The sequence below is a fragment of the Achromobacter sp. 2789STDY5608621 genome (genome assembly GCF_001299375.1).
Classification (GTDB): Bacteria; Pseudomonadota; Gammaproteobacteria; order Burkholderiales; family Burkholderiaceae_B; genus Achromobacter; species Achromobacter insuavis.
Genome location: NZ_CYTU01000001.1, coordinates 305,233 through 362,903, shown reverse-complemented (window position 1 = coordinate 362,903; position 57,671 = coordinate 305,233). Strand labels below are relative to the sequence as shown.

At 69.0% G+C, this 57,671-nt stretch carries 44 protein-coding genes and 1 pseudogene (1 of these 45 running past the window's edge); 31 read left to right on the top strand and 14 right to left on the bottom strand.

The window, feature by feature from the left end; all coding sequences use genetic code 11:
- Positions 1-1,861, bottom strand: the 5' portion of a protein-coding gene (locus tag AOZ53_RS01730) for an ATP-dependent helicase (protein WP_054486665.1). Its footprint begins 230 nt before the window's first position; only the first 1,861 of its 2,091 coding nucleotides appear in the window; the start codon lies at positions 1,859-1,861; its stop codon lies beyond the left edge, outside the window.
- A 110-nt stretch (positions 1,862-1,971) separates the two neighbouring features.
- Here AOZ53_RS01730 and AOZ53_RS01725 point away from each other — a divergent pair, with 110 nt between their 5' ends.
- Positions 1,972-2,883, top strand: a complete 912-nt coding sequence (locus AOZ53_RS01725) for a DUF72 domain-containing protein (RefSeq protein WP_054486664.1) — start codon at positions 1,972-1,974, stop codon at positions 2,881-2,883.
- Positions 2,884-2,952: 69 nt separating this feature from the next.
- Here AOZ53_RS01725 and AOZ53_RS01720 read toward each other — a convergent pair whose 3' ends face one another.
- The gene (locus AOZ53_RS01720) at positions 2,953-4,482 is read right to left on the bottom strand and encodes a MocR-like pyridoxine biosynthesis transcription factor PdxR (RefSeq protein WP_369816772.1); all 1,530 of its coding nucleotides are present in this window, start codon (positions 4,480-4,482) and stop codon (positions 2,953-2,955) included.
- Between the two features lie 95 nt (positions 4,483-4,577).
- Between AOZ53_RS01720 and gabT the strand changes: the two genes are divergently transcribed.
- From gabT to AOZ53_RS01705, 3 genes are all read left to right on the top strand, one after another.
- Positions 4,578-5,840 carry a 4-aminobutyrate--2-oxoglutarate transaminase gene (gene gabT, locus AOZ53_RS01715; protein WP_054431941.1) on the top strand — a complete coding sequence of 421 codons (1,263 nt, stop codon included), beginning with the start codon at positions 4,578-4,580 and terminating at the stop codon, positions 5,838-5,840.
- A gap of 228 nt (positions 5,841-6,068) precedes the next feature.
- On the top strand, positions 6,069-7,538 hold the full coding sequence (locus tag AOZ53_RS01710) for an NAD-dependent succinate-semialdehyde dehydrogenase (RefSeq protein WP_054431942.1): 1,470 nt from the start codon (positions 6,069-6,071) through the stop codon (positions 7,536-7,538).
- A gap of 198 nt (positions 7,539-7,736) precedes the next feature.
- Positions 7,737-8,591: an inositol monophosphatase family protein gene (locus AOZ53_RS01705; protein ID WP_054431943.1), complete on the top strand. Its 855-nt coding sequence runs from the start codon at positions 7,737-7,739 to the stop codon at positions 8,589-8,591.
- A gap of 192 nt (positions 8,592-8,783) precedes the next feature.
- Here the strand turns inward: AOZ53_RS01705 and AOZ53_RS01700 are convergent, their stop codons facing one another.
- The 7 genes from AOZ53_RS01700 to AOZ53_RS01670 all read right to left on the bottom strand — a co-directional run bounded on the left by AOZ53_RS01700 (position 8,784) and on the right by AOZ53_RS01670 (position 18,421).
- Positions 8,784-9,611 (bottom strand): NAD-dependent protein deacetylase, encoded by an 828-nt coding sequence (locus tag AOZ53_RS01700; RefSeq protein ID WP_054431944.1) that lies wholly within the window; start codon positions 9,609-9,611, stop codon positions 8,784-8,786.
- Positions 9,612-9,702: 91 nt separating this feature from the next.
- Entirely contained in the window at positions 9,703-10,650 is a 948-nt protein-coding gene (gene epsC, locus AOZ53_RS01695; protein ID WP_054431945.1) for a serine O-acetyltransferase EpsC, read from the bottom strand.
- A gap of 183 nt (positions 10,651-10,833) precedes the next feature.
- Positions 10,834-11,886, bottom strand: coding sequence for a UDP-glucose 4-epimerase GalE (gene galE, locus AOZ53_RS01690; protein ID WP_054431946.1), 1,053 nt, complete (start codon positions 11,884-11,886; stop codon positions 10,834-10,836).
- Positions 11,887-11,899: 13 nt separating this feature from the next.
- Positions 11,900-13,573 carry a glucose-6-phosphate isomerase gene (pgi, locus tag AOZ53_RS01685; protein ID WP_054431947.1) on the bottom strand — a complete coding sequence of 558 codons (1,674 nt, stop codon included), beginning with the start codon at positions 13,571-13,573 and terminating at the stop codon, positions 11,900-11,902.
- A gap of 13 nt (positions 13,574-13,586) precedes the next feature.
- Complete coding sequence (locus AOZ53_RS01680) at positions 13,587-14,990, bottom strand: phosphomannomutase/phosphoglucomutase (protein WP_006390288.1); 1,404 nt, start codon at positions 14,988-14,990, stop codon at positions 13,587-13,589.
- A gap of 18 nt (positions 14,991-15,008) precedes the next feature.
- Positions 15,009-17,270 (bottom strand): GNVR domain-containing protein, encoded by a 2,262-nt coding sequence (locus AOZ53_RS01675; protein ID WP_054431948.1) that lies wholly within the window; start codon positions 17,268-17,270, stop codon positions 15,009-15,011.
- 14 nt (positions 17,271-17,284) lie between these two features.
- Complete coding sequence (locus AOZ53_RS01670) at positions 17,285-18,421, bottom strand: polysaccharide biosynthesis/export family protein (protein WP_054431949.1); 1,137 nt, start codon at positions 18,419-18,421, stop codon at positions 17,285-17,287.
- A gap of 247 nt (positions 18,422-18,668) precedes the next feature.
- On the opposite strand from AOZ53_RS01670, the gene AOZ53_RS01665 reads away from it, so the two are divergent.
- The 13 genes from AOZ53_RS01665 (at position 18,669) to AOZ53_RS01605 (ending at position 31,960) form a co-directional block, all read left to right on the top strand.
- Positions 18,669-20,078 carry an undecaprenyl-phosphate glucose phosphotransferase gene (locus AOZ53_RS01665; protein WP_054431950.1) on the top strand — a complete coding sequence of 470 codons (1,410 nt, stop codon included), beginning with the start codon at positions 18,669-18,671 and terminating at the stop codon, positions 20,076-20,078.
- A 73-nt stretch (positions 20,079-20,151) separates the two neighbouring features.
- Positions 20,152-20,613, top strand: a complete 462-nt coding sequence (locus AOZ53_RS01660; protein WP_156333210.1) for a GDP-mannose mannosyl hydrolase — start codon at positions 20,152-20,154, stop codon at positions 20,611-20,613.
- Entirely contained in the window at positions 20,610-22,040 is a 1,431-nt protein-coding gene (locus tag AOZ53_RS01655) for a mannose-1-phosphate guanylyltransferase/mannose-6-phosphate isomerase (RefSeq protein WP_054431951.1), read from the top strand. Before AOZ53_RS01660 ends, AOZ53_RS01655 begins: the two co-directional genes overlap by 4 nt.
- Before the next feature lie 37 nt (positions 22,041-22,077).
- On the top strand, positions 22,078-22,440 hold the full coding sequence (locus AOZ53_RS01650) for a VanZ family protein (protein ID WP_054431979.1): 363 nt from the start codon (positions 22,078-22,080) through the stop codon (positions 22,438-22,440).
- A gap of 10 nt (positions 22,441-22,450) precedes the next feature.
- Complete coding sequence (gene gmd, locus AOZ53_RS01645) at positions 22,451-23,560, top strand: GDP-mannose 4,6-dehydratase (RefSeq protein ID WP_054431952.1); 1,110 nt, start codon at positions 22,451-22,453, stop codon at positions 23,558-23,560.
- Positions 23,561-23,566: 6 nt separating this feature from the next.
- Entirely contained in the window at positions 23,567-24,520 is a 954-nt protein-coding gene (locus AOZ53_RS01640; RefSeq protein WP_054431953.1) for a GDP-L-fucose synthase family protein, read from the top strand.
- A gap of 30 nt (positions 24,521-24,550) precedes the next feature.
- Positions 24,551-25,867 (top strand): lipopolysaccharide biosynthesis protein, encoded by a 1,317-nt coding sequence (locus AOZ53_RS01635; protein WP_054486663.1) that lies wholly within the window; start codon positions 24,551-24,553, stop codon positions 25,865-25,867.
- Positions 25,868-25,887: 20 nt separating this feature from the next.
- Positions 25,888-26,790: a glycosyltransferase family 2 protein gene (locus tag AOZ53_RS01630; RefSeq protein WP_006390298.1), complete on the top strand. Its 903-nt coding sequence runs from the start codon at positions 25,888-25,890 to the stop codon at positions 26,788-26,790.
- Positions 26,791-26,813: 23 nt separating this feature from the next.
- Positions 26,814-28,106: an O-antigen ligase family protein gene (locus tag AOZ53_RS01625; protein ID WP_054431955.1), complete on the top strand. Its 1,293-nt coding sequence runs from the start codon at positions 26,814-26,816 to the stop codon at positions 28,104-28,106.
- Complete coding sequence (locus AOZ53_RS01620) at positions 28,099-29,229, top strand: glycosyltransferase (RefSeq protein WP_054486662.1); 1,131 nt, start codon at positions 28,099-28,101, stop codon at positions 29,227-29,229. The genes AOZ53_RS01625 and AOZ53_RS01620 overlap by 8 nt, the downstream gene beginning before the upstream one ends.
- A gap of 12 nt (positions 29,230-29,241) precedes the next feature.
- A complete protein-coding gene (locus AOZ53_RS01615; RefSeq protein ID WP_082380279.1) occupies positions 29,242-30,129 on the top strand; it encodes a glycosyltransferase family 2 protein in 888 nt (295 codons plus the stop codon).
- Positions 30,126-30,686: a putative colanic acid biosynthesis acetyltransferase gene (locus tag AOZ53_RS01610; RefSeq protein WP_054486661.1), complete on the top strand. Its 561-nt coding sequence runs from the start codon at positions 30,126-30,128 to the stop codon at positions 30,684-30,686. The genes AOZ53_RS01615 and AOZ53_RS01610 overlap by 4 nt, the downstream gene beginning before the upstream one ends.
- Entirely contained in the window at positions 30,683-31,960 is a 1,278-nt protein-coding gene (locus AOZ53_RS01605) for a glycosyltransferase WbuB (RefSeq protein ID WP_054486660.1), read from the top strand. The genes AOZ53_RS01610 and AOZ53_RS01605 overlap by 4 nt, the downstream gene beginning before the upstream one ends.
- 76 nt (positions 31,961-32,036) lie before the next feature.
- Here the strand turns inward: AOZ53_RS01605 and AOZ53_RS01600 are convergent, their stop codons facing one another.
- The 3 genes from AOZ53_RS01600 to AOZ53_RS01590 form a co-directional block, all read right to left on the bottom strand.
- Positions 32,037-32,687: a response regulator transcription factor gene (locus AOZ53_RS01600; RefSeq protein ID WP_054431960.1), complete on the bottom strand. Its 651-nt coding sequence runs from the start codon at positions 32,685-32,687 to the stop codon at positions 32,037-32,039.
- 370 nt (positions 32,688-33,057) lie between these two features.
- The gene (locus AOZ53_RS01595) at positions 33,058-33,804 is read right to left on the bottom strand and encodes a response regulator transcription factor (protein WP_054474201.1); all 747 of its coding nucleotides are present in this window, start codon (positions 33,802-33,804) and stop codon (positions 33,058-33,060) included.
- Between the two features lie 563 nt (positions 33,805-34,367).
- Positions 34,368-35,972 (bottom strand): glucosamine inositolphosphorylceramide transferase family protein, encoded by a 1,605-nt coding sequence (locus AOZ53_RS01590; RefSeq protein ID WP_054474202.1) that lies wholly within the window; start codon positions 35,970-35,972, stop codon positions 34,368-34,370.
- A 377-nt stretch (positions 35,973-36,349) separates the two neighbouring features.
- Here AOZ53_RS01590 and AOZ53_RS01585 point away from each other — a divergent pair, with 377 nt between their 5' ends.
- The 10 genes from AOZ53_RS01585 to AOZ53_RS01540 all read left to right on the top strand — a co-directional run bounded on the left by AOZ53_RS01585 (position 36,350) and on the right by AOZ53_RS01540 (position 50,697).
- Entirely contained in the window at positions 36,350-37,021 is a 672-nt protein-coding gene (locus AOZ53_RS01585; protein WP_006387729.1) for a TetR/AcrR family transcriptional regulator, read from the top strand.
- Positions 37,022-37,083: 62 nt separating this feature from the next.
- On the top strand, positions 37,084-39,432 hold the full coding sequence (locus tag AOZ53_RS01580) for an acyl-CoA dehydrogenase (RefSeq protein WP_054486659.1): 2,349 nt from the start codon (positions 37,084-37,086) through the stop codon (positions 39,430-39,432).
- Between the two features lie 30 nt (positions 39,433-39,462).
- Positions 39,463-40,755: an acetyl-CoA C-acetyltransferase gene (locus AOZ53_RS01575; protein WP_054431467.1), complete on the top strand. Its 1,293-nt coding sequence runs from the start codon at positions 39,463-39,465 to the stop codon at positions 40,753-40,755.
- A complete protein-coding gene (locus tag AOZ53_RS01570; RefSeq protein ID WP_054486658.1) occupies positions 40,752-42,683 on the top strand; it encodes a 3-hydroxyacyl-CoA dehydrogenase NAD-binding domain-containing protein in 1,932 nt (643 codons plus the stop codon). The genes AOZ53_RS01575 and AOZ53_RS01570 overlap by 4 nt, the downstream gene beginning before the upstream one ends.
- Before the next feature lie 103 nt (positions 42,684-42,786).
- A complete protein-coding gene (locus tag AOZ53_RS01565) occupies positions 42,787-44,097 on the top strand; it encodes an OmpP1/FadL family transporter (RefSeq protein WP_054474205.1) in 1,311 nt (436 codons plus the stop codon).
- A gap of 60 nt (positions 44,098-44,157) precedes the next feature.
- Positions 44,158-46,548: a 3-hydroxyacyl-CoA dehydrogenase/enoyl-CoA hydratase family protein gene (locus AOZ53_RS01560; protein ID WP_054486657.1), complete on the top strand. Its 2,391-nt coding sequence runs from the start codon at positions 44,158-44,160 to the stop codon at positions 46,546-46,548.
- Between the two features lie 131 nt (positions 46,549-46,679).
- Positions 46,680-47,879, top strand: a complete 1,200-nt coding sequence (locus AOZ53_RS01555; protein ID WP_054431471.1) for an acetyl-CoA C-acyltransferase — start codon at positions 46,680-46,682, stop codon at positions 47,877-47,879.
- A 21-nt stretch (positions 47,880-47,900) separates the two neighbouring features.
- Positions 47,901-48,449, top strand: a complete 549-nt coding sequence (locus AOZ53_RS01550) for a DUF4442 domain-containing protein (RefSeq protein ID WP_054431472.1) — start codon at positions 47,901-47,903, stop codon at positions 48,447-48,449.
- A complete protein-coding gene (locus AOZ53_RS01545; RefSeq protein WP_054431473.1) occupies positions 48,410-49,003 on the top strand; it encodes a chalcone isomerase family protein in 594 nt (197 codons plus the stop codon). Before AOZ53_RS01550 ends, AOZ53_RS01545 begins: the two co-directional genes overlap by 40 nt.
- Positions 49,004-49,005: 2 nt before the next feature.
- The gene (locus tag AOZ53_RS01540) at positions 49,006-50,697 is read left to right on the top strand and encodes an AMP-binding protein (protein ID WP_054486656.1); all 1,692 of its coding nucleotides are present in this window, start codon (positions 49,006-49,008) and stop codon (positions 50,695-50,697) included.
- A 54-nt stretch (positions 50,698-50,751) separates the two neighbouring features.
- On the opposite strand, the gene AOZ53_RS01535 is transcribed toward AOZ53_RS01540, so the two are convergent.
- On the bottom strand, positions 50,752-52,320 hold the full coding sequence (locus tag AOZ53_RS01535; protein WP_054486655.1) for a sulfatase-like hydrolase/transferase: 1,569 nt from the start codon (positions 52,318-52,320) through the stop codon (positions 50,752-50,754).
- An 11-nt stretch (positions 52,321-52,331) separates the two neighbouring features.
- Positions 52,332-53,294 (bottom strand): Bug family tripartite tricarboxylate transporter substrate binding protein, encoded by a 963-nt coding sequence (locus tag AOZ53_RS01530; protein ID WP_369815767.1) that lies wholly within the window; start codon positions 53,292-53,294, stop codon positions 52,332-52,334.
- A 139-nt stretch (positions 53,295-53,433) separates the two neighbouring features.
- Here AOZ53_RS01530 and AOZ53_RS01525 point away from each other — a divergent pair, with 139 nt between their 5' ends.
- The 4 genes and pseudogenes from AOZ53_RS01525 to dtnK form a co-directional block, all read left to right on the top strand.
- Entirely contained in the window at positions 53,434-53,949 is a 516-nt protein-coding gene (locus AOZ53_RS01525; protein WP_054431477.1) for a MarR family winged helix-turn-helix transcriptional regulator, read from the top strand.
- Positions 53,950-54,020: 71 nt separating this feature from the next.
- Positions 54,021-55,886, top strand: coding sequence for an ABC transporter ATP-binding protein (locus AOZ53_RS01520; protein WP_054431478.1), 1,866 nt, complete (start codon positions 54,021-54,023; stop codon positions 55,884-55,886).
- Between the two features lie 150 nt (positions 55,887-56,036).
- Positions 56,037-57,065, top strand: coding sequence for a 2-keto-3-deoxygluconate permease (locus AOZ53_RS01515; protein ID WP_082380280.1), 1,029 nt, complete (start codon positions 56,037-56,039; stop codon positions 57,063-57,065).
- Positions 57,062-57,671, top strand: a pseudogene (gene dtnK / locus AOZ53_RS01510) (D-threonate kinase); the annotation flags it as partial. The gene AOZ53_RS01515 and the pseudogene dtnK, both read left to right, overlap by 4 nt.

The window sequence follows — 57,671 nt, the reverse complement described above, 5'->3', positions numbered from 1 at the left end:
GCGTCATGGCCACGTACAGGAGGCGCCGCTCTTCCTCGATCTCTTCGGCGGTGCCGGTGCTCATGTCGGACGGAATACAGCCGTCGACCACGTTCAGCACATAGACCGCCTTCCATTCCTGGCCCTTGGCCGAGTGGATGGTGGACAGGATCATGTAGTCCTCGTCGCGCGAGGGCGCGCCGGATTCGTCGCTGGTGGCGTCGGGAGGATCCAGCGTCAGTTCGGTCAGGAAGCGCTCGCGCGACGGGTAGCCCGCGGCGATGCGCACCAGCTGGTCCAGGTCGGTCTTGCGCACCCGCGCATCGTCGTACAGCCGTTCGAGCTGGCCGGCGTACCAGCGCAGCGCCAGGTCGACGTCGGCGGGCCAGCGCAGCTTGGGCTCGGCCAGCGCCGCGTAGGTGTCGGCGAACGCGCCCCACTCCGCCTGCGCCGCCGCGCCCGGCTTGAATTCGCGCAGCGCGCGCAGCGGCTCGGCCGATTGCGCCATGGCGTCCATCAGCTTGCCGGCGGTGGCCGGGCCGATGCCGGGCAGCAGTTGCGCCACGCGGAACCCCGCCATGCGCCCGCGCGGGTTCTCGGCCCAGCGCAGCAGCGACAGCAGGTCCTTGACGTGCGCCGCTTCCAGAAAGCGCAGGCCGCCGAACTTGACGAAGGGGATGTTGCGCCGGGTCAGCTCCAGTTCCAGCGCGGCGCTGTGGCTGGAGGTGCGGAACAGCGCCGCCTGCGACTTGAGCGTGGCGCCGCCCTCGCGCTGCGCCAGCACCTGGTCGGCGACCCAGCGGGCCTGGCCGCCTTCGTCGCTGACGGTGACCAGCTCGGGCAGCTGCGACGACGGCCGGTCGCTCCAGAGATCCTTGGCGTAGCGCTCGGCCGCCAGGCCGATGACGGCGTTGGAGGCGTTCAGGATGGGCTGGGTCGAGCGGTAGTTGCGGTCCAGCGTGATGACGCGCGCCGGCTGCGGGAACTGCGCCGGGAAATCGAGGATGTTGCGCACCGTGGCCGCGCGGAACGAATAGATCGACTGGGCGTCGTCGCCCACCACGGTCAGGCCGCGGCCGTCGGGCTTCATGGCCAGCAGGATGGCGGCCTGCAGCCGGTTGGTGTCCTGGTATTCGTCGACCAGCACGTGATCGAAGCGCGCGCCGACGTCGGCGGCGATGGCCGCGTCGCCCATCATCTCGGCCCAGTACAGCAGCAGGTCGTCGTAGTCGAGCACCTGCTGGTCCTGCTTGGCGGCGACGTAGGCGCGGAACAGGTTCTTGAGTTCGTCTTCCCATTGCGCGCACCACGGGAAGGTGGCGTGCAGCACATCGGCCACCGGCGTCTGGCTGTTGACCACGCGCGAGTAGATCGCCAGGCAGGTGCCCTTGAGCGGAAAGCGCGACTTGGTGGACGACAGGCCGAGTTCGTGCCGCACCATGCCCATCAGGTCCTCGGCGTCGCCGCGGTCGTGGATGGTGAAGGCCTCGGACAAACCGATGCGCTGGGCGCAATCGCGCAGCAGCCGCGCGCCGATGGCGTGGAAGGTGCCGGCCCAGGGCAGCGACGGCGCCTGCTGGGTGCCGCGCAGGTTCATGACCCGCTGCAGCACGCTGCCGACGCGGCGTTCCATTTCCTGGGCGGCGCGGCGCGAGAAGGTCAGCAGCAGCATGCGCTGCGGATCGGCGCCGTTCAGGATCAGGTGGGCGACACGGTGCGCCAGGGTGTTGGTCTTGCCCGAACCGGCGCCGGCGATCACCAGCAGCGGCCCGTCGCCGCCCGCCCCGCCGACGCCGAACTCGGCGGCCTCGCGCTGGGCGGGGTTGAGGTCGGCCAGGGGATCGGGACGGCTGGACGGGTTGGCGGGATTCTGGTCGGACATGGGGCGTGGAATGGAGGGCGGCGGGCGCGGTCGGCGCGGCCCGATACCTGGGGATATATCCAGGTATCATAACCGCATCGCCTCCCACTCCCGCTACGCCCGATTTCCCCATGCGCCTGCTTGCCGGCACCGCTTCCTGGACCGATCCCACGCTGCTGGCGTGCGGCCGCTTCTACCCGCGCGAGGCGCACGACGCCCAGTCACGGCTGCGCTTCTACGCCACCCGCTTCGGGCTGGCCGAGGTCGATTCCAGCTACTACGCCCTGCCCAGCGCCGACAACGCCTACCTGTGGGCGCAGCGCACGCCCGACGATTTCGTCTTCAATATCAAGGCCTACCGCCTCTTCACCGGCCACCAGACGCCGCTGGCCTCGCTGCCCGCCGACATCCGCCGCGAGCTGGCCGACTGGCCCGAACCGGTCATCTACCACCACGCCATGCCGGAGGATCTGCGCGACGAGCTCTGGCGCCGCTACACGCTGGCGCTGGAACCGCTGCGCATGGCCGGCAAGCTGGGCGCGGTGCACTTCCAGTACCCGCCCTGGGTCCGGCGCGACGCGCGCGGCCGCGCCCTGGTGGCCGAAGGCGCGCGGCGCCTGCCGGAACACCTGCTGTCGGTCGAATTCCGCCACCACAGCTGGTTCGACTCGTCCGAGGCCACGGCCGCCACGCTGGCGTTCGAGCGCGAGCTGGGCGTGGTGCATACCGTGGTGGACGCGCCGCAGGGGTTCGAGAACAGCGTGCCGGCCGTGTGGGCCTGCACCCATCCCGAGCTGACACTGCTGCGCCTGCACGGGCGCAACGCCGCCACCTGGAACGCCAACGGCGCCGCGTCGTCGGGGCGCTTCCAATATGAATATTCCGAGGCCGAGCTGGCCGAACTGGCGCGCCGCTTCCAGGACCTGGCGCGGCAGAGCGCGCAGGCGCACGCGGTGTTCAACACCAACTTCGAGGATCAGGGCATGCGCAACGCCACGGCTTTCGCGGCGGCGCTGGGCGGCGGACAGAACGGCCTGGACTGAGGGCGGGGTCCGGCGCGATCACACCGCGCGGGCCGCGGGATGCGGCGCCGCCGCCCTTCAGCGTCCGCGTCAGGCCGGCTGCGCCGCCAGCGCCGGCGCGGCCGGCGTCATGCGCGCCACTTCGGCCAGGCTTTCCAGCAGCACCTCGAACTTGCGCGCGATGTCGTGCTCCGGCACGCAGGCGTAGCCCAGCAGCAGGCCGGGCCGACGGCCTTCGGCGCCGACGTAGTAGCGCGACAGCGCGCGCGTCAGCACGCCCTTGCGGCGCGCCACCTCGACCACCCGCAGGTCGTCCATGTGAGGCGGCAATGTCAGCACCAGGTGCAGGCCGGCCAGGCTGGCGTCGCGGTGCAGCCAGTCGGGCCCCAGGCGCCGTTCGATCAGGTTGACCAGCATGGCGCGGCGGCGCGCGTACAGCATGCGCATGCGGCGGATGTGGGCGGCGTAGTGGCCCTCGGCGATGAAGGTGGCCAGCGCCGCGTGCGTCATCAGGTGGCCTTCGCGGTAGAGCTCGGCGTGGGCCGCCTGGAACGCCGCGGTCAGCGGCTTGGGCAGCACCAGGTAACCGACCCGCAGGCCCGGGTACAGCGTCTTGCTGAAGGTGCCCATGTAGATCACGGGCGCGTCCGGCTCCAGGCCCAGCAGCGAGGCGATGGGCCGGCCCGAGAAGCGGAATTCGCTGTCGTAGTCGTCCTCGATGATCCAGCTGCCGTGGCGGCGCGCCACCGCCAGCAGTTGCCGGCGCCGCGCCAGCGACATCACCGGCCCCAGCGGATACTGGTGCGACGGCGTCACGAAGATGAAGCGCGGCGGCGCCATGCCGGGCGCGGCGTCGGCGTCCGGCAGGCGCATGCCCTCCTCGTCGACCGGCAGGTGCACTGTGTGCAGGCCGTTGGCCTGCAGCACCGTGCGCGCGCCCCAGTAGCCCGGGTCCTCGACCCAGGCGGTCTCGCCGGCCTCGCCCAGGATGCGGGTGGCCAGGTCGATGGCCTGGTGCGAGCCTTCGGTGATGAGGATCTGGTCGGGGTCGCAGTCGATCGAGCGCGTCAGCGCCAGGTGCTGGGCCAGCGCCTCGCGCAGCGCCGGCAGGCCGCCGCCGTAGGCATAGGTCAGCAGGTCGGGCGCGGGATTGCGCCACAGCGCGGAAAAGATGCGGCCGAACTTCTTGTGCGGAAATTCGGTCAGGTCGGGCACGCCCGGCATGAAGGCGCCCCACTGGTAGGGCGAGGCCGAGACGCCGTCGACGATGGCGGCGCCGCGCGCCGACAGCGCCGGACGCGGTTGCGGCACCGGCGCGCGGCGCGACTGGCGGCCGCTGGCCAGGTAGGAATCGGGCTGCGAGGCATTGACGAAGGTGCCATTGCCCTGCAGGCTGCGGGTGTAGCCCTCGGCCAGCAGCTGGCCATAGACGTGCACCACGGTGTTGCGGGCGATGCCCAGCTCGGCCGCCAGGTCGCGCGAGGCGGGCAGGCGCGAGTCGGCGGCGATCGAGCCCTCCAGAATCGCCTCGCGGATGCCGTGGTACAGGCGCTTGTTCATCGGCCCGCCGTCGGCATCGGCCAGGCGCAGCTGCAACAAGTCTCCGACGATGGACCGCAATTGGTTCTACCTGATTTATAAAAGTGGTTCCCACCAATGGGGCCATAGTAGCATTAAAGTAAGGGTTTACCGCCCACTTGCCATTCGAGGCTGAGATGAAGAATCAGGATTTGAATACCCGCCGTTCCCTGGCCACGCCGCGCGGCGTCGGCGTCATGTGCGACTTCTATGCCGTGCGCGCCGAGAACGCCACGCTGTGGGACGCCAACGGCAAGGAATACATCGACTTCGCGGGCGGCATCGCGGTGCTGAACACCGGCCACCTGCACCCCAAGGTCAAGGCCGCCGTCAGCGCCCAGCTCGACAACTTCACCCACACGGCCTACCAGATCGTGCCGTACGAAGGCTACGTCTCGCTGGCCGAGCGCATCAACCGCCTGGCCCCGATCGACGGCCTGAAGAAGTCCGCCTTCTTCACCACCGGCGTCGAAGCCGTTGAAAACGCCATCAAGATCGCGCGCTCGGCCACCGGCCGTTCGGGCGTCATCGCCTTCTCGGGCTCGTTCCACGGCCGCACCATGCTGGGCATGGCGCTGACCGGCAAGGTCGCCCCCTACAAGCTGTCGTTCGGCCCGATGCCGGGCGACATCTACCACGTGCCGTTCCCCAACGGCACCCAGTCGATCACCGTGGCCGACTCGCTCAAGGCGCTGGACCTGCTGTTCAAGGTCGACATCGATCCCAAGCGCGTCGCCGCGATCATCATCGAACCGGTGCAGGGCGAAGGCGGCTTCAACATCACCCCGCCCGAACTGATGGTGGCCCTGCGCAAGCTCTGCGACGAACACGGCATCCTGCTGATCGCCGACGAAGTGCAGACCGGCTTCGGCCGCACCGGCAAGCTGTTCGCCATGGAGCACCACTCGGTGCAGGCCGACCTGATCACCATGGCCAAGAGCCTGGGCGGCGGCTTCCCGATCTCGGGCGTGGTCGGCCGCGCCGACGTCATGGACGGCCCGGCCGCGGGCGGCCTGGGCGGCACCTACGCCGGCAACCCGCTGGCGGTGGCCGCGGCCCACGCCGTGCTGGACGTGATTGCCGAAGAAAAGCTGTGCGAACGCGCGGTGCAGCTGGGCGACAAGCTGCGCGCCCACCTCGAGGGCCTGCGCGCCAAGGTGCCGGGCATCGCCGACGTGCGCGGCCTGGGTTCGATGGTGGCGCTGGAACTGAACGACGCCAACGGCAAGCCCGACGCCGAGGCGGTCAAGAAGGTGCAGGCCCGCGCCATCGAGCAAGGCCTGATCTTGCTGAGCTGCGGCGTGTACGGCAACGTCCTGCGCTTCCTGTACCCCTTGACCATCCCCGACGCCCAGTTCGATCGCGCGCTGGCCATCCTGTCCGAGGCCCTGGCAGCATAGGAACCGGGCGCATTTCGTTCATCCGGCCGGTAGCGGCAGCCTCAACGGGCTTGAGCCGCGCCCGGCCGGATATCCGTTTTCCATGGCGTTATCGCGCCATCCCACAATCCTGAGCCGGCGCCCCCATCGGGATGCCGCGGATCCGGCTCCGCCGGTCCGCGGGCATGCCCCCTTGAGGGGGAAGCGCGCAGCGCTTCGGGGGTGGGCCTAACTCTTAGGACTATTGCAATGACTTCTTTGACCCATCCCCTGGCGCGCCCGGAACTGCTGCGCGACGCCTGCTATATCGACGGCAAGTGGGTATCCGCCGGCAACGGCCCGTCGATCCCCGTGGACAACCCCTCCACCGGCAAGACCATCGTGTCGGTGCCCAAGCTGGGCCGCAAGGAGACCGAGCAGGCCATCGCCAGCGCCGAGGCCGCCCTGCCCGCCTGGAGCGCCAAGACCGGCAAGGAACGCGCCGCGATCCTGCTGAAGTGGGCCCAGCTGATGATGCAGAACCAGCAGGACCTGGCCGCCATCATGACCTCGGAACAGGGCAAGCCCGTGACCGAGGCCGCCGGTGAAATCGCCTACGCCGCCTCGTTCCTGGAGTGGTTCGCCGAGGAAGCCAAGCGCATCGACGGCGACGTGCTGCAAAGCCCCAAGGCCGGCCAGCGCCTGCTGGCGCTCAAGCAGCCGATCGGCGTCACCGCCGCCATCACGCCGTGGAACTTCCCCGCCGCCATGATCACCCGCAAGGTCGGCCCGGCCCTGGCCGCCGGCTGCACCATGGTGGTCAAGCCCGCCCAGCAGACGCCGCTGACCGCGCTGGCGCTGGCGGTGCTGGCCGAGGAAGCCGGCGTGCCGGCCGGCGTGTTCCACGTCATCACCGGCAGCTCGCGCGAGATCGGCGCGGCGCTGTGCGAAAGCGACGTGGTGCGCAAGCTGAGCTTCACCGGCTCGACCGAAGTCGGCCGCACGCTGATGGAGCAATGCGCCCCCACCATCAAGAAGCTGTCGCTGGAACTGGGCGGCAACGCGCCGTTCATCGTGTTCGACGACGCCGACCTGGACCGCGCGGTCGACGGCATCCTGGCCTCGAAGTACCGCAACGCCGGCCAGACCTGCGTCTGCGCCAACCGCATCTACGTGCAGGCCGGCGTGTACGAGGAAATCGCCAAGCGCCTGGTGGCCAAGGTCAACGCCATGAAGGTCGGCGACGGCTTCGGCGACGGCGTGACGCAGGGTCCGCTGATCGACGCCAGCGCGGTCGAGAAGGTGCAGGAGCACATCGCCGACGCCACCGCGCACGGCGCCAAGGTCATCGCCGGCGGCAAGCCGCACGCGCTGGGCGGCACGTTCTTCGAGCCGACCGTGGTGCGCGACGTGACCCAGTCGATGCGCTTCGCGACCGAGGAAACCTTCGGCCCGGTGGCGCCGCTGTTCCGCTTCGAGTCCGAAGAGGAAGTCATCGGCATGGCCAACGACACCATCTTCGGCCTGGCCGCCTACTTCTTCACCCGCGACTACGCCCGCATCTGGCGCGTGTCGGAGGCGCTGGAGTACGGCATCGTCGGCATCAACACCGGCCTGATCTCCAACGAAGTCGGCCCGTTCGGCGGCGTCAAGCAATCCGGCCTGGGCCGCGAGGGCTCGAAGTACGGCATCGAGGAATACCTCGAGATCAAGTACCTCTGCGTCGACCTGGGCGCCTGAGCGCGTCCTGCCTCCCCCGGGCGCCCGCCCGGGGGAAGATAAACGGGGCTCCGGTCCCGTTTATCCCCAGGAATTGTGGACAACCTGGCAGATAACTCCTGCACAGGTACAAAATCCCCTTTAAGTTCATGCGGTTATAAATCGCGATCAAATGCCGCCCAGGCGTGATAGATTTGCGCGTTCCCTGGACGAGCGACTATGAGCAGAACCTTTACCCGTGAGGACACCCGCAAGCTGGCCGGCATCCTGGCCGAAGCCGCGCAGGCGGAGGTCATGCCGCGCTTTCGCAACCTGCCCGAGGGCAGCGTGCGCGACAAGAGCTCGCCGCGCGACCTGGTGACCGACGCCGACGAGGCCGCCGAGCGCCTGATCGCCGCGCGCCTGTCCAAGCTGCACCCGGGCGCCGTGCTGATCGGCGAGGAAGCCTCGACCCGCAACCCCGCCCTGCTGAACATGCTGGTGGACGCCGATCTGGCGTTCCTGATCGACCCCATCGACGGCACCCGCAACTACGTCGCCGGCCTGCCGCTGTTCGGCATGATGATCGCGGCCTGCCATCGCGGCGACGTGATCGCCGGCGTGATCTACGACCCGGTCAGCCGCGACAGCGCGCTGGCGGTGCGCGGCGAAGGCGCGTGGATGGAGTACGAGAACGGCAAGCAGGCGAAACTGGCGGTGGCCAGCCCCGCGCCGCCCGAGGACATGGACGGCCTGATCTCCACCGGCTTCCTGCCCGAGCCGCTGCGCACCACGGTCAACGGCAACCTGTCGCGCCTGGGCAGCACCGCCAACCTGCGCTGCGCCGCCCATGAATACCGCATGCTGGCGGCCGGCCACAGCCACGTCGCCCTGTACAACCAGCTGACCGCCTGGGACCACGCGGCCGGCTGGCTGCTGCACCGCGAGGCCGGCGGCTACGCGGCGCGCTTCGACGGCTCGCCGTACAAGCCCACCCACCGCAGCGGCGGCCTGCTGTACGCCCCGGACGCGGGCAGCTGGCACGCGGCGCGCAAGGCCCTGCTGGGCGATGACATCCCCGACGCCGAAGGCTGAATACCGGGGCCAGATGACCACGCGTTGGTCGAAAATGGCCCCAACATGCTCACAAAATCGGGGTAATCCCTAGGAATTATCCACAGTATCTGTGGACAACCCTATGGAAAGGTCTGTAACGGCGCAAAAAAATCCTTACAGGGCGGGCACTTGGTTAAACCGGTCAAAAACCGGCCGCTGTCCGTCCCGCTTTTATGCCGCCGTCAGCGCCTCCAGCGCCATGGCGCTGGGCAGCTCGACCTTGAGCGTCAACAGGTTGTCGGCCCGGGTGCGGCCCAGGTTGATGGCCGCGATCGGCATGCCATTGCGCGAGGCGGCCGTGACGAAGCGGTAGCCCGAATAGACCATCAGCGACGAGCCCACCACCAGCACCGCGTCGGCCGCCATCAGGCCGGCGTTGGCGCGGTCGACCCGCTCGCGCGGCACGGTCTCGCCGAAGAACACCACGTCGGGCTTGACGATGCCGCCGCAGACCGGACAGGGCGGCACCTGGAACGTGGCGAAGTCCACGCCCTCCAGGTCGGCGTCGCCGTCGGGCGCATCGTCGGCCTCGAAGGCGATCCAGCCGGGGTTGCGCTGGTGCAGCGCGTCCTGCCAGGCGTCGCGGCCGCCGCGCCAGTCGCAATTCATGCAGCGCACCTGGTCGAGCCGGCCATGCAGGTCGACCACGTCGCGGCTGCCGGCGGCCTCGTGCAGGCCATCGACGTTCTGCGTCACCAGGATCGACACCCGGCCGCGCTGCTGCAACTGCGCCAGCGCGCGATGGGCGGCATTCGGCTGTACCTTGCCAAAACGGCGCCAGCCCACCATGCTGCGGGCCCAGTAGCGCGCCCGCGCCAGTTCGGCGCCCATGAAGGTCTGCAGCGTCATGGGCGGCGAACGTTTCCATTCGCCGTCGGTGTCGCGGTAGTCGGGAATGCCGGAATCGGTGCTGACGCCCGCCCCGGTCAGCACGAACAGCCGCGGGTGGCGGTCGACGAAGCCGCGCAGCGCGGCCAGATCCGAAACACGTGTGTCCATCCAGGCTCCCGTATCGAATCCCGGGGGTCAGTGCCGCCCAGGCGAGAAACGGGCGGCGCCAGGGCCGCCCAGCCGAAACGCGGACGCCGTATCAGCCGCCCAGGCCACAATCCGGCATGTCGCTGACCAGGCTGGCCTGGGTCACGTTGCTGCCCGGCGGCACGCTGCGCGTGAGCCAGACGTTGCCGCCGATGGTCGAGCCCTTGCCGATGGTGACGCGACCCAGGATGGTGGCGCCCGCGTAGATGACCACATCATCTTCGATCAGCGGGTGGCGCGCCAGGCCTTTCTTGAGTTCGCCGTTCTCGCCCGGCGGGAAGCGCTTGGCGCCCAGCGTGACCATCTGGTAGAGCCGCACGCGGTCGCCGATGATGGCGGTTTCGCCGATCACCACGCCGGTGCCGTGGTCGATGAAGAAGCTGCGGCCGATGGTCGCGCCCGGATGGATGTCGATGCCGGTGTCGGCATGCGCGATCTCGGCCACGATGCGCGCCAGCATCGGCACGCCCAGGCGGTACAGCACGTTGGCCAGGCGATGGTGGATCATGGCGGCCACGCCGGGATAGCACAGCAGCACCTCGTCGACGCTGTGCGCGGCCGGGTCGCCCTGGTAGGCGGCGGTCACGTCCAGGTCGAGCGCGGCGCGCACGCGCGGCAGCTCGGCGCCGAACTGGCGCACGATCTCGATGGCGCGCAGCTGCGAATCGGCCAGCAGCGCCGGATCATCGCGGCCGACGTACTGCAGCTCCAGGCCGACCTGGTGCAGCAGCGCGTCCAGCGCCGCGCCGATGGTGTGGCCGACGTAGAAATCCTCGACTTCCTCGCGCAGGTCGATGGGCCCCAGGCGCATCGGGAACAAGGCGCCACAGAGATCCTTGATGATCTGGCGCAGGCTTTCCTGCGACGGAAACTCGCGCAGGCCGGCGTCTTCGCGCAGGCGGCCGCGCGGACCGCGCCAGGCCACGCGCGCCTCGCGCAGGCCCGAGACGATGCTATCCAGGTTCCAGTGGGCGGAAGGAAGGTAGGCCGGGCCGCTCATAGGAACAGCCCCTGCTGGGCGCCGGGCGGAACGGCAGACAAAAGAGAATCGAACATGAGGGGGCCTCGATGACGGTGCATCGCCCGCGGCGGCGGGGCCGCGCGGCGATGCTGCTTTGCAATATATCCGTCAACTGTAACCGCTCGGCCCGCTTCGCGGAACCCATCCGACACGGCGCAGGGGTTATGGCGGCGGCGGATCGGTGTCGTAGCCGCTCGGGTTGCCCTGCTGCCAGCGCCAGCCATCGGCGCACATGGCCTCGACCCCGCGGGTGCTGTGCCAGCCCAGCAGCGAGGCCGCCAGCGCCGGGTCGGCCCACATTCGCTCGATATCGCCGGGGCGGCGCGGCCCGGTGCGCAGCGGGATGCGGCGCTGGCTGACGCGCTCGAACGCATGCACCAGTTCCAGCACGCTGGTGCCGCGTCCCGTGCCCAGGTTGACCGCCACGAAGCCGGGATGGCCGGCGGCGTAGGCCAGCGCCTGCACGTGGCCCTGCGCCAGGTCCATGACATGCAGGTAATCGCGCACGCCGGTGCCGTCCGCGGTGGCGTAATCGTCGCCGAACACGTTCAGGAACGGCTGCCGCCCCACCGCCACCTGCGTGATGTACGGGAACAGGTTGTTGGGCACGTCGCGCGGGCTCTCGCCGATCTGGCCGCTGGGATGCGCGCCGATCGGATTGAAGTAGCGCAGCGTCACCGCGCCGAAGGCCGGCTCGGCCGCGCACAGGTCGCGCAGCATCTGCTCGACCATCAGCTTGCTGCGGCCATACGGATTGGCCGGCGCCAGCGGATGCGCCTCGGTGAACGGCAGCGAGCGCGGTTCGCCATAGACGGTGGCCGACGAGCTGAACACCACCCGCGTCACGCCCTCGTCGCGCATGGCGCGCAGCAGCGCCACCGAGCCCGCGACGTTGTTGTCGTAATACTTGAGCGGGTCGGCCACCGATTCGCCGACGGCCTTGCAGCCGGCCAGGTGCAGCACCGCCTGCACCGGCTCGCCGCGCCGCGCCTCGCGCGCCAGCAGCGCCTGCACCAGGCCGGTCTGGCGGATGTCGCCCTGCACCAGCGGGATCGGCGTCCCGCACAGGCGCTCGACCCGCCGCACCGCCTCCGGGCTGCCGTTGCTGAAGTTGTCCAGCACCAGCGGCCGCTGGCCGGCGGCCAGCATCGCCACCAGGGTATGGGCGCCGATGTAGCCGGCGCCGCCCGTGACCAGCACGCGCATCTCGCTCATGCCCGGCTCCCCGTCAAAGATGCGCCGCCACGCCGGGCAGCCAGGCATGACGCGGCTGCGGCGCCTGGGCGTGGCCACGGTAGCGGTCGATCCAGTACGAGGTGGACGCGTCGTGGCCCCAGTCGACCACGCCGGCCGACACCGGCACCGCCAGCTCGCGCTCGATGCCGGTGGCCAGCCGCTTGCCCAGCTCCACGCCCCACTGGTCGAAGGGATTGACGCCCCACACCACGCTCTGCACGAACACCTTGTGTTCATACAGCGCCAGCAACGCGCCCAGCGCGCGCGGCTCCAGCTGGCGCAGCACGATCAGCGTGGACGGCCGCCCGCCCGGATGCACCATGTGGTGCGCCAGCGTCAGCGCCTGCTCGGGATCCTCGACATGGGCCACGTCCAGCAGCGCCTGCTCCAGGTCCTTGCCGCGCAGCAGCGCCTGGCGCTGCGCCAGGCAATTGGCCAGCAGCATGCGGTGGGCGTCGGGGCTGTCCGGATGGCCCTGCAGGCTGGCGATGAAATCGACCGGCGCGCCATGCGCGCTCTGGTGCAGCCATTGGAAGAAGGTGTGCTGGCCGTCGGTGCCCGGCATGCCCCAGATGATCGGCGCGGTCGGCACGTCCACCGCGGCGCCGTCGCCGCCGACGCGCTTGCCCAGCGATTCCATTTCCAGCTGCTGCAGATAGGTCACCAGGTGCAGCAGACGCGCGCTGTAGGCCGCGATGTTGAGCGAGCCGTGGCCCAGCACGCTGCAATTGACCAGGCCGGCCAGCGCCAGCTGCACCGGCGCGTTGGCGCCCAGCGGCGCCTGCTGGAAATGCTGGTCCATGGCCTCGGCGCCGGCGCGCATGCCGATCAGCACGTCCGTGCCGACGGTCAGCGCGATCGACAGCCCGGCCACCGACCAGACCGAATAGCGTCCGCCGACCCAGTCGCACATGCGGAACACCTGGCTCGCCGGCACCCCGAGGGCGCGCGCTGCGGGCGCGTTGGCGGTGACCGCCGCCAGGTGCGCGGACGGATCGGCCACCCCGCCCTGCCGCAGCCAGGCGATGGCGGCGCGGGCGTTGTGCAGGGTCTCGGCGGTGGTGAAGGACTTGGACGACACCACCACCAGGCAGCGGCGCGGGTCCAGCCCGGCCACCGCGTCATGGAAAGCATGGCCGTCGATGTTGGAGACGAAGCGGATCTGGCGGCGCTGGCCCGGGCCGCCGAAGGCCTGGATCGCCAGGCGCGGGCCCCAGTCGCTGCCGCCGATGCCGATGTGCAGCACGGTGGCGAAGTCGGCGTTCTGGTCGACGTGCCGCACGAAATCGGCCATGCGCGAATACTCGCAGACCGAATCCCGGTCCTGGCCGTCCGGCTGCTCGCGGGTGCGGCCGGCCCGCAGCGCGGTGTGCCAGGCCGGCTTGCCCTCGGTCCAGTTGACCGGTCCGCCGGAGAACAGCGCCTGCCGCGCCGCATCCAGGCCGCGGGCGCGCAATAGCGCCAGCGCGGCGGCGTCCAGCGCGGGCGACTGCCGCTGCATGGTCAGGTCCACGCACAGGCCCGCCGCCTCGATCACCTTCAAGGCGCCCGCATCCAGCGCGGCGCCGTGCGCCGCTTGCGCGAAAGCGCGCCATTCGTGGCTGGCGGCGAGGCTGTCGGCCTCGGCCGCGGCCTCGGCCTCTCTCGCAAAATTCGCATTACCCATCGCGTGATGCTCCTTAGAACGGTAAACGGATATGGGGGGCAACGCGCCGGAACGCATTGCGGAAGTCCTCCTCGATGCGGGCCAGGGCGGCCACGGAGTCTCCTTCGAAGCGCAACACCACCGTGGGCGTGGTGTTCGACGGCCGCGCCAGGCCGAAGCCGTCGGCGTAGTCGACGCGCACGCCATCCAGGTCGTTGATGGACAGCGCGCCCGGGAACTGGCCGCCGGCGCGCAACGCCTCGACCAGCTCGAACTGCTCGCCCTGGGTGGTTTCCAGCTTGATTTCGGGAGTGGCGCAGGACTGCGGCAGGCTCTCCAGCAGCGCCGACGGATTGGGCGCGCCGGACAGGATCTCCAGCAGCCGGGCGGCGGCGTAGATGCCGTCGTCGAAGCCGTACCAGCGCTCCTTGAAGAAGATGTGGCCGCTCATCTCGCCGGCCAGCAGCGCGCCGGTCTCGCGCATCTTGGCCTTGATCAGCGAATGGCCCGTCTTCCACATGGTGGCCTTGCCGCCGGCCTCGGTGATGGCGCGCGCGACGTGGCGGCTGCACTTGACGTCGTAGAGGATCTCGGCGCCCGGGTTGCGCGCCAGCACGTCGCGGGCGAACAGGATCAGCTGGCGGTCGGGCCAGATGATCTGGCCCGACTTGGTCACCACGCCGAGCCGATCGCCATCGCCATCGAACGCCAGCCCGACTTCGCAGTCGGAGTAGCGCAGGCAATAGATCAGGTCCTGCAGGTTCTGCGGATCGGCCGGGTCCGGGTGGTGCCCGGGAAAGGCGCCGTCCACCTCGCAGAACAGCTCCGTGACCTCGCAGCCCAGCGCCCGGAACAGCGCCGGCGCCACCGCGCCGGCCACGCCGCTGCCGCAATCGATGGCGATCTTCATCGGCCGCGCCAGGCGGATGTCGCCCACCAGCCGCGCCGCGTAGCACGGCTGGATCTGCATCTGCGTGCGGCCGCCGGCCACGCTGGCCGACTCGATCGGCAGGCGCATGGCGTCGCGCAGCGCGGTGATGCCGTCGCCATACAGCGACGCGCCGTCCAGCACGATCTTGAAGCCGTTGTGGGCCGGCGGATTGTGGCTGCCGGTGACGGCGATGCCGGCGCCGGTGTCCATCAGGCGCGCCGCGAAATAGACCATCGGCGTGGTCGCCATGCCGATGTCGATCACGTGCAGGCCGGCCGAGCGCAGCCCGGCCTGCAGCGCCGCCGCCAGTTCGACGCTGCTCAGGCGCCCGTCGCGCCCCACCACCATGGCGCGCGCGCCCAGTTCCAGCGCCCGCACGCCGGCCGCCATGCCCAGGCTGTGGGCGAAGCGCGCGTCGATTTCATCGGGCACCGTGCCGCGTATGTCATACGCCTTGAAGACCGCATCCAGGATCTGCGGGGTTTCCCAGCCAAACGTTCCATGCATGCCAGTTCTCCGCGGAGGTTACTTGGGGCCGTTCTGCTTGAAATCACCGTAATAAGCCGCCCGCGAATAGCGGTATCCGCCATACTTGGAGCGGAACCCGAAACGCTCGGGCATCAGCTTCAGACCGTTGAACAGCACCCCGTCGACCGGGGCGCCGGCCTGGATCAGGCGCTTGGCGGTTTCGCGGATCTCGCCCACCGTGTTCATGCCGGAGCGCACCACCACCATGACCGCCGCCGCATGCGTGCCGACCACCGCCGCGTCGGGCGAGGACAGCACCGGCGCGGTGTCCAGGATGACCATGTCGTACTGGCTGGCCAGTTCGCGCAGGGTCTGGCCGAAGATCGGCGAGGCCAGCAGCTCCGAGGGATCGAAGCTGACCGCGCCGGTGGAAATGAAATCCACCCCCTCCGACACGCTGTGCTTGCGCACGCGCTCCAGCGGCAGCGTGCCGGACAGCACCTCGAACAGGCCGTCTTCCTTGGGCACGCCGAAATAGCGGTTCAGCTGGCCCTTGCGGAAGTCGGCGTCGATCAGCAGCACGCGCTTGCCGACCCCGCCCTGGATGAAGGCGAAGTTGGCCGACAGGAACGACTTGCCGACGCCCGCCACCGGGCCGGTGAACATGACCATGTTGTTGGCCGACTGGCGCAGCGAGGCCTGCAGCACGTTGCGGAAGGAGCGCAGGCTCTCGATCGGCGGCGCGGTGCTCTGGCTTTGCGCCAGCAGCGCCGGCACCGTGGCGTTCTTGCGCCGGCTGCGGCGCCACAGCTTGTCCTGCAGGTCGCTATGGGGAATCGCGGCCAGCACCGGCAGGCCGGTGTAGCGCTCGACGTCATCGGGCTCCGACAGGCCGCCGAACAGCGCGTTGCGCACGAAGGCGCACAGCACGCCGAAGATCAGGCCGATGGCCGTGGCCACGGCGATGATGATGGCGGCCTTGGGACGAACCGGCTTGTCCGGCTGCACCGCCGCGTCCAGGATGCGCACGTTGCCGACCTTGCCGGCGCGGATCAGGCGCAGCTGCTGGGCGTTGTTCAAGAGGCCCGTGTACAGCTCGGTGTTGACGCGCACGTCGCGCACCAGCCGCACCACGTCCTGCTCCAGGTCAGGCAACTGCTTGATGTTGTTGCCGATGCGGTTGACGTCGCCGGTCAGCGAGGCGATCTGGCGGTCGATGGCGACGATGCTCGGATGGGTCGGCGCGAACCGGGTGATCAGCTCCTGGCGCTTGGCGCGCAGTTCCATCACCTTGGTCTGGGCGTCCACCGATTGCGCCAGGATCAGCTTGGCCTCTTCGCTCAGGTCGATGGTGCCGCGCTTGTTGCGCAGCGAGTTGTACTTGGTCTCGGCCGCGTCCAGTTCGCGCTTGAGCTGCGGCAGCTGCTGGTCCAGGAAGGCCAGCGACTTCTCGGCCTGCGCCGACTTGCGGTTGACGTTCTGCTGCACGTACTCCTGGCCGATCTGGTTCAGCACCGCCGTGGTCAGCGCCGGATCGTTGCCTTCCAGCGTCACCCCGATCACGCCCGAGGTGCGGCCGCGCTCGAAGATGCCCAGGCGCGACTGCACGTCCTCGATCGCCGCCAGGCGCGAGGTGCGCGACACGGTGTACTCCGTGCCGGGCCGGCCGTTGAGCGCATCGACGTGCACGTCCAGCGCGCCGCCGCCGGGCAGCAGGAAATGCTCGGGCTTGCCGACCGTGCCGTTGAAGGTGGCGCCGGTGAGCTTGTCGTTCAGGGTGTAGGCCCCTTCGCCCAGGTTGGTGATGCGAAAGGGCTTGCCCAGCCATTCGTTGGGCACGTCCAGCTGCGAGATCGAGATCGACTCGCCGCCCCAGGCGTAGCCGCCGCGGGGTAGCCCGGACGGATACGGCAGGCTTTCGTGGCGCTGCGCCAGCCACTCGCCCACCACCGGGAAATAGCGCGGCTTGGCGTGGATGTACAGCATGAACTTGTCGACGGCCGGCCCCACCACCATGCGCGAGCGCAGCACCTCCATTTCGCCGGAGGTCTCGGCCTTGGTGTCGAAGATGGCCGAGACGTCGCCCAGCAGGCTGCGGTTCTGGCCTTGCGGCAGCTCCTCCTCCACCTGGACGATGATGTCGGCCGAATAGACCGAGGGGGTCACCATGACGTAGGCGACGGCCCCCAGCAGCGCGATCAGGGTGATGGCGATGATCAGCCAACGGTTGGAGAAGATGGCGTCCACGTGCGAGGACAGCGGGGTTTCCTGCTGGCGAGCCGGGACGGAGGGCTCGAACGATTCGATGGGCAACGGCATGCAGCTCTCCAGGGTTACTTGATGGAATGCACGGTCTGTACCGTTTGTGCGCTCGGGAACAGATTGCTGATGAAGCGGTTCCACCGCACCAGTCCAGCCGTATCCACGAAGACGACATCCTTGGGTTGCAACTCGAACTTCTCCGCCACCGCGTAAGCCTGCGGCGAGGCGGCATTCAGGTGGAACACCAGCGGCGTGGCCTGCTCGGTGCTGCGCACCACGAACACTTGCGACGAGTCCGCGGTCAGCTGGTTGGGCCCTCCCGCCACGCCCAGCGCCTCGTTCAACGTCAACCTGCCATCGCGCATCACGATGGTGGCCGGCGTAGTCACTTCGCCGGTCACGAACACCTTGCTGTCATCCCTCGGGGTCACCCGGACGATGTCGCCCGACTTCAGCATGACCTGGTTCAAGTCCTGGCCGCGGTCGATCAGCGCGGGCAGATTCACGCGCGTCTTCTTGCCTTCGCGGATGACATAGACGCTGCTGCGGTCACCCGTGGGCAGTACGCCGCCCGCGCGGTTGATCGCTTCCAGCAAGGTCATGGGAATGTCGTTGATCGCCACCGTGCCTGGCGTCTTCACCTCGCCTTCGACGTAGACCCGCTTGCTGCGGTAGCCCAGCACGCGCACCGTGATCTGCGGGTCCTGGATGTATTTGCCCGAACTATTGACTATGAGATTGCGCGCCTGAAGTTCAGTCAACCCCGCCACTTTCAGCAGTCCCGTATAGGGAAATTGGATATATCCAGTGGAGGAGACCGTATACCCCGGAATGCCCGATGCGGTGTCCCCGAAGGCTAGTTCGGTCACCCCAGTGCCAATGGCGTAGGTTTGCGTCGGAAGCACGAGCTCGGGGTGATCCCAGACCACGATCGAGAGGATGTCCCCGGGGCCGATGCGATAGGGCTCGGCCTTGTCGACCAGCCGCGAAACGCCGTCGTTGTCCAGCAGCGCCTGACGCGCGCGGTTGTCGTCCAGCACCAGGGAGGGCGTGATCTCCTTGATCTGCGCCACCGAGTTCGGATCCAGGGGATCGACCAGGTGCTTGGCGTCAAAGGTCATGCCGGGAGAAAGGGCGCAGGCGCCCAGCGAGGACACGAGCGCAATGGCTGCGATGGCTCGGCTCAACGTTCCGAAAAATGTCGTCATGGCGAATCCACTGTGAATGACTTCGTTGCTTGGAAAGGAGCCCGATGCGTAACGGGTTGCGACATTCCACTCTCTTTTCCAGCCCCCGCACATTCGACGGATGCCCTAAGCCTTCTCCTACATCGTTTGGAGGTTTCGGGTGCGCCGGGCACTCAATAAGATTTCGACGGTAGCCACATGCTTTGCGGCGGTGCACCGTTGTTTTTCGCGCGGCCGCAGGGCGACTCCCCGAACAAAGGAGTACGCGATGGACCCGTCCCTTACGGACACGTCGGCGAGATCGAATCGATCCAGCTATCTGTACCGGCTGTTGGATGCCGCGATCGTCATCATCTGCGGCCTCGCCGTCACCGAGCTGAAGTTCTCGGATGAGGCGATGGCGGATCCTCCGCAGATCCACCTGTTCCTGATCTACCTGTGCGGCCTGGGCGTCATCGCGCTGTTCCCGGCCTTCCGTCTCTATGTCTCCTGGCGCGGCCGCCGCCTGACCGACCTGGTGGTGCGCAGCCTGGCGGCGTGGGCCCTGGTGTTCGCGCTGGGCATCCTGGTCAGTTTTCTCATGCATCAGAGCGCGGCGGTATCGCGCTTGTGGGCCGCGACCTGGTTCGGCTCCGTCGCCCTGGCGCTGGCCGGGGTGCGCCTGGCGGCCTACACCGTCCTGGGCGCGGCGCGCGACCGCGGCCTGGACCGCAAGCGCGTGCTGCTGGTCGGCTTCGGCGCGCTCGGCCACGACCTGTGGCGCCGCGTCGAACGCTACCGCGAGGCCGGCTACGAGGTCGCCGGCATCTACGCCGAAGCCCACGAGAACCTGCCGCCGCAAGTCCGGCGCCTGCACGAGCTGGATGCGTTGCACGGCTTCGTGCGCGAGAACGACGTGCGAGAAGTCTGGATCGTGCTGCCGATGGAGGCCGGCCAGGAATTGCGCGAAGTGCTCTACCACCTGCGCAACGACCTGGTCGACATCCGCTGGATCCCCGACGTGATGTCGATCCAGCTGCTGGGCCACCGCATCGGCGAATTCCTCGGCCTGCCCGCCATCCAGCTCAACAGCCTGCCGGCCGCCGGCGTGCGCGGCCTGGCCAAGGAAGCCTTCGACCGCGCCTTCGCGCTGTGCGCGCTGGTGGGGCTGTCGCCGGTGATGCTGACGGTGGCCTGCCTGGTGAAGCTGACCTCGCGCGGCCCGGTGCTGTTCACCCAGCCGCGCCTGGGCGTGGACGGCAAGGTGTTCCACGTCTACAAGTTCCGCACCATGACCGTGCACCAGGAGCACGGCGTGGTCACCCAGGCCACCCGCAACGACGCCCGCATCACCCGCATCGGCGGCTTCCTGCGCCGCACCAGCCTGGACGAACTGCCGCAGTTCCTGAACGTGCTGCGCGGCGACATGTCGGTGGTCGGCCCGCGCCCGCACGCGCTGGAGCACAACGAGCTCTACAAGGACCTGGTGCAGCGCTACATGATGCGCCACCGCGTCAAGCCGGGCATCACCGGCTGGGCCCAGGTCAACGGCCTGCGCGGCCAGACCGACACGCTGCGCAAGATGAGCGACCGCGTCGAGCACGACATCTATTACATCCAGCACTGGACGTTCCGGATGGACCTGATCATCATCGCCCGCACGGCGGTCTCCGGATGGACGGGCCGAAATGTCTACTGAACCGCTCGGCTGGCCCCTGATCGTCCCGGCGCGCGTGCGCTTCGCGCCCGGCCCGGCCGCGCCGGCCCCCGGCCTGCTGGCCGAGGACGACTTCCGCCGCGCGGTGGAGATGCTGCCGCTGGTGTCCATCGACCTGCTGCTGCGCGACGCCGAGGGCCGTTACCTGACCGGGCTGCGCAGCAATCCGCCGGCCCAGGGCGCCTGGTTCGTGCCCGGCGGCCGCATCCGCAAGAATGAGACGCTGGCTCGCGCGCTGCAGCGCATCGCCCGCGAGGAACTGGGCGTGACGCTGCCGCCTCACGCCTGGCGGCCGCGCGGCGTGTACGAACACTTCTATGACACCAATTTCGCCGGCGAGCCCGGCCGCGCCACCCATTACGTCGTCCTCGCCTACGAGGCCGACCTGACGCTGGACACCGCCAGCCTGCCGCTGGGCCAGCACCGCCGCTACCGCTGGCAGTCCCCGGCGGCCATCGCCGCCGATCCCGGCGCGCATCCGAACACCCAGGCCTACTTCAAGGAGTCAGCGCCATGACCCACCCCCACCCCCCCTATCGGGCCGTCATTCTCTGCGGCGGTTCGGGTTCGCGCCTGTGGCCCCTGTCGCGCGAGCTGCTGCCGAAGCAGTTCATCCGTTTGACCGATGACCGCAGCCTGCTGCAGAACACCCTGCTGCGGCTCGGCTCGGCCGGCGCCCAGGCGCGGCCGATGCTGGTGTGCAACGACGCCCACCGTTACATCGCGGCCGAGCAGGCGCAGGAACTGGGCATCCAGGATGCCGAGATCGTGCTCGAACCGCACGCCCGCAACACCGCGCCCGCCATCGTCGCCGCCACGCTGCGGGCGATGCGCGACGGCGAGGACCCGGTCATGCTGATCATGCCGTCCGACCACGTGCTGGAGGACGGCCCGGTGCTGGCCGCCGCCTTCGCCGAGGCCTACCAGGCCGCGCGCCAGGGCGCCCTGGTGACCTTCGGCATCACGCCGACGGCGCCGCTGAGCGGCTACGGTTACATCCAGGCGGCCGAGTCCGACGCGCTGGCGCCGGCGCGGCGCGTGCGCCGCTTTGTCGAGAAGCCCTCGCCCGAAGTGGCGCAGCGCTTCATCGAGACCGGCAGCTACTACTGGAACAGCGGCATGTTCGCCTTCCAGGCCTCGGTGTTCCTGGCCGAAATGGAGCGGCTGGCGCCGCGCATCCTGGAGCAGGTGCGCGCGGCGGTGACCGCCGGCCATGGCGAGAACAGCCTGTTCCAGCTAGACGGCCCGGCCTTCGAGGCCTGCCCCAGCGACTCGATGGACTACGCCATCATGGAACGCACCGACAGCGCCGTGGTCATCCCGCTGGCCGCGCCGTGGAGCGACGTCGGCGCCTGGGACGCGGTCTGGGGCATCGCCCGCAAGACGGCCGAGGGCAATTCCACCAGCGGCGACGTGATGGTCGAGGACTCGCGCAACTGCCTCATCCATTCGACCAGCCGGCTGGTGGCCTCGGTGGGACTGGACGACATCGTCGTGATCGAAACGGCCGACGCCGTGCTGGTGGCGCACAAGTCCCGCTCGCAGGACGTCAAGCGGCTGGTGGAGGCTTTCAAGGTCCAGCACCGCAGCGAAATGAACCATCACCGCGAAGTGCAGCGGCCGTGGGGCTCCTACGACTCGGTGGGCCAGGGACCGCGCTACCAGGTCAAGCGCATCACCGTGAAGCCGGGCGCGCGCCTGTCGTCGCAGATGCACCATCACCGCGCCGAGCACTGGGTGGTGGTGTCGGGCACCGCGCGCATCTACAACGGCGACAAGCAGTACCTGCTGACCGAGAACCAGTCGACCTACATTCCGCTGGGCGAGGTCCACAGCCTGGAGAACCCCGGCAAGATCCCGCTGGAGATCATCGAGGTGCAATCCGGCGCCTATCTGGGCGAGGACGACATCGTCCGTTTCCAGGACATGTACGGCCGTGTCTGAGCCCCGGCGCGCGGCCTCCTCTTTCTGGCGCCCGGGCGTGGCGCGGGTCTGCCTGCCCGCGGCGGCGCTGTTCTTCCTGACGCTGGTCACGGTGGGCAACCTGCCGGGCCTGGCGGCCGAAATGTCGGCCACCTTCGGCGACAAGCGCCTGCACCTTGCGGCCTACGCCTTTCTGACGGTGCTGATCTACGCCTCGGTGCGTCGCCGGCCCGCGTTGACGGCATTGGCGACGGTGACGGCGCTGGGCGCGCTGGACGAAACCATCCAGTCCTTTTTTGCCTATCGACAAGCTGATCTCTTAGACCTTCTGGCCGATATCTCCGCGGCGGGTGCGACAGTAATCTCGTTGAACATCGGTTCCGCAGCCTTCGGCTCCTTTCGTGCAGTGACTAAGTCTTAAGGATAAAACCATGCCAAAACGGGCACTGATTACCGGCGTCACCGGACAGGACGGCGCATACCTGGCCGAGTTCCTGCTGGCCAAGGGCTATGAAGTCCATGGCATCAAGCGGCGCGCGTCGCTGTTCAATACCGCGCGCATCGATCACCTGTACCAGGATCCGCATGACCAGCCGCGCAACTTCGTGCTGCACCACGGCGACATGACCGACTCCTGCAGCCTGATCCGCATCGTGCAATCGGTGCAACCCGACGAGATCTACAACCTGGCGGCGCAGAGCCACGTCGGGGTGTCGTTCGAAGAGCCGGAGTACACCGCCAACGCCGACGGCCTGGGCACCCTGCGCCTGCTGGAAGCCATCCGCATCCTCAAGCTGGAGGACAAGGCGCGCTTCTACCAGGCCTCGACCTCCGAGCTGTACGGGCTGGTGCAGGAAACGCCGCAGCGCGAAAGCACGCCGTTCTATCCCCGCAGCCCCTACGCCGCGGCCAAGCTGTACGCCTACTGGATCAGCGTGAACTACCGCGAGGCCTACGGCATGTATGCCTGCAACGGGATCCTGTTCAACCACGAATCGCCCAAGCGCGGCGAGACCTTCGTGACGCGCAAGATCACCCGCGGCCTGGCCCGCATCGTGCTGGGCCTGCAGGAATGCCTGTACCTGGGCAACCTTTCGGCGCTGCGCGACTGGGGCCATGCGCGCGACTACGTCGAAATGCAGTGGCTGATGCTGCAGCAGGACACGCCGGAGGACTACGTCATCGCCACCGGCATGCAGTACAGCGTGCGCGAGTTCATCAATACCGCCGCGCGCGAACTGGGCATCCTGCTGGCGTGGGAGGGCGAAGGCCTGAACGAGACGGCCACGGTGCTGTTCAGCCCGGTGCACGACATCAAGGCCGGCCAGGTGATCGTGCGGGTCGACCCGCGCTACTTCCGCCCGACCGAGGTCGAGACCCTGCTGGGCGATCCGACCAAGGCGCGCGAAAAGCTGGGCTGGTCGCCCCGCACCACCTTCGCCCAGCTGGTCAAGGAGATGGTCGAGAGCGACCTGAAGGACGCGCGCCGCGATGCCCTGGTGGAGCAGAACGGCTACGAAATCTACGCCTACAAGGAGTAGCCCGCCATGAGCCATCAGGATCAACGCGTGTTCGTGGCCGGCCATCGCGGCATGGTGGGCGCGGCGCTGGTGCGCGAGCTCCAGGGGCGCGGCTACCGCCAGGTCATCACGCGCAGCCACAGCGAACTGGACCTGGAGAACCAGAACCAGGTGCACCGCTTCTTCTCGACCACGCCGGTCGACGTGGTGTACCTGGCGGCCGCCAAGGTCGGCGGCATCCTGGCCAACCAGAACCATCCGGTGGACTTCCTCTACCGCAACCTGATGATCCAGTGCAACGTGATCCGCGCCGCCTACGCGGCCGGCGTGCGCAAGCTGCTGTTCCTGGGCTCGTCCTGCATCTATCCGCGCGACGCGGCGCAGCCGCTGCGCGAGGACGCGCTGCTGACCGGCCCGCTGGAAGCCACCAACGAGCCCTACGCCATCGCCAAGATCGCCGGCCTGAAGCTGTGCGAGGCCTACCAGCGCGAATACGGCGCGCACTTCGTCTGCGCCATGCCGACCAACCTGTATGGCCCGCACGACAACTACGACCTGCACAGCAGCCACGTGCTGCCGGCGCTGATCCGCAAGTTCCACGAAGGCCGCGAGGCCGGCGACGACAGCGTGACGCTGTGGGGCAGCGGCAAGCCGCTGCGCGAATTCCTGTACGTCGACGATCTGGCGCGGGCCTGCGTGATGCTGATGGAAACGCCGTCGGCCGAGGGCATGTACAACATCGGCGCCGGCCAGGACCTGTCCATCGCCGAACTGGCGCGGGTGGTGGCGCAGGTGGTCGGCTACCAGGGCAGCATCGTCTACGACGCCAGCAAGCCCGACGGCACCCCGCGCAAGCTGATGGACTCGTCCAGGGTGCGCGCGCTGGGCTGGAAACCGGAGATCTCATTGACCCATGGGGTGACGCTGGCCTATGGCCATTTCCTGCGCGAGCAGGTGCGTCCGCCGCTGCCCGTGGCCTGAGCGCCACGCCAACCGAGCACAGGCCTACCGATGTACCGACTCATCAGGCAGCACGTCGCCGGCAATGCCTCGTTCTGGGGGCTGGTGGAATATGGCATCGGCCCGGTCGCGGCGCTGGTGGCGCTGCCCATCCTGTTCCGCCAGCTGGGTACGGTGGGCTTCGGCCAGTACTCGATGATCATCGCGCTGGCCGGCTTCGGCAACGCCGCCAACCTGGGCGCCGCCGTGACCGCCACCAAGCTGGTGTCCGAACGCATGCACGAACCGGGCGGCGCCTACCGCGCGGCTGGCGTCGCCATGTCGCTGATCGGCTGCGCGCTCGGCGTGCTGACGGCGGCCGCGGCGCTGCTGTGGGGCGTGGTGTGGCTGGGCTGGCCCGCCGCCACCTTCGGCGGCGTGGCCGTGACGCTGCTGGCCATGCCGGCGCTGGCCGTCTACCTGACGCAGCAATACGACCAGCTGATGTCCGGCTGCCTGAAGGGCCGCGAGGACTTCCGCGCCACCGCGCTGTGCGAGGTCTTCAGCCGCAGCGGCACCATGGCCCTGGCCTGCGCCACCGCCTGGCTGACCGCCTCGCCCACCTGGACCGGCCTGGCCCAGGCCGTCGGCCTGCTGCTGGCCGGCTCGGTCAAGATGCACGTGTTCGCGCGCCGCTACGGCCATGCGCTGGTGCGCCCGGTGCGCGACCGCGGCGCCATGCTGGCGGCGTTCAAGTTCTCGCGCTGGTCCTGGCTCAACAGCCTGAGCGCGCTGGCGTTCGGCTCGGTCGACCGGGTGCTGGTGGGCAGCCTGATGGGGCCGGCCGCGCTGGCCATCTACACGGTCGGCGTGCAGGTCGGCCAGATGATCCACACCGCGTCGGTGGCGATCTTCCAGAAGGCCATGCCGCGCGTCAGCCGCCTGGCCGCCGCGCCGCCGCACCCCGGCGCCGCCGAAGAGGAAATCCGCCGCCTGATGTGGTGGAACCTGCTGCTGTCGGCCGGCGCCACCGTGGCGGTGCTGGCGGTCAGCCAGCCGCTGCTGGACCTGCTGCTGGGCCACGCGGTGGCCGCAGGCCACCTGGGCACCTTCCGCCTGCTGATCGCCGCCTCCGGGCTGCTGTCGCTGAATGCCGCGGCGCATTTTTCCCTGCTCGGGCTGGGCAATTCGCGCGCGGTCGCCATTCTCAACGGCCTGGGCGGCCTGGCCATGCTGTGCGTCATGGCCGTCCTGGTGCAAGCGGCGGGCGAGCACGCCGCGGCCTGGGGCCGCATGGCCTATGCGGCGATCACGCTGGCCGGCGTGGCGCTCGCCATCCGTCAATCCCGGCCCGACTACCCGGGCGCAATGCCTGCGGCCACCCGGTAGTGAACATGCTGAGGTCTTATATGCGCAAGCGTCACAACGAGTACTCGCGTCAACTGATCGACTTCGTGAGCGAGCTGCGCCCGCCCGCGCCGATCGCCGGCGGCCTGTTGCCCAAGCTGACCATCGTGACCCCCTCGTTCAACCAGGCCCGCTTCCTGGAACGCACCATCGTGTCGGTGCTCAACCAGGGCTATCCGCGGCTGGAGTACATCATCATCGATGGCGGTTCGACCGATGGCAGCGTCGACATCATCCGCAAGTACGAGCGCTACCTGACCCACTGGGAAAGCGCGCCCGACCGCGGCCAGTCGCACGCCATCAACAAGGGCTTCGAGCGCGCCACCGGCGACTACGTCGGCTGGCAGAACTCCGACGACCTGTACTACCCGGGCGCGCTGCGCAAGCTGGGCGCGGCGGCGGCGCGGGGCCGGGCGCCGATCGTCAGCGGCAACCTGTTCGTGGCCGACGCCGACAACCACATCTTCCGCAAGATCCACTACACCCCCGTCAACCGCGGCACGCTGACCGTGGTCAAGGCCTCGATCCCGAACCAGTCGGCGATCTTCCGCCGCGACCTGCTGCTCAAGCACGGCCTGCTGCAGGAAAGCATGCGCTACTGCATGGACCTGGAACTGTGGAGCCGCCTGCTGCGCGAGGGCCGCAACCAGATCGTGCCGGACGCGATGGGCGTTTACACCGCCCATGACGAGACCAAGACCGCGCTGATGCAGGACGTGCTGCTGGAGGAGCGCCAGCAGATCGTCGAGCGCATCCGCCGCACCGAACCGGGCATGGGCAAGCTGTTCGGCCTGTCGTGCCGCGCCTCGCAGGTGGCGGCGCACGCACGCCAGGGCGACCTGTCGTACCTGGTCGAGAAACTGGCCATCAAGCTGTTCGGACGCGACGACTGGGCCGCGCACTGACCCCACCCAGCCATGGAGCCGCCATGCATCCGCACCGCCGTCTTTCCACGCTGCACCTGCTGGGCCTGTTCGCCTTCACCGCGCTGGCGCTGAACGACGACCACTTCATCCTCGGGGTGGGCAGCTTCAAGCTTTCGCCGTTCGACGTGCTGTTCGTCGCCATCCTGGTGGTCAAGGCGCTGCGGCTGGCGGACCCCGCCGCCTACGCCCTGCCGCGCGGCACGCTCGGCATGCTGCTGGGCCTGCAGGTGCTGACGGTGATCTACCTGCTGCTGGTGTCGCTGCATCATCCCGGCATCGAGACCGGCGACGTCGCGCGCGACCTGCGCATCGTGTTCTATTTCCTGAGCGTGCCGTTCCTTTGCTACAAGGACATCGACAGTCCGGCGGCCTACGCGCTGCTGCAGAAGTACATCGTGGCGGCGTGCCTGGCCGTGGCCACGCTGATGCTGCTGGAGCAGTTGCAGGGCTTCAGCGTCGCCAACCCGCTGCGCAACGTGCGGCTCGGCGTCTGGGCGATTCCGTTCGGCGTGGTGTCGCTGCTGTACTTCCGCAAGACGCTCAACGTGTCGGGCCCCAAGGCCTACGCGCTGACGGTGTACATGCTGCTGGCGCTGGTGTTCTCGCTGAACCGCAGCCAGTACCTGCAGTTGATGGTGTCGGTGCTGCTGGCGGTGATGCTGGCGGCTGGTTCCGATGTGCGCCGCCGGGTGGTGATGATCTTCGCGCCGGCCGCCGTGGCCGGCATCCTGGTGTTCGCCAGCATCGGCTACCTGGACGTGCTGACCAACCGCGTCTTCAGCGTCGAGCGGCTGGACGAGGACTCCAGCTACGGCGCCCGCATCCAGGAGATGCAGGGCCAGATGGACTCGTTCGCCGAAAGCCCGGTGTTCGGCAAGGGCGCCGGCTTTCGCAGCTGGGTGATGGGCGAGAACGGCTTCGAGCTGAGCACCTTCGCGCACAACTCGTGGGCCTTCTACCTGATGAAGTTCGGCATCGTCGGCACGGTGATGATCATGCTGCCGCCGTTGCTGATCCTGCTGCTGTCGCTGTTCCGGCGCTACGCCCATCCCGGACTCGAACTGCACCGGCGCTACTTGCTCGCCACGGCGCCGATCTACATCTTCATCGACTCGCTCTCGGGGGGCCTGGCGTACGCCCCCAAGACAGCCTTCACCGGCTTCCTGCTGTGCTACTGCCTGTCGCTCATCCGCAATGCCCGGGCCATGCCCGTGCCCACGCCCGCACCCGCGGCTCCCAGCCCCCGTCCGGACACCACGCACCGGGCGTCACCGCGAGTACTGCCCCATGCCTGATGTCCTGTTCGTCGCGCCCGACCTGCACGGCGGCGTTGGAAGATGCGTCGCCTTCATCGCCGATGCCCTGCCCGAACGGGGCGTGGACGCCGCGCTGTTCCTGCTGCGTTCGCGCAACCGTGAATACCCGGTCGCCAATCCGCGCGTGACGCGGGCCTTGCCGGTGATCGAATCGCCCACCTCGCTGCGGCTGATGCTGCCGGTGGCGTTCTGGCGGCTGCTGGCGCAGATCCGCCGCGACCGCCCCGCCATCGTCTGCTCGCACGGCCTGCTGTGCAACATGCTGGTGGTGCTGGCCAAGAAACTGCTGCGCGGCAAGTTCGCCACCGTCGCCTTCGAACACAGCAGCCCCGCCATCCATTACGGCGCCTCGCGCATGCGGCGGCTCAAGTGCTGGCTGGTGAGCCAGACCTACCGACGCCACGACGCAGTCGTCGGCGTATCGCGCGGCGTCAAGGAAGACCTGGTCAGCATGTTCCCGCCGCTGCGCGGCAAGGTGCGCACCATCTACAACGGCGTGCCGCTGGACGACGTGCGCGAGCAGAGCGCGACGCCGCCGGCGTCCGAACCGGTGGCCACGCCGTACCACGTGGTCGCGGTCGGCCGCCTGGAGGCCGTCAAGGACTATGCCACCCTGATCGACGCTGCCGCGCTGCTGGACGACCCCGGCATCCGCTTCACCATCCTGGGCGAGGGCTCGGAACACGCCGCCCTGCAAAAGCGCATCGACGCGCGCGTCTCGCGCAGCCCGGTGACGCTGGCCGGCCACATCGACAACCCGTTTCCCGTGATCGCCGGCGCCGGCGCCTTCGCCCTGACCTCGGTGCGCGAGAGCTTCGGCAACGTGCTGGTCGAGGCCCTGTGCCTGGGGGTTCCCGTCATCTCCACAGATTGTCCGCACGGGCCGGCCGAGATCCTCGACGCCGGCCGCTACGGGCTGCTGGTGCCGGTGGGCGACGCGGCGGCCCTGGCCGCGGCGGTGCGCCGCCTGGCCTACGACGGCGACATGCGCGCGAGACTGGCGGCCGACGGCCCCGGGCGCGCCGACGCCTTTTCACTGGAGCGGCACTGCCGCGACGTCATCGAGCTGTTCCAGCCGCTGATGCGGCGCGGCGCCTCCTGAAAGGAAAGCATCATGTCCAAGATACCGGTATCCGTGGTCGTCATGACCAAGAACGAGGAACGCAACATCGCCAAGTGCCTGAAGGCGCTGGCCGACTTCGACGAAGTCTTCGTGGTCGATTCCAACAGCACCGACGCCACCTGCGCCATGGCCGCCGCGCTCGGCGCCAAGGTCAGCAACTTCCAGTGGAACGGCAAGTACCCCAAGAAGAAGCAGTGGTGCCTGGAGCAACTGCCCTTCACCCACCCGGTGGTGCTGTACGTCGACGCCGACGAGGAGATGACGCCCGAGCTGGCCGCCGAGATCCGCGCCGCGCTGCCGCGCTTCGCCGCCGGTGCCGGCGGCGCCTTCGTGCCGTTCGACTACGTGTTCTGCGGCAGGAAGCTGCGCCACGGCCATCGCGTCTACAAGCTGGCGCTGCTGGCGCGCGACCGCTCGCGCTTTCTCGACTACGACGACCTGGACGTGGCCCACATGTGGGAGGTCGAGGGCCACTACCAGCCCCAGGTGCAGGGCGAGACCTTCGCGCTGCGGGCGCGCATGGTGCACAACGACCACGACTCGCTCTACCACTACTTCGACAAGCACAACCGCTACTCCGACTGGGAGGCCAACCTGCGCATCAAGGGCCTGATGAACGACCCGCGCGAGGCCAACGTCGGCGCGCGCGCGCTGCTCAAGCGCGTGTTCCAGGCCATGCCGTTCAAGGCGCCGATCTCGTTCCTGCATTCCTACGTGCTGCGCCTGGGTTTCCTCGACGGCCGCGCCGGCTTCGACTACGCCATCGCCCGCGCCATGTACTACTGGCAGATCCGCATCAAGACCGAGGAAATCCGCAAGGCGCGGCTGGCCGTGCCCGAACGCCAACAAGGGGGAACGGTCGCCGGAGCCGCCAAATGAGCGCCCTGCAGCGGCTCGACCAGTTCGCCCTGGCGCCCGGCCAGCGCGGCCGCTCGGCGTTGACGGTGCAGCTGTGGTGGCTGGTGCAGGGATCGCTGTTCCGCTGGTCGCCGCAGGTGGCCTATGGCTTTCGGCGCTGGCTGCTGCGCTGCTTCGGCGCCCGCGTCGGCCGCAAGGTCCTGATCCGGCCCAGCGCCACCGTGACCTATCCCTGGAAGGTGGAAATCGGCGACTACGCCTGGATCGGCGACGACACGGTGATCTACAGCCTGGGGCCGATCCATATCGGCGCCCATGCCGTGGTGTCGCAGCGCAGCTACCTGTGCGCGGCCGACCACGACGCCGGCAAGCCCGACTTCCCGCTGCGCGAACGCGCCGTCCGCATCGAGGACGGCGCCTGGGTCGCCACCGACGTGTTCGTCGGCCCCGGCGTCACCATCGGCCGCGAGGCCGTGGTCGGCGCGCGCAGCTCGGTGTTCCGCAACCTGCCGCCGGCCATGGTGTGCCTGGGCAACCCCTGCCGTCCCGTCAAACCCCGCGTGGAGCAGCCAGCATGAAGATCCTTCTGTACAGCATCAACTACGCGCCGGAACTGACCGGCATCGGCAAGTACAACGCGGAAATGGCCGAATGGCTGGCCGCCCGCGGCCACCAGGTCAGCGTGGTCACCGCCCCGCCCTACTACCCCCAATGGCAGGTCCACGACGGCTATCAGGCCGGCCGCTACCGCCGCGAGACGCGCGCCGGCGTCGACGTCCGGCGCGCGCCCTTGTGGGTGCCGCGCAAGCCCGGCGGCGCCAAGCGCCTGGTGCACCTGGCCAGCTTCGCGCTCTCCAGCCTGCCGTCGCTGCTGCGGGCGGCGGCCGGCCGGCCGGACCTGATCCTCGTGGTCGAGCCCGCCCTCTTCTGCGCGCCGGCCGCATGGCTGGCGGCGCGGCTGTGCGGCGCGCGCGCCTGGCTGCACATCCAGGACTACGAGGTGGACGCCGCCTTCGACCTGGGCCTGCTCAAGGGCGCGCGGCTGCGCGGTCTGGTGCAGCGCGCCGAACGTTGGCTGATGCGGCGCTTCGACCGCGTCTCGACGATTTCGCGGCGCATGCAGGACCTGGCGCTGTACAAGGGCATCGACCCGCAACGCGCGGTGCTGCTGCCCAACTGGATCGACGTCAACGCCATCGCCCCCGATCGCGCCGGCAACCTGCGCGCCGAGCTCGGCATTCCGGCCGACGCGGTGGTGGCGCTGTACTCGGGCAACATGGGCGGCAAGCAGGGCCTGCAGACGCTGGCGCAGGTGGCGCGGCTGCTGCAACACGAGCCGCGCCTGTGGTTCGTGTTCTGCGGCCAGGGCCCCGAACGCGCGCCGCTGCAGGCGCAGTGCGAGGGCCTGGCGCGGGTGTGCTTTCTCGACCTGCAGCCGTGCGAACGCCTGGGCGCGCTGCTGAACACCGCCGACATCCACCTGCTGCCGCAGCGCGCCGGCGCCGCCGACCTGGTCATGCCGTCCAAGCTGACCGGCATGCTGGCCAGCGGCCGACCGGTGGTGTGCGGCGCCGCGCGCGGCACCGAGCTGGCCGGCGTGGTGGCGCACTGCGGCCTGGTCACGCCGCCCGAGGATGCCGCGGCCATGGCCGAGGCGGTGCGCAAGCTGGCCAACAACGCGCAGATCCGCGAAACCCTCGGCACCGCCGCGCGCCGCCACGCGCTGCGCTATCTGCACATCGACGCGGTGCTGGCGGCCGCCGAACGGGAATTCGCCGCGGTGGTCGATCCCGTCGCCGCGCCAGCCGCGCCCAGCCCCGCCAGCGCCGTGCGCCGCGACAGCGGCCGCTGACGAGCCCCTCTCTCGACCAGACGGCATCCATGGCGGCGCGCTCCCGGGCGCGCCGCCATTGTTCAATGGGTGGATTTCATGTGGAGTCGCCAGGCTTGCCGCTGCCGCGCACCAAGCCCATCTGCACGGCGATGTAGGCCGCCTCGGCCTGATTGCGCGCATTCAGCTTCCAGTACAGGGTGCGCGCATGGCTCTTCACGGTGGCCACCGAAATGCCCACGTGCTGGCCGATCTCGCGCATGGTCTTGCCCTGCACCAGCAATTGCAGGATCTCCTCCTGCCGCTGCGTCAGCTCGCGCAATTCCTGCACCGGGTTCTGCGAGGCGCCCAGCAGGCGCGCCGCTGGCTGCGGATAACACTCCCCGCCCGCCAGCACCAGGCTGACGGCGGCCGCCAGCGCATCGGGGCTGGAGGCCTTGGGCAGGTAGCCGGCCACGCCGGCCCGGGCGCAGGCCGCCATGACGCTCTGGTCCAGCACGGAGTACAGCGCCAGCACCAGGCGCGGCATGAACAGCGCCATCGCCTGCGACAGCAGGCCGATGTCGGGCTCGGCCACGCCGCTGCAGCCGACAACCAGCAATTCCACCGGCCGGTTGATCGAGCCGGGCATGTTCAAGAGATGGGCTGGCGAGATCGCCAGGATGTCCTCGGCATTGCGCACGCGCTCCAACACATGCTGGATAGCGACACGAAGCAGCGCGTAGTCTTCGATCAGAACGGTTGTCATCCCGGGGGGAACCTTGTGACACAGGGCCCAGACACGGTTCCCATGGCAAGGCGGCGCACGGCAGCGACGACGGATCAGGCGCGTCACCCGGCTCACGGGAATCTCGTCCGCCGCGGGGGGTGGCTCGGGCGGGCATTGTGATTCGCCGTCTCAACCCATGCTTGCGGACACAACCCATGCTATCAGCGGCTACGTTCGCTGAATCTCGTGCAGGAGGATGATTGGAGGAGGAATGCTGCGGCACGGCGACCGCCGATGCTGCAGTGAATGCCCTAGGCGGGATGGCGGGGGAGCATCCCGCCGGACCGCAGGGCGAGGGCCGCGCACCGCCGGGCAGGCGGCGCGAACCGGGGCCGGCTGCCCCGGCGCGTCAGCCCAGCTTGCGCCCGTACAGCTGCCCGGCGTCCACGTCGCGACCATTGGGTTCATGCCATTCCAGCGTGGCGCCGCGTTGCAGCGCGGCGTACACGGCTTCACCCTTGTTCTTGACGTGCAGGCGTTGGTACAGCGTGCAGGCATGCGTCTTCGCGGTGGCCACCGAGATGTTGAGCATGCGGCTGACCGTCTTGATGGGATAGCCCCTGGCCAGCAGCACCAGCACCTCGTACTGGCGCGGCGTGATCTGCAGCAACTGCGCGCCGGCGCTGATCGGCATGGTGCCCTTGCCGGCGTCGTCGGCCTCGCGCGCCGGCAACACGCAGCTGGCCTGCGCCGGCGCCTGCAACGCCTGCTCGCTCGGGAAGCACTGCCCGCCCGCCATGACCAGGCGGATGGCCGCTTCCAGGATCTCCACCGAGGCCGTCTTCATCAGACAACCGTAGACGCTGGCGCCGGGCAGGCCCTGCACCGGCATCGGCAGCGGCATGACATCGGTCAAGAGCAGGATGCGCTTCGGGCTGAGTTCACGCTGGATCTCATGCAGCGTGCTCCAGGCTTCCTCGCTGTCCACCGGCAAGCCGTAGATCAGAAGATCTGCGCCGGCATGCGCCCCGTTGGCCTTCGAGACATCGGCCAACCCCATTCCCTCGATTTCCCACACATCGTCCAACTTGCTCAGAATCTGCCACAAACCCAGCCGCAGGAGCGGATGGGCTTCAATCAGGACCATCTTGGCCATGGTGTCCTCCCGGTTGTTCAACAGGCCTAGAAGGGATCTTCGCTGTGCTGAAGACTATTTTTTTTCCAACCCCGCGGGGGTGGTCCGCGATTCCCGGAATATCTAATGACGCTGCACCGGGCCATTTGGGTTGGGAGACTTTCGTAGCCAACATAACGGATGGCATGAACCCATCTTATGGTTCGAAATTGGCAAAATCAAGACGCTGGCAAGCGATATAATCCGACAAAAACAGAAATCATTCGTTAGCCGTAAACGTTCTCATAAAACAGGATGAGACACCCCTCTCATCCTTTTATCCGCTAGGGTTTCCACCGACCCCACCGAGACGGAGAGCCGCTTGGCAGGCCGCTGCCGCGCCTGTCGGGCAACGCCGGCAGGGCCGTGTTCAGGGCGCTGACAGATGGGAAGGGGCGCGACCGGCGCCAGCGGAAATGCAGGCAAGACTTGGCCAGATTCGGCGGCAGACTTGTCTATATGTTTCCACCGACACATTATGCCCGTGGCCTTCCGCCGCAATCGAAATATAGGTAACACTTTTATTTTCCGGTAGCTTGCGTCATTTACTCCATATACGCGAAGTCGAATACCGTATGACCACCCTGATGATGCCAATGGTGCATTGAAGCATGGCGCTTTTTCAGGAAGCTGGCGTAATGGATTTCGCCATCGGTCTCGACGTAGGTCGACGGCGACAGCTCTTCGATCCGGTTGAGCGAGACGCCCTTGCCGTAGTGGCAGAAGCCCTGGTACTGCGCGCAGCGGATCACCTCTCCGCCAGGAGAGACAACGATTCCGGCGTTGCGGGCCCGCATCGGGTTGCGCACGATGGGGTTGCAGGCGTGTGGCGTCCAGTGGCTCGAGCGCGGCGAGTCGGCGAAGAACGCGAACAATTCATCGCAGTGATTCTGGCCGTCGGCGCGGTCGATATTGGTTAATAGCCACCAGTATTCGCCACGTTTGAAAATAATGGTATCGACCGCCGAAACATCGGTCATCAGCGTCAAATCCAATTCCCATTTCAATGGAAATTCGATGCATTTCCATAATTCTATACTGCGATTTCCGCACGTTTCCGGCACCATGTAGGTGGTTCCTTCATATTCAAATATATACGGAAACGATAAATGGTAAGGCAGGTTCAAGGCCGTCCCCAACAGCTGGAAAGCCCCATTTTCATAGGTGGCGACGGAGATCGTGCCCTTGCGCGAGTGAAAATCGTAATCTTCGAAAAATATATATGGATTCTCGCCCCGCATATAAACGAACGGATCCGCGAAAAAACGCCCCTTGGGTGGTTGCAATACCATGGCCTCGGATACCACCGCCTGCTGCCGGGTCGACGCGAACATACCGATGCGCCAGCGCACATTGCGTCCCATGACGCGCCGCACAATCAAATCGGTCATTAACCAGGCCTGGCGCGCGATGTAGGCGGCGCTGTCCCACTCCGCCGGATCGTCGCGCCGCTGGCCGCTCATGATCTGCATGCCGGGTGGCGCCGCGCCCGGCCGCGCGCGCGCCAGCGCCAGCAGCGCGTCGTAGACCATGAAGTTGCCCAGGCTGAACGCGCGGGTCTGGTTCTTCAGCCAGAACACCTCGGTATTGAAACTGCGCTGGTCCAGCAGCGCGTCCTCATCCGCGCTCGCGCCCATGCGCCACAGCTTCACCGTGGTGTGGTCCTCGCGCTGGTAGACCTCCCAGAAACCCGCGTAGCGGCTGGTGGACACGGCGATGTCGGAATAACTGAGCCGCCAGGTGCCGTGGCGCGCCCAGCCCGCCACCCGCGCGCGCGGCGGCGGCGGCAGCGCGCCCAGCATGATCACCAGGTCCAGCCCCAGCGCCGCCACGCCGTCATCGCGCCCACTGTCCCGCGGGCCGGCCGGCAGGGTCAGCACGGCGGTCGATGCGGGCAGGCCGTCGCGCAGATCACGGCAGGTCAGCATCTGTCGCTGGCGCGCTGGCAGCAGGCGCGATTCGAGCCGCGACAGCGTGCCGAACAACGCCTTGGCGCCCAGTCGCGGCGCGCGATCGGCGGTATCTTTCTCCAAGACCAGCAGTGCGGACAGTTCGAAATCCTGGCTGCGCGCGAGCCACTCAGCCATGTCGTGGATCCAGCCGGGCTGGTCGGTCCCGTCGATCAACAGCCCCACTCTGTAGGTCTTCATGTCTCCTGCTCCTGTGTCAGGTCGATATGGCCTGCGGCACCGGAACGGCGATCGGGCTCGCCAGGCGCATCCACGGTGCCACGCTCTCAAGTCCTCGCAGTGATACTGCGGCGTTTCGGCCCGACCTTCCAGACGGCTTTCATCCTAGGGCGCACGTCCGAGGACAAACGGCGCAGGGCCTTTTGGACGACGCGGCGCGCTCCTCCTCAGCCAACCGCAGGGGCCCTCATGCAAAGGAACGAGCGCCGCGCCAGGCTCCGCCGGACGGGCGGGATGCCCTCCATTTTTAGGGGTAAACCCTATTCGGGATTGCCGGGATCGCATCCTTGTCATCTTTTGCGCATACTTCTTTCAAACGAACGTTTGAATTCAACCCGATGCAAGAACTCAGATCCTCCAGCACCCGCGAATCGATCCTGGACACCGCCGAAGCCCTGTTTGCGCAGCAGGGGCACGACGGCACGTCGATGCGCCAGATCACCGGCGCGGCGGGCGTCAACCTGGCCTCGGTCAACTACCACTTCGGTTCCAAGGAATCGCTGGTGCAGGCCGTGCTCAAGCGCCGCCTGGAAGTCCTCAACCGCGAACGCCTGCGGCTGCTGGACGAACTGGAGGCGCAGGCCCAGGGCAAGCCGCTCAAGCCGTCGCAGATCGTCGACGCCTTCTTCGGCACGCTGCTGCGGCTGGCCGCCGATCCCGAACAGGCCGGCAGCACCTTCCTGCCGCTGCTCGAGCGCACCATGACCGACCCGGCCGGCTTCATCCGCGCGCTGTTCGCCGAGGAATACGCCGACGTGCTCGAGCGCTACCGCAATGCCTTCTTCGCCGCGCTGCCCGACGTGCCGCGCGCCGAGATCGTGTGGCGTTTCCAATTCATGCTTGGCGCCACCTCCTACGCCATCATCGGCACCGACCTGTTGCGCTCGGTGACCGGCTGGACGCTGGACGAAGCCGAGCAACCCGACAACCCCGAGCTGCTGCTGCCCCGCCTGATGAGCTTCCTGCTCGGCGGCCTGCGCGCTCCCCTGCCGCAGCATCCCGCCACCTAGGGCATGCCCCGAGGTCAGCGCGGTGCGGCGGTTCCAGAGAATTAGAGAAAGGAGACAAGGAAATGAACGCAGTCATCGTCGCGCTGATCGTCATCGCGCTGCTGGCCGTCGTCCTGCTGGGCGTGCGCCCGGTCAGGCGGGCCTTGCTGTCGGCGCCGATCTTCAATCTCTACCGCAAGGTGCTGCCGCAGATGTCGGACACCGAGCGTGACGCGCTCGAAGCCGGCACGGTGTGGTGGGAAGGCGAGCTGTTCCGCGGCCGCCCCGACTGGAAGCGCATGCTGGCTTACCCGCGCCCCCGCCTGACCGACGAGGAGCAGCACTTCCTCGACCACCAGGCCGAAGAGGCCTGCCGCATGGTCAACGACTGGAACATCACGCAGGAACGCTTCGACCTGCCCGCCGAGGTCTGGGACTACCTCAAGCGCAGCGGCTTTCTCGGCATGATCATCCCCAAGGAATACGGCGGCCTGGCGTTCTCGGCCTATGCCCACTCCGAGATCGTGACCAAGCTGTCGACGCGCTCGTCGGCGCTGGCGGTGTCGGTGATGGTGCCCAACTCGCTCGGCCCCGCCGAACTGCTGCTGCACTACGGCACCGACGAACAGAAGAACCACTACCTGCCGCGCCTGGCGCGCGGCGAGGAAGTGCCGGCCTTCGCGCTGACCAGCCCGTGGGCCGGTTCCGACGCCGCCGCCATCCCCGATAGCGGCATCGTCTGCAAGGGCGAATGGCAGGGCCGCGAAGTGATCGGCATGCGCGTCAGCTGGGACAAGCGCTACATCACGCTGGCGCCGGTCTGCACGCTGCTAGGCCTGGCCTTCCGCCTGTACGACCCGGACGGCCTGCTGGGCGGCAAGAAGGACCTGGGCATCACCTGCGCGCTGGTGCCGCACGACCACCCGGGCGTGGACACCGGCCGCCGCCACTTCCCGCTGAACGCCATGTTCATGAACGGTCCGACCCGCGGCCACGACGTCTTCATGCCGCTGGACTTCATCATCGGCGGCCCGGCCATGGCCGGCCAGGGCTGGCGCATGCTGATGGAATGCCTGGCGGCCGGCCGCTCGATCTCGCTGCCCTCGTCCAACACCGGCATGTCCAAGCTGACCGCGCGCGCCGTCGGCGGCTACGCCCGCGTGCGCAGCCAGTTCCGCACCCCGGTCGGCAAGTTCGAAGGGGTCGAGGAAGCGCTGGCCCGCATCGGCGGCCACACCTACATGATGGACGCCGCCCGCAGCATGACCGCCGGCGCCGTCGACCTGGGCGAGAAGCCCTCGGTGGTGTCGGCCATCGTCAAATACCACGTCACCGAGCGCGCGCGCCAGGTCGTCAATGACGGCATGGACGTGATCGGCGGCAAGGGCATCTGCCTGGGGCCGTCCAACTTCCTCGGCCGCGCCTACCAGCAGATCCCCATCGGCATCACCGTGGAAGGCGCCAACATCCTGACGCGCAGCCTGATCATCTTCGGCCAGGGCGCGATCCGCTGCCATCCCTATGTGCTGGCCGAGATGCGCGCGGCGCAGTCGCCCGACCGCAAGCAGGGCCTGATCGATTTCGACGGCGCCTTCTGGGGCCATGTCGGTTTCGTGACGCGCAACAAACTGCGCGCGCTGGGCACGGCGCTGACCGGTGGCCGCTTCGTCGGCATCGACGCCGACGTCGCGCCCGCGATGAAGCGCTACTACCAGCTGCTGAGCCGCTATTCGGCCGCCTTCGCGCTGCTGGCCGACACCTCGATGCTGGTGCTGGGCGGCAGCCTCAAGCGCCGCGAACGCCTGTCGGCGCGCCTGGGCGACATCCTGTCGCAGATGTACCTGGCCAGCGCCGCGCTCAAGCGCTTCGAGGACGAAGGCCGCCAGGACGCCGACGCGCCGCTGGTGCACTGGTCGGTGCAGGACGCGCTGTTCCGCCTGCAGGACGCCATCGACGGCGTGCTGGAAAACTATCCCAACCGCGTGGTGGCGTGGAGCTTGCGCCGCATCGTCTTCCCCTGGGGCCGGCCGCAGTCGCTGCCGTCCGACCAGCTGGGCCAGGACGTGGCGCGGCTGCTGATCAACCCGGGCGCGACCCGCGACCGCCTGACCGCCGGCTGCCACCTGCCCGCCACCGCCGACGAACCGGTCGGCGCGATCGAGCAGGCGCTGGCGGCCACGCTCGAAGCCGAACCGATCGAGTCGAAGATCCGCGAATTCGAGAAAAGCGGCGCGCTCGAGGGCAACCCGCAGGCCAACGTGCGCGACCTGGCCGACGCCGCCTTTGCCGCCGGCGGCATCACCGCCGAAGAATATGCGGTGGTCAAGCGCCGTAATGCCTTGCGCGATACCGTGGTGAAAGTGGATGATTTCCCCTTTGACCTCGGCGCCACCGGCGCGGTCAAGCCGGCGGCCGAACGCAAGGCCGCCTGAGGGCCCCAGTCAACACGCAGAGGAGATCGGATGGCATTCAAACCGGTATACGTGGTCGACGGCGCCCGCACGCCCTTCCTGAAGGCGCGCACGGGCCCCGGCCCATTCGCGGCCGGCGACCTGGCCGTGCAGGCCGGCCGCGGCCTGCTGTTGCGCCAACCCTACACGCCCACGGACCTGGACGAGGTCATCGTGGGCTGCGCCGCGCCGTCGCCCGACGAAGTCAACATCGGCCGCGTGATCGCCCTGCGCCTGGGCTGCGGCGACAAGGTGCCCGGCTGGACCGTGATGCGCAACTGCGCCTCGGGCATGCAGGCGCTGGACTCGGCCATCGCCAACATCCAGACCGGACGCTCGCAGCTGGTGCTGGCCGGCGGCGTCGACGCGCTGTCGCGCGCGCCGGTGCTGTTTTCCGACGACATGGTGCGCTGGCTGGCCGGCTGGTACGCCGCGCGCGGCCTCGGCGCCAAGCTCGCCACGCTCGGCCGCCTGCGCCTGCGCCACCTGGCGCCGGTCATCGGCCTGCTCAAGGGCCTGACCGACCCGGTGGTGGGCCTGTCCATGGGCCAGACCGCCGAAAACGTCGCCACCCGCTTCGGCATCAGCCGCCAGGCCATGGACGCCTATTCGGCGCAGAGCCACGCGCGCGCGCTGGCCGGCCGCGAGGCCGGCGCCTTCGCCGAGATCGCGCCGCTGATCGACACCCAGGGCAAGCTGTACGCCGAGGACGACGGCGTGCGCGCCGATTCCACCCCCGACAAGCTGGCCAAGCTCAAGCCGGTGTTCGACAAGCCCTGGGGCAACATCACCGCCGGCAACAGCTCGCAGGTCACCGACGGCGCCGCGATGCTGGTGCTGGCCTCCGAAGAGGCGGTGCGGCGCTGGAACCTGCAACCGCTGGGCCGCATCGTCGACAGCCAGTGGGCCGGCCTCGACCCGGCCATGATGGGCCTGGGCCCGGTGCACGCCGCCACCCCGATCCTGCAACGCCACGGCCTGGGCCTCAATGACCTGGACTTGTGGGAAATCAACGAGGCCTTCGCCGCCCAGGTGCTAGGCTGCCTGGCGGCCTGGCAGGACGACGCCTATTGCCAGGAGCACTTCGGCACGCCGGCCTGGGGCGCGCTCGACCCTGCCCGCCTGAACGTGGACGGCGGCGCCATCGCCATCGGCCATCCGGTCGGCGCCTCCGGCGCCCGCATCGTGCTGCACCTGCTGGACGCGCTCAAGCGCCGCGGCGCGCGGCGCGGCATGGCCGCCATCTGCATCGGCGGCGGCCTCGGCGGCGCCATGCTGGTCGAAACCCTGGAGGACCGCCAATGACCACGCTGGATTCGCTCTCCCATTGGCGCCTGGACCGCGACGCCGACGGCCTGGCGTGGCTGACGTTCGACCGCGCCGGCAGCGCCGTCAACGCGCTGTCCGCCGACACCATGGCCGAACTGGCGACGGTGCTGGATGCCCTCGACGCGCAGCCGCCCAAGGGCCTGGTGATCCGCTCGGGCAAGCCGACCGGCTTCATCGTCGGCGCCGACGTCAACGAATTCGCCGAACTGAACACGCCGGAACAGGGCCGCGCCCTGGTGGCGCGCGGCTGGAACCTGTTCAACCGCCTGGCGGCGGTGCGCTATCCGACGCTGGCGCTGATCCAGGGCCATTGCCTGGGCGGCGGCCTGGAACTCGCGCTGGCCTGCCGCTACCGGCTGGTGGAGGACGCGCCCGGCGCCTCGCTGGCGCTGCCCGAAGTCATGCTGGGCATCTTCCCCGGCTGGGGCGGCATGCTGCGCCTGCCCGCGCTGATCGGCGCGCCCGCCGCGCTCGACATGATGCTGACCGGCCGCGGCGCCGACGCGCGCCGTGCCGCCACGCTGGGGCTGGTCGATGCGCGCGTGCCGACCCGCCTGCTGCAGGCCGCGGCGCGCGGCATGGTGCTATCCGGCAAGCCGCCGCGCCGCGCGCGCGGCCTGGGCGCCTGGCTGAACCGCTGGCCGCTCAAGGCGGTGGCCGCCAACCGCGCCCGCAAGCAGATCGCCGCCAAGGATCCGCTGCGCCACTACCCGGCCGCGCCCGCCATCGTCGACCTGTGGGAAAAACACGGCGGCAACGCCCTGCAGGCCCCGGCGCTGATCGACGGCATCATTGCCTCGGACACCGCGCGCAACCTGCTGCGCGTGTTCCGCCTGCAGGAACGCCTCAAGGCCAACGGCCGCCAGGCCGGCGCCCCGCCGGTGCGCCACGTGCATGTGGTGGGCGCCGGCGTGATGGGCGGCGACATCGCCGCCTGGTGCGCGCTCAAGGGCATGACCGTGACGCTGCAGGACCAGGACATGGCCCGCATCGCGCCCGCCATCAAGCGTGCCGCGACGCTGTTCTCGCGCCGCCTGAAGGACCGCCGCGCCGCCCGCGCGGCTTTCGACCGGCTGGTGCCCGACCCCGCCGGCGGCGGCGTGCCGCTGGCCGATCTGGTGATCGAGGCCATCAGCGAGAACCCCGAGGCCAAGCGCGGCCTGTACCAGGCGCTGGAACCCCGCATGAAGGCCGACGCGCTGCTGGCCACCAACACCTCCAGCCTGTCGCTGGAAACGCTGCGCGGCGGCCTGGCCCGGCCCGAACGGCTGGTGGGCATCCACTTCTTCAATCCGGTCGCCAAGATGCCGCTGGTGGAAGTGGTGCACGCCGATGGCACCGCCGAGGCCACGCTGGTGCGCGCCTGCGCCTTCGTCGGCCAGATCGGCAAGCTCGCGCTGCCGGTGCGCAGCGCGCCCGGCTTCCTGGTCAACGCGGTGCTGGCGCCCTATATGCTGCAGGCCATGCGCAGCGTCGACGAAGGCCTGTCGCCCGCCACGGTGGACGCGGCCATGGTGGCGTTCGGCATGCCCATGGGGCCGCTGGAACTGGCCGACACCGTCGGCCTGGACATCGCCCGCGCGGCGGGCCAGGAGCTGGCCGGCGGCGCCGAGCCGCCGCGCTGCCTGGCCGAGAAGCTGGCGCGCGGCGACCTGGGCAAGAAGAGCGGCCGCGGCTTCTACGCCTGGCGCGACGGCAAGCCGGTCAAGGAAGGCCAGCCCGGCCAGGCGCCGGCCGGCCTTGCCGAACGCCTGATCCAGCCTTTGATCGACGCCACCCGCGAGCGGGTCGAGGCCGGCGTGGTCGCCGACGCCGACCTGGCCGATGCCGGCGTGATTTTCGGAACCGGGTTCGCGCCATTCACGGGCGGACCCCTGCATTACCAAAGCAGTCGCAGTGCCTAGCGCAGCAACAGACCGGCCGGGATACCCTTGAGCCGGATAGACCGGGACGACGAGACCGGCAGTGCCATAGAGACATACCTATCCAACATGAGGAGGCAGTACCATGAGCAGACGTTCATTGTCCCTGAGCACCCTGTCCGCCATTGTGGTCGGCCTGGGCGCCACCAGCGCCGCCCACGGCGCCGGCTTTCAGCTCCTTGAGCAGAATGCCAGCGGCCTGGGCAACGCTTACGCGGGCTCGGCGGCAAATCCGGAAAACGCCAGCATCATCTACTACAACCCGGCGGGCATGACCTACCTGCCGGGCATCAATGTCTCGGGCGGCGTCAATCTGATCAAGCCCTCGTTCAAGTTTTCGGACAACGGCAACAGCCGCAATCCGACCGCGCTGGGCGGCACCCGTCCCACCGGCGGCGACGGCGGCGATGCCGGCAACCTGGGCGTCGTGCCCAACCTGTACGGCTCGTGGCAGCTGAGCGAGAAGTGGTTCATCGGCCTGGGCGTCGGCGCCCCGTTCGGCCTGATGACCGAATACGACAAGGGCTGGGAAGGCCAGTACCACTCGAACAAGTTCGAGATCAAGACCATCAACGTCAACCCGTCGATCGCCTACAAGGTCAACGACAAATTCTCGATGGGCTTCGGCGTCAACTGGCAGCACATCGACGCCACCTACAAGAAGAAGACCGTGGTGCCCGTGGCCCTGCCCGGCGGCGGCACCTTCATCACCAACGGCGACGCCGACCTCAACCTGAAGGGCGACGCGTGGGGCTGGAACGTGGGCTTCATGCTGCAGCCCACCGAAGACACCCGCATCGGCCTGTCGTACCGCTCCAAGATCAAGCACACCGCCAAGGGCGATACCGACATCACCAACATCGGCCCGACCGGCCAGTCGGTCTCGTTCGACGCCAAGGCCTCGGTCGACCTGCCCGACACCCTGATCCTGAGCGCCACCCACCAGCTCAACGAGAAATGGGAACTGCTGGGCGACATCTCGTGGACCGGCTGGAGCAGCATCCCCGACCTGAAGATCCGCAACTCCGGCACCGGCGCGCGCGATGACGACCTGCCGCTGAACTTCCGCGACACGTGGCGCATCGCCGTGGGTACGTCCTACAAGTTCGCGCCCGACTGGAAGTGGAAGTTCGGCCTGGCCTACGATCAGTCACCGGTCCACAAGGCCGAAGACCGTCCGACCTCGCTGCCCGACAACGACCGCTACTGGTTCTCGACCGGCGTGCAGTGGCAGGCCACCAAGAACACCACGCTCGATCTGGGCTACACCTATCTCTACCTGCGCAAGACGGACATCGACACCACGTCCGGCAACCAGCTGACCAAGGGCCGCGTCGCGGGCACCTATGACAGCAGCGGCCACATCTTCGGCCTGCAACTGTCGTCCCGCTTCTAGCCCTGCCGGGGCGGATGACGGGCCGGTCCCGTCTTCCGCCCGCATTTTCAGGAGACTTCCTTGAGCAAGTTCGTCGTCAAACACGTCGCCGTGCTGGGTGCCGGCGTCATGGGCGCGCAGATCGCCGCCCACCTGGCCAATGCCGGCGTGCCCGTCACGCTGTTCGATCTCGCGGCGCCCGACGGCGACCGCAACGGCATCGTCAAGAAAGCGCTGGCCGGCCTGAAGAAGCTCGAGCCGGCGCCGCTGGCCAGCCCCGCCCGCCTGGCCCTGATCACCCCGGCCAACTACGACGACCATATCGAACAGCTGCGCGGCTGCGACCTGATCATCGAAGCCATCGCCGAGCGCATGGACTGGAAGACCGCGCTGTACGAGCGCATCGCGCCGCACGTCGCGCCCGGCGCCATCATCGCCTCCAATACCTCCGGCCTGTCGATCGACGCGCTGGCCAACGCCCTGCCGGCGGCCCTGCGCGACCGCTTCTGCGGCATCCACTTCTTCAATCCGCCGCGCTACATGCGCCTGGTGGAAATCATCGCCACCTCGCACACCCAGGCGCCGGTGCTGGACCAGCTCGAGACCTGGCTGACCTCCACGCTGGGCAAGGGCGTGATCCGCGCGCTCGACACCCCCAATTTCGTCGCCAACCGCATCGGCGTGTTCTCGATCCTGGCGGCCATGCACCACACCCAGCGCCTGGGACTGGGCTTCGACGAGGTCGACGCCCTCACCGGCCCGAAGATCGGCCGTCCCAAGAGCGCCACCTACCGCACCGCCGACGTGGTCGGCCTGGACACGCTGGCCCACGTGGTCGGCACCATGGACAAGAACCTGCCGGACGATCCCTGGCACCGCTATTTCACGCTGCCCGCCTGGCTGTCGGCCCTGATCTCCAAGGGCGCGCTGGGCCAGAAGAGCGGCGCCGGCGTCTACCGCAAGGCCGGCCGCGAAATCCAGGTGCTGGACCTGCAGGCGCAGGACTACCGCCCCAGCGCCGGCAAGCTGGCCGACGAGGTCGCCGCCCTGCTCAAGGAACGCGATCCGGCCAAGCGCTTCGCCGCGCTGCGCGCCAGCGAGCATCCGCAGGCCCAGTTCCTGTGGAGCCTGTTCCGCGACATCTTCCACTACAGCGCGGCGCAGCTCGGCCAGGTGGCCGACAACGCCCGTGACCTCGACCTGGCCATGCGCTGGGGCTTCGGCTGGGCCCAGGGTCCGTTCGAGACCTGGCAGGCCGCCGGCTGGCAGGCCATCGCCCGCGCCGTGGCCGAGGACATCGCCGCCGGCCGCGCCATGAGCGACGCGCCGCTGCCCGCCTGGGCGCTGGAACCGGACCGCCAGGGCGTGCACACGCCCGCCGGCTCGTATTCCGCCCGCAGCGGCAAGCTGCACCCGCGCTCGGCGCTGCCGGTCTACCAGCGCCAGCTGTTCCCCGAGCGCGTATTCGGCGAAGGCGCCGACGACCGCGGCGTCACGGTCTGGGAAAACGAAGGCGTGCGCCTGTGGAACCTGCCCGAGGTCGACGCCGGCATCGCCATCCTGTCGGTCACCTCCAAGAACCACACGCTGGGCGCCGAGGTGCTGGAAGGCATCCTGCAGGCCGTGGCCCGCGCCGAGCGCGAGTTCGACGGCCTGGTGATCTGGCATGACGCGCCGTTCGCCGTGGGCGCCAACCTGCAACAGGTCTCGGAAGCCTGCGCCGCGGGCCAATGGGACATGCTGGAAGCCACCGTCGAGAAATTCCAGCGCACCTCGCAGTCCTTCAAGTACGCGCAGATCCCCACCGTGGCGGCCGTGCAGGGCATGGCGCTGGGCGGCGGCTGCGAGTTCCTGATGCACGCCTCGCATCGCGTGCTGGCGCTCGAAAGCTACATCGGCCTGGTCGAGGCCGGCGTCGGCCTGATCCCGGCCGGCGGCGGCAGCAAGGAATTCGCCGGCCGCGCCGCGGCGCTGGCGGCCACCACCGCCACGCCGGGCGAGGTGTTCCCGTTCCTGCAGCCGGTGTTCCAGACCATCGCCATGGCGCGGGTCGCCAAGAGCGCCATCGAAGCCGTCGAACTGGGCTTCGCGCGCGAACAGGACATCGTGCTGTTCCATCCCGGCGAGCTGCTGTTCGTGGCCATCGGCCAGGCGCGCGCCGCCGCCACCGCCGGCTACGTGCCGCCGCCGCGGCTGCAGGGCGTGCCGGTGGCCGGCCGCAACGGCATCGCCAACTTCGAGATGGTGCTGGTCAACATGCGCGAGGGCGGCATGATCAGCGCCCACGACTACCGCGTGGCCCGCAGCGCCGCGGTGGCGCTGTGCGGCGGCGAGATCGAGACCGGCGCCAAGGTCGACGAGGAATGGCTGCTGGCGGTCGAGCGCAAGGAATTCGTGGCGCTGCTGCGCACGCCCGAGACCCAGGCCCGCATCCGCCACACCCTGGACACCGGCAAGCCATTGCGGAACTAGACCCCCCCTAGCGCCTTCGGCGCCTCCCCCAGGGGCGCCGGTGGCGGACCGGCGGAGCCGGATCCGCGCGGCCCCGCTTGTGGGGGACCGTGGCGGGCGTAGGGTGATCGTTATGGATACGAGGAATTGATATGAGCAAGCAGATTCAAGAGGCTTACATCGTTGCGGCGACGCGGTTGCCGGTGGGCAAGCGTAATGGGGTGTATGCCACGACCCGGCCCGACGACATGCTGGCGGCGGCGCTGCAGGGCGCGCTCAAGCAGACGCCGTGGCTGGATCCGGCGCGCATCGACGATGTCATCACCGGCTGCGCCATGCCGGAAGCCGAACAGGGCATGAACGTGGCGCGCATCGGCCTGTTGCTGGCCGGCCTGCCGCAGAGCGTGGCCGGCGTCACCGTCAACCGCTTCTGCGCCTCGGGGCTGCAGGCGGTGGCCGACGCCGCCGCCCGCATCCGCACCGGCGAGGCCGACATCATGATCGGCTCGGGCACCGAGTCGATGAGCGCGATGCCGCAGATCATGGGCAACAAGGTGTCGCTCAACCCGGCCATCTTCTCGCACCCCGAGAACATCGGCATGGCCTTCGGCATGGGCCTGACCGGCGAGAAGGTCGCCGAGCAGTGGAAGGTGTCGCGCGAGGACCAGGACGCTTTCGCGCTGGCCTCGCAGCAGAAGGCCAACGCCGCCATCGCGGCCGGCCATTTCCGCGCCGAGATCACGCCGTTCGAAGTCGTGACGCGCCTGCCCGGCGGCGCCAAGGGCGACGTGCGCGAGACCCGCCGCCTGGTCGAGGTCGACGAGGGCCCGCGCCCCGATTCCAGCGCCGAGGGCCTGGCGCGCCTGAAGCCGGTGTTCGCCGCCCGCGGCAGCGTCACCGCCGGCAACAGCTCGCAGATGTCCGACGGCGCCGCCGCCGTGGTGCTGGTGTCCGAGCGCGTGCTGCGCGAGTTCAACCTCAGCCCGCTGGCGCGCTTCGTCAGCTTCGCCGTGGCCGGCGTGCCGCCGGAAATCATGGGCATCGGCCCCATGGCCGCCATCCCGAAGGTGCTGGCGCGCGCCGGCATCGCCCAGGACGACCTGGACTGGATCGAGCTGAACGAAGCCTTCGCCGCGCAATCGCTGGCGGTGATGCGCGAGCTCAAGCTCGACCCGGCCAAGGTCAACCCGCTGGGCGGCGCCATCGCGCTGGGCCACCCTCTAGGCGCCACCGGCGCCATCCGCACCGCCACCCTGACCCATGGCCTGCGCCGCACCGGCGGCAAGTATGGGCTGGTGACGATGTGCATCGGCACCGGCATGGGCGCGGCCGGCCTGTTCGAGGCCATGTGACCGAGGCCGGATAGAAGAACCATGAAGCCTTATTGGTTCAAACGCCTGTCGCCGACCTGGCGCGCGCGCCTGATGCGGGTGGGATTCAACCTGCATCCGGCGTTCCGCGCCACCGGCGGCCGGGTGCTGCACGTGTCGCCGGATTTCCAGCACATCCGCATCAAGCTGCCGCTGCTGCGGCGCACGCGCAACATCGTAGGCTCCATGTACGGCGGCTCGCTGTTCGCGGTGACCGACGGCGCCCACCCCACCATGCTGATGGCCGCGCTGGGCGCGGACCACATCGTGTGGGACAAGGCGGCGTCCATCCGTTACCGCAAGCCCGCCTACACCACGCTGTATGTGGACTTCCGGCTGCCGCCGGGAGAAATCGCGGACATCCGGGCCGTGCTGGCCCGCGACCACGAGACCACCCGGACCTACACCGTGGAATTGAAGGACAAGGACGGCGTCGTCTACGCCGTCGTGGAACGCACGATCTACATCGCCGACAAGAAGTACTACAAGCAGAAAACGACTGGAGGAGACCCATGCGTGACATCATCCCCGGAGGGCGCGCCACCGCCCTGAGCCTGATCCTGGCCGCCTGCCTGGCCGCGGCCCCCGCGCGCGCCGACGTCGAGGTCGCCGGCGTGCGCGTTCCCGAGCAGCTGTCGGAAGGCGGCCATGCGCTGGTGCTCAACGGCGCCGGCCTGCGCACCAAGTTCGTGGTCAAGGTCTACGTGGCGGCGCTGTACGCCAGCGCCAGGAGCCAGGACGCCGCGGCCTTGATCAACAGCAATGAACCGCGCCGCATGCGGCTGCAACTCTTGCGCGATGTCGACAGCAAGAGCCTGGACGCGGCGCTGCAGGACGGATTGCGGGACAATACCCACAAGCAGGAGCTTGCCGCGCTGCAGGCGCATGCCGACCGCCTGTCATCGCTGATGGCCGAGATCGGCTCGGCGCGCGAGGGCGACGTGATCGACCTGGACTTCGACGCCCGCGGCGTCACCATCACCGACAACGGCAAACAGCGCGGCCGCATCGACGATCCCGCCTTCGCCCGCGCCCTGCTGCGGGTATGGCTGGGCGACAACCCGGCGCAGTCCTCCCTGAAAAAAGCCCTACTGGGAACCCCGTAAAGATGGAACGAATCTGGCAAAAGAGCTACCCCCCGGGCGTGCCCGCGGAGATCGAGCTGGACGACGCCACCACGCTGGTCTCGATCGCGCGCGACAGCTGCCGGCGTTTCGCGGACAAGACCGCGTACATCAGCATGGGCAAGTCCCTGAGCTATGGCGAACTCGACGCCCTGACGCGCGACTTCGCCGCCTGGCTGCGCGCCAACGGCCTGCGCAAGGGCGACCGCGTGGCGCTGATGATGCCCAATCTGCTGCAGTATCCGGTGTGCCTGTTCGGCGCGCTGCGCGCCGGCTGCGTCGTGGTCAACTGCAACCCGCTCTACACCGCCCACGAACTCGAGCACCAGTTGGCGGACTCGGGCGCGCGCGCCATCGTGGTGGCCGACAACTTCGCCGCCACCGTGCAGAAGGCCCTGCCGGCCACCGCCATCGAGAAGGTGCTGGTGACCTCCATTGGCGAACTGCTCAGTCCGCTCAAGGGCCGGCTGGTCGATTTCGTGGTCAAGCGCGTCAAGCGCATGGTGCCGGCCTGGTCCATCCCCGGCGCGATACGGCTGCGCGACGCCCTGCGCGCCGGGCGCGACGCGCCATTCGACGAAGTCGCGCTGACCCAGGACGACCTGGCCTGCCTGCAATACACCGGTGGCACCACCGGCGTGGCCAAGGGCGCCATGCTGACGCACGGCAACCTGGCCGCCAACGTGACCCAGGCCCATGCCTGGATCAAGCCGCTGGTCAAGGACGGCGAGGAGTGCATCGTCACCGCGCTGCCGCTCTACCATATCTTCGCGCTCACGGCGAACTGCCTGGCCTTCATGAAGATCGGCGCCAGCAACCTGCTCATCATCAACCCGCGCGACATCCCCCGGCTGATCAAGGAGATGGGCAAGGTACCGTTCAGCGCCTTCACCGGCGTCAACACGCTGTTCAACGCCCTGCTCAACCACCCCGACTTCGCCAAGCTGGATTTCTCGCGCCTGCGCCTGACGATGGGCGGCGGCATGGCGGTGCAGCGCGCCGTGGCCGAGCGCTGGCTGGCCGTCACCGGCCGGGCGCTGGCGCAGGCCTACGGCCTGACGGAGACCTCGCCGGCCGTGACCATCAATCCGCTCGACGTGAAGGTCTTCACCGGCTCGATCGGCCTGCCGGTGCCCTCCACCGACCTGTCGATCCGCGATGACGACGGACGCGAGGTGGCCCTGGGCGAGCGCGGCGAGATCTGCGTGCGCGGCCCGCAGGTGACGCGCGGCTACTGGAACCGGCCCGACGAGACCGCGCTGGTCATGACGTCCGACGGCTTCCTGCGCACCGGCGACATCGGCTACGTCGACGAGACCGGCTACGTCTTCCTGGTCGACCGCAAGAAGGACATGATCCTGGTGTCGGGCTTCAACGTCTATCCGAACGAGGTCGAGGACGCCGCCGCGCTGCATCCGGGCGTGCGCGAAGTGGCCGCCATCGGCGTGCCCGACGAACGCTCGGGCGAGGCGGTCAAGCTGTACGTGATCCGCAAGGATCCCAACCTGGACGCCGAGACGCTGATCGCGCACTGCCGCACCCAGCTGACCGGCTACAAGGTGCCGCGCTACATCGAGTTCCGCGACGAGCTGCCGCGCACCAACGTCGGCAAGATCCTGCGGCGCGAGCTCAAGCCGGCCGCCGCGGCGCCGCAGAAGGACACGGCCGGCGCCTGATGCCGACGCGGGCGCGGCGACGGGCGATCCGCCCGCGCCGCCGCCCTGGGTCTATCACCACTGGCCGAAGAACACCCCGGCGCGCTTGTGCGCGTTGGTGCCCTGCTCCACCGCCGCGTCGCTCATGGTGGTGCGGCGCTTGCCGCGCAGCATCCAGTCGAACAACCGCTCGCGCAGTTGCGCCCGCACCGCAGCATGGCCGGCGCTGGCGCCCAGGTCCTGGAACTCGTCGGGGTCGGCCTGCAGATCGAACAGCTGCTCGGGTTCGTCCAGCCAGTACACGTAGCGCCAGCGGTCGGTGCGCACCGACCAGGCGCGCGCGTTCTGCGGCGTCTTGCCGCGCAGGATGCGCGCCTGGCGGAAGCTGTAGTCCAGCTCCGAGAACACGCAGTCGCGCCAGGGCTCGTCCGCCCCGCGGCCATGCAGCACGGTCTGCAGCTCGCGCCCCTCCAGCCGGTGCCAGGGCCGCGGCGCGTCCAGCGCGCGCAGCACCGTCGGCACCAGGTCCACGCTTTCCACCATGTCCGCCAGCGCCTGGCCCCGGGTGGCGTCGGCCGCCGCCGACGGGTCCATGACGATGAACGGCACGCGCTGCACGGTGTCGTAGAACAGTTCCTTCTCGCCCAGCCAGTGGTCGCCCAGGAAGTCACCATGGTCCGCCGTGAACACGATCAGCGTGTTGCGCATCAGGCCCGCGCCTTCCATGTAGTCGAACAGCCGCCCCAGATGGTCATCGAGCTGGCGGATCAACCCCTGGTAGGCCGGCCGCACCACCCGCACGCACTCGTCGGTCGAGAAGCTGACGCTTTCCTCGTGCTGGCGGTAGGCCGCCACCACCGGATGCGCGCCGGCCAGTTCCTCGCGGTTGCGGCGCACCGGCAGGCACTGGTCGGCCGTGTAGCGCTGGTGATAGGGCGCCGGCGCCATGTAGGGCCAGTGCGGCTTGACGTAGCTCAGGTGCAGCACCCAGGGCTGGCTGCCGCGCTGTTGCATGAAGCGCAGCGCCTGGTCGGTCATGTAGGCGGTTTCCGAATGCGGTTCGGCCACGCGCGACGGCAGGTGCACGTTGCGCATGTTCCAGCCGCTGGCCACGCGCCCATGCGCGTCGACGCCGGCGATGACGTAATCGGTCCACGGATCGGCGCTGTCGTAGCCCTGGCTGCGCAGGAAGGCGGGATAGCCGCTCTCCTTGCCCGGCTCGTGGTGGCCGTCGTAGCGGTCGACCTCGATGAAGCCGCCGCGCGACAGCAGCGCGCCCAGCTCGGAGCCACCGTCGATCGACAGGCGGTCCATGCCGGCGCGGTCGGGAATGACGTGGGTCTTGCCCGCCAGCGCCAGGTCGCGCCCCTGCCCCGCCAGGTACTCGCCCAGCGTGATCTCGTTGACCGACAGCGGCACCCGGTTCCAGGTGGCGCCGTGGCGCGAGGGATAGCGCCCCGTGTAATAGCTCATGCGCGACGGGCCGCACACGCCGGAATTGACGAAGGCGCGGTCGAAGCGCGCGCCGCGCGCCGCCAGCGCGTCCAGGCTGGGCGTCTGCAAATAGGGATGGCCATAGCAGCTCAGGTGGTCCGCCCGCAGCTGGTCGGCCATGATGAACAACACATTCTGCACCGTGCTCATCGTTGCCCGCCTTATTGCGTGGCCGTGAAGCCGGACGCCTTCACCGCCGGTTCCCATTGGGCCCGGTAGGCGTCCAGCTCGCGCCCGGTGGCGGCGGCATCCGCCGTCACCGGCTCCAGATACGACTCGCGCACCGCCTGCTGCATGGCCGGATCGCGCATCACCGCGGCGATGTCCTCGCCCAGCCGGGCGGCCTTGGCCGGCGCCATCGCCGACGAGGCGAAGAACGCGTTCCAGCCGTCGGCCGCCAGGTCCACGCCGGCCTCGCGGAAGGTCGGCACGTCCGCCAGCAGCGGATCGCGGCTCTCGCCCGACGTCGCCAGGATGCGGATCTTGCCGGCGCGGTGCTGCGGCAGCAGCGTGTCGAGCGTGTCGACCGCCTGCGGCAGCACGCCGCCGATCAGTTCGGAGATCAGCGGCGCCGAGCCCCGGTAGCCCACCACCTCGGGCTCCTGGCCGATCTGGCGGCCCAGCATCAGCGCGAAGAAGTGCGGCAGGCTGCCGGTGGCCGGCACGCCCACGGAGAACTGGCGCGGGTTGTCGCGCAGCCACTGGCGTAACCCCGCCACGTCGCGGATGGGCGAATTGGCCGCCACCGCCAGCGCGAACTTGTAGCGGCTGACCAGCGACACCGGCTGGAAGTCGCGGCGGGCGTCGTAGCCGGGTTCGGCGTAGACCAGCGGCGCCACCACCATCACCGCCGGATTGGCCAGCATCAGCACGTTCTGCCGCGTCGCCAGCGCATGCAGGCCCTGGGCCGCGATGCGGCCGCCGGCCCCTGTCTTGTTTTCGACCACCACGGTCACGCCCAGCCGGTCCTTCAGGCGGTCGGCCACCAGCCGCGCGATGCGGTCGGAACTGCCGCCCGGCGGGTAGCCCACCACGATGGTCAGGGCGCCGTCCAGCGGCGCCTGCTGGGCACAGGCCGGCGCGGCCGAAGCCGCCGCGAACGCCGCGAACGCGACGCAGGAAATCCAATTACGCACGCTAGTCTCCTGGTGACAATGGCCCGCTGTCGGTTATGTTTATGCATGCCGGGCCTGGCCTGGATAGGCGAGACGACTGTAGCGCCGCGACGATTGCTTGATCTAATCCAGTACTTGCCATAACGATATGGACCACCCCGTCGAACATCCCCTGGCCGGAATGCTGATGTACCAGCTGTACCAGGCCTGGGCGCAGTCCAACCCCGTCTTCGTGCGCCTGTGCGAAGGCCGCTTCGGCATCACCCGGCGCGAATGGCGCCTGCTGGCCTGTGCGGTCGAGGGCGGCATCATGACCTCGGCCGAACTGGCCGCCGCCGCCAAGCTCGACCTGGCGCGCACCTCCCGCACCCTGGGCGCGCTGTGCGAAAAGGGCTGGCTGCGGCGCCTGCCCGACAGCGCCGACCGGCGCGTGGTGCGCATCGAGGCCACCGCCGACGGCCTGGACCGCTACCGCGCCCTGCTGCCGGAGGTGATGCGGCTGAACGACCTGCTGGTGCAGGACCTGGACGCCGCCGAGGTCGCCCTGCTGCGCGACCTGCTGACCCGCATCGAGCAGCGCGGCCGGCGCATGGCGCAGGACAACATCGTGGCGGAAAAGGCCAGCCGCCGCGAAGGCGGAACGCGGCGCGCGCAATACGGTTGACGGCGCGCGACCCCTTTATTTTTAAGGGGTTACCCTGATACGCTTGGGCGGCCTCCTCCTATGGACCTCCCATGCCCGGCGCCAAACCGAACCCCGCCTCGAATCCCGTCTTTCGTTACTTCGAAAACCTGATCGACCCGTTCCGGGACGCCCCCGACATCACCCCGCCAGGGCGCGTGCTGCGCTTCTACGCCTATTACCTGCGGCAGGTCTGGCCGATCTTCGCCATCCTGCTGCTGGTGGGCCTGGGCGGCGCATTGGTGGAAGTGGCGCTGTTCAGCTTCCTGGCCGACCTGGTCGACATGGCGCAACACACGCCGCCGGCGGACTTCTTCCGCGAGCACGCCTACACACTGGCGTGGATGGCGTTCGTGGTGATGGTGCTGCGGCCGCTGTCGATCGCGGCGCACGACCTGCTGTCGCACCAGACCATCTCGCCCAGCCTGACCACGCTGGTGCGCTGGCAGAACCACCGCTACGTGCTGAACCAGGGCCTGGCGTTCTTCCACAACGACTTCGCCGGCCGCGTCGCCAACCGCGTGCTGCAGACCGGCTATTCGCTGCGCGATTCCGCGGTGCAATCGGTGGACGCGCTGTGGCACGTGATCCTGTACGCCGCCAGCGCGCTCTATCTGTTCGCCGAGGCCGACTGGCGCCTGGTGATCCCGCTGGTGCTGTGGATCGTCATCTACTGCTGCATGCTGGCGTACTTCGTGCCGCGCATGCAGGCGCGCGCCGTCATCGCCTCGGAAGCGCGCTCCAAGCTGATGGGCCGCATCGTCGACGGCTACACCAACATCTCCACGCTCAAGCTGTTCGCCCACGCCCGCCGCGAGGAGGACTACGCGCGCCAGGCCATGACCGAGCAGACCGAAAAACAGCGCCTGTCGACCCGCGTCATCACCGCCATGGACGTGTCCATCAACACGCTCAACGGCGTGCTGATCGCCAGCACCGCCGGCCTGGCGCTGTGGCTGTGGAGCATCGGCGGCATCAGCCTGGGCGCCATCACGCTGGCCCTGGGCCTGGTGATCCGCATCAACAACATGTCCGCCTGGATCATGTGGGAGGTCAACGGCATCTCCGAAAACGTCGGCATGGTGCAGGACGGCCTGGCCACCATCGCGCAGCCACGCCAGGTGCTGGACCGCCCCGACGCCGTGCCCCTGCGCATCACGCAAGGCGAGGTGCGGTTCGAGGACATGTCGTTCCACTACGGCAGCGGCCGCCAGATCATCCCGCACCTGGACCTGACGGTGCATGCGGGCGAGAAGATCGGCCTGATCGGCCCGTCCGGCGCCGGCAAGTCGACCCTGGTCAACGTGCTGCTGCGCCTGTATGACGTGGAAGGCGGCCGCATCCTGATCGACGGCCAGGATATCGCCGGGGTCACCCAGGAAAGCCTGCGCTCGCAGATCGGCGTGGTCACCCAGGACACCTCGCTGCTGCACCGCTCGATCCGCGACAACCTGCTGTACGGCCGGCCCGACGCCACCGAGGCGCAGGTGCGCGACGCCATCGAGCGCGCCCGCGCCGCCGAATTCATCGACGCCCTGGTCGACGGCGACGGCCGCCGCGGCCTGGACGCCCACGTCGGCGAGCGCGGCGTCAAGCTGTCGGGCGGCCAGCGCCAGCGCATCGCCATCGCCCGCGTGCTGCTCAAGGACGCGCCCATCCTGATCCTGGACGAGGCCACGTCGGCGCTCGACTCCGAGGTCGAGGCCGCGATCCAGGAGAGCCTGGAGGCGCTGATGCAGGGCAAGACCGTCATCGCCATCGCGCACCGCCTGTCCACCATCGCCCGCATGGACCGGCTGGTGGTGCTGGACGGCGGCCGCATCGTCGAATCCGGCAGCCACGCCAGCCTGATCGCCCAGGGCGGGCTGTACGCGCGGTTGTGGAGCCACCAGACCGGCGGTTTCGTCGGGCTGGATTGAGCGGGCCGGCAGGCGTCGCGCTCGCGCCACACGGGAAGACCCTGTACGTACATGCTGTACGTACAGGTGTACACTGGCGGCTTTCAACCCCCTGACAGACGCACACATGAACGTCTGCGCCGCGAGAAAATCCCCCTGGAGACTCCGATAGTGACGACCGAAACCACCCGTTCGCCTTTCTTTGGCACGATGCAGAAAATCCCCGGCGGCCTGATGCTGGTACCGCTGATCCTGGGTTCGCTGATCGGCACCTTCGCGCCCGACGCGCTGGCCATCGGCGGCTTCACCACCGCCCTGTTCAAGAACAGCGCCCTGCCGCTGATCGCCCTGCTGATCTTCGCCACCGGCACCCAGGTCAACACCCGCACCGGCGGCCCGATCCTGGCCACCGCCGGCACCATCCTGCTGATGAAGACGCTGGTGCCCGCCACCCTCATCATCATCCTCGGCGCCTATGTCGGCCTGGACGGCGTGCTGGGCATCTCCATCCTGGCGATGCTGGCGGCCTTCGACAACAGCAATGGCGGCCTGTGGCTGGCGTACACCGGCCAGTACGGCGATGCCCGCGACCGCGGCGCCTACGTCGCCAGCGCCATCAACGACGGCCCCTTCTTCAGCCTGCTGTTCCTGGGCGCCTCGGGCCTGGCCGACATTCCCATGATCGCCCTGGTCGCCGCGCTGGTGCCGTTCCTGCTGGGCGTGGTGGTCGGCAACCTCGATCCCAAGTGGCGCGACGTGCTCAAGCCCGTGCCCAACATCGTCATCCCGTTCTTCGCCTTCGCCCTGGGCACCGGCATCAACCTGGGCGCGGTCGTCAGCGGCGGCGTCAGCGGCCTGATCCTGGGCCTGATCATCAGCCCCATCACCGGCGGCCTGGTCTACCTGGGCTATCGCCTGATCCTGCGCCGTGGCGGCAAGAGCGGCCTGGGCTTCGCGGCCGGCACCACCGCCGGCAACGCCATCGCCACGCCCGCCGTGGTCGCGGCCGCCGATCCCAACTTCCAGCAATACGTGGCCACGGCCACCGCGCAAGTGGCCGCATGTGTGCTGATCAGCTCGATCCTGGCGCCGGTGCTGGCCTCGTATTTCCTCAAGCGCGCCGGCGAACTCAAGCCGGTGGACGCCAGCGACGAAACGCCCGCCGGCGGCTATCGCGAGGCCCGCGGGGAGGCCCTGTGACGCCCGCCATCGCCATCGTCGCCGACGACCTGACCGGCTCCGGCGACACCGCCGTGCAGTTCGTGCGGGCCGGCTGGACCACCCGCCTGTCGATCGACGGCGCGCACGAGGCGCTGGCCGCGCCGGCCGCCGACGACGTCGACGTGCTGGCGGTCACCACCCACAGCCGCGCCCTGCCGGCCAGTGAAGCCGGCGCGGTGATCCGGCGCAACGTCCAGCGGCTGCGCGCCGCCGGCGTCGCGCGGCTGTACAAGAAAGTGGACTCGACGCTGCGCGGCGCCTTCAAGGCCGAGATCGACGCGGCGCGCGAGGCCTGGGGCGACGACGCCATCGCGGTGGTGTGCCCGGCCTTTCCCGCCACCGGCCGCACCGTGGAAGACGGCGTGCTGATGGTGAGCGGCCTGCCGGTCACGGCCACCTCGGCCGCCACCGACCCGGTCACGCCCGTGACCGAAAGCCACATCCCGACCCTGCTGGGCTGCGCCCACGTCGCGGCCCTTCCCGGCGAAACGCCCGAGTCGCTGGCCGCGCGCATCGCGCAGGCCGGCGCCACCGTGGTGGTGGACGCCCGCGACGACGCCGACCTGGAACGGCTGGCGCGCGCCA

Excerpts from the sequence above, each read along its gene's own strand:
- AOZ53_RS01725 (WP_054486664.1), top strand. The coding sequence starts at position 1,972 with ATGCGCCTGCTTGCCGGCACCGCTTCCTGGACCGATCCCACGCTGCTG.
- AOZ53_RS01625 (WP_054431955.1), top strand. The coding sequence starts at position 26,814 with ATGCATCCGCACCGCCGTCTTTCCACGCTGCACCTGCTGGGCCTGTTC.
- AOZ53_RS01570 (WP_054486658.1), top strand. The coding sequence starts at position 40,752 with ATGACCACGCTGGATTCGCTCTCCCATTGGCGCCTGGACCGCGACGCC.
- AOZ53_RS01620 (WP_054486662.1), top strand. The coding sequence starts at position 28,099 with ATGCCTGATGTCCTGTTCGTCGCGCCCGACCTGCACGGCGGCGTTGGA.
- AOZ53_RS01665 (WP_054431950.1), top strand. The coding sequence starts at position 18,669 with ATGGACCCGTCCCTTACGGACACGTCGGCGAGATCGAATCGATCCAGC.
- AOZ53_RS01635 (WP_054486663.1), top strand. The coding sequence starts at position 24,551 with ATGTACCGACTCATCAGGCAGCACGTCGCCGGCAATGCCTCGTTCTGG.
- AOZ53_RS01590 (WP_054474202.1), bottom strand. The coding sequence starts at position 35,972 with ATGAAGACCTACAGAGTGGGGCTGTTGATCGACGGGACCGACCAGCCC.
- AOZ53_RS01675 (WP_054431948.1), bottom strand. The coding sequence starts at position 17,270 with ATGCCGTTGCCCATCGAATCGTTCGAGCCCTCCGTCCCGGCTCGCCAG.
- AOZ53_RS01555 (WP_054431471.1), top strand. The coding sequence starts at position 46,680 with ATGAGCAAGCAGATTCAAGAGGCTTACATCGTTGCGGCGACGCGGTTG.
- epsC (WP_054431945.1), bottom strand. The coding sequence starts at position 10,650 with ATGAGCGGCCCGGCCTACCTTCCTTCCGCCCACTGGAACCTGGATAGC.
- galE (WP_054431946.1), bottom strand. The coding sequence starts at position 11,886 with ATGAGCGAGATGCGCGTGCTGGTCACGGGCGGCGCCGGCTACATCGGC.
- pgi (WP_054431947.1), bottom strand. The coding sequence starts at position 13,573 with ATGGGTAATGCGAATTTTGCGAGAGAGGCCGAGGCCGCGGCCGAGGCC.
- gmd (WP_054431952.1), top strand. The coding sequence starts at position 22,451 with ATGCCAAAACGGGCACTGATTACCGGCGTCACCGGACAGGACGGCGCA.
- AOZ53_RS01610 (WP_054486661.1), top strand. The coding sequence starts at position 30,126 with ATGAGCGCCCTGCAGCGGCTCGACCAGTTCGCCCTGGCGCCCGGCCAG.
- AOZ53_RS01585 (WP_006387729.1), top strand. The coding sequence starts at position 36,350 with ATGCAAGAACTCAGATCCTCCAGCACCCGCGAATCGATCCTGGACACC.
- AOZ53_RS01710 (WP_054431942.1), top strand. The coding sequence starts at position 6,069 with ATGACTTCTTTGACCCATCCCCTGGCGCGCCCGGAACTGCTGCGCGAC.
- AOZ53_RS01545 (WP_054431473.1), top strand. The coding sequence starts at position 48,410 with ATGCGTGACATCATCCCCGGAGGGCGCGCCACCGCCCTGAGCCTGATC.
- AOZ53_RS01535 (WP_054486655.1), bottom strand. The coding sequence starts at position 52,320 with ATGAGCACGGTGCAGAATGTGTTGTTCATCATGGCCGACCAGCTGCGG.
- AOZ53_RS01670 (WP_054431949.1), bottom strand. The coding sequence starts at position 18,421 with ATGACGACATTTTTCGGAACGTTGAGCCGAGCCATCGCAGCCATTGCG.
- AOZ53_RS01680 (WP_006390288.1), bottom strand. The coding sequence starts at position 14,990 with ATGCATGGAACGTTTGGCTGGGAAACCCCGCAGATCCTGGATGCGGTC.
- AOZ53_RS01600 (WP_054431960.1), bottom strand. The coding sequence starts at position 32,687 with ATGACAACCGTTCTGATCGAAGACTACGCGCTGCTTCGTGTCGCTATC.
- AOZ53_RS01705 (WP_054431943.1), top strand. The coding sequence starts at position 7,737 with ATGAGCAGAACCTTTACCCGTGAGGACACCCGCAAGCTGGCCGGCATC.
- AOZ53_RS01655 (WP_054431951.1), top strand. The coding sequence starts at position 20,610 with ATGACCCACCCCCACCCCCCCTATCGGGCCGTCATTCTCTGCGGCGGT.
- AOZ53_RS01520 (WP_054431478.1), top strand. The coding sequence starts at position 54,021 with ATGCCCGGCGCCAAACCGAACCCCGCCTCGAATCCCGTCTTTCGTTAC.
- gabT (WP_054431941.1), top strand. The coding sequence starts at position 4,578 with ATGAAGAATCAGGATTTGAATACCCGCCGTTCCCTGGCCACGCCGCGC.
- AOZ53_RS01595 (WP_054474201.1), bottom strand. The coding sequence starts at position 33,804 with ATGGCCAAGATGGTCCTGATTGAAGCCCATCCGCTCCTGCGGCTGGGT.
- AOZ53_RS01550 (WP_054431472.1), top strand. The coding sequence starts at position 47,901 with ATGAAGCCTTATTGGTTCAAACGCCTGTCGCCGACCTGGCGCGCGCGC.
- AOZ53_RS01640 (WP_054431953.1), top strand. The coding sequence starts at position 23,567 with ATGAGCCATCAGGATCAACGCGTGTTCGTGGCCGGCCATCGCGGCATG.
- AOZ53_RS01700 (WP_054431944.1), bottom strand. The coding sequence starts at position 9,611 with ATGGACACACGTGTTTCGGATCTGGCCGCGCTGCGCGGCTTCGTCGAC.
- AOZ53_RS01525 (WP_054431477.1), top strand. The coding sequence starts at position 53,434 with ATGGACCACCCCGTCGAACATCCCCTGGCCGGAATGCTGATGTACCAG.
- AOZ53_RS01630 (WP_006390298.1), top strand. The coding sequence starts at position 25,888 with ATGCGCAAGCGTCACAACGAGTACTCGCGTCAACTGATCGACTTCGTG.
- AOZ53_RS01605 (WP_054486660.1), top strand. The coding sequence starts at position 30,683 with ATGAAGATCCTTCTGTACAGCATCAACTACGCGCCGGAACTGACCGGC.
- AOZ53_RS01615 (WP_082380279.1), top strand. The coding sequence starts at position 29,242 with ATGTCCAAGATACCGGTATCCGTGGTCGTCATGACCAAGAACGAGGAA.
- AOZ53_RS01565 (WP_054474205.1), top strand. The coding sequence starts at position 42,787 with ATGAGCAGACGTTCATTGTCCCTGAGCACCCTGTCCGCCATTGTGGTC.
- AOZ53_RS01575 (WP_054431467.1), top strand. The coding sequence starts at position 39,463 with ATGGCATTCAAACCGGTATACGTGGTCGACGGCGCCCGCACGCCCTTC.
- AOZ53_RS01540 (WP_054486656.1), top strand. The coding sequence starts at position 49,006 with ATGGAACGAATCTGGCAAAAGAGCTACCCCCCGGGCGTGCCCGCGGAG.
- AOZ53_RS01580 (WP_054486659.1), top strand. The coding sequence starts at position 37,084 with ATGAACGCAGTCATCGTCGCGCTGATCGTCATCGCGCTGCTGGCCGTC.